Below are 55728 nucleotides of genomic sequence, written 5' to 3'. Positions count from 1 at the left end.
CCTCGAGGGCAAGACGCTGCCCGGTCTCGCCGCACTGGAGGACTGACCCCGCATGACCGCTCCTGTACAGGGCCGCACGCCGCTGATGGCGGGCAACTGGAAGATGAACCTCAACCACCTCGAGGCCATCGCGCACGTCCAGAAGCTCGCCTTCGCCCTCGCGGACAAGGACTACGAGGCCGTCGAGGTCGCCGTCCTGCCGCCGTTCACCGACCTGCGGTCGGTGCAGACGCTGGTCGACGGCGACAAGCTCAAGATCAAGTACGGCGCCCAGGACATCTCGGCGCACGACTCCGGCGCGTACACCGGTGAGATCTCGGGCCCGATGCTCTCGAAGCTCAAGTGCACGTACGTCGCGATCGGCCACTCCGAGCGCCGGCAGTACCACAACGAGACCGACGAGATCGTCAACGCCAAGGTGAAGGCCGCCTACAAGCACGGCCTGACCCCGATCCTCTGCGTCGGCGAGGAGCTGGACGTCCGCGAGGCGGGCAACCACGTCTCCCACACGCTCGAGCAGGTCGAGGGCGGCCTCAAGGACCTGCCCGCCGAGCAGGCCGAGACCATCGTCATCGCCTACGAGCCGGTGTGGGCCATCGGCACCGGCAAGGTGTGCGGCTCGGACGACGCGCAGGAGGTCTGCGCGGCGATCCGCGGCAAGCTCGCCGAGCTGTACTCGCAGGACATCGCCGACAAGATCCGCATTCAGTACGGCGGCTCGGTGAAGTCGGGCAACGTCGCGGAGATCATGGCCAAGCCGGACATCGACGGTGCCCTCATCGGCGGTGCCTCGCTGGACACCGACGAGTTCGTCAAGATCGTCCGCTTCCACGAGCAGTGACGCGGCCAGTGAGTATGCGCTAGCGGCGATACGTCGTACCCTTGCGGGGCCGAGGCTCCATCCAGAGCTTCGGCCCCGTCCGAACAAGTCCGAGGAAGTTGGTCCAGCCGTGGTTATGGGGTTCTCGATCGCCCTGATCGTCTTCAGCCTGCTGCTGATGCTCCTGGTGCTCATGCACAAGGGAAAGGGTGGCGGCCTCTCCGACATGTTCGGTGGCGGCATGCAGTCCTCCGTCGGCGGCTCCTCGGTCGCCGAGCGGAACCTCGACCGGATCACGATCGTGATCGGTCTGCTCTGGTTCGCGTGCATCGTCGTGCTCGGCATCCTGATGAAGATCAACAACTGACCTTCGGGCGCCGCGCCTTCGGTACGACCCGTTACAACTGCACATAGCTCACGTAAAGCCCCATGTACGGTACGCGTTCAACAGCGCGGCCTATCATGGGGCTTGCGTCTAGGGGAGGGGATGTAACTCCAATCACTGGACGCGCGTTGGGCCTTACGTAGACTGAGGCGCTCCGCGGCGAAGCGAGACGCCGACACGCTTCGCGGCACCATCACGCAGGGAGTTACGACCGTGGCAAGTGGCAACGCGATCCGAGGAAGTCGGGTCGGGGCGGGGCCGATGGGCGAGGCCGAGCGTGGCGAGTCCGCGCCGCGCCTGCGCATCTCCTTCTGGTGCTCGAACGGGCACGAGACGCAGCCGAGCTTCGCCTCCGACGCGCAGGTGCCGGAGACCTGGGACTGTCCGCGCTGCGGATTCCCGGCCGGACAGGACCGGGACAATCCGCCGGACCCGCCGCGTACCGAGCCGTACAAGACGCACCTCGCGTACGTCCGGGAGCGGCGCAGCGACGCGGACGGCGAGGCCATCCTCGCCGAGGCGCTCGCGAAACTGCGGGGCGAGATCTGACATACCGGCCGGGCCGGGCACTTGGGACAGTGCCCGGCCCGTTCGCGTGCCCGGGATTCGCTGCGTCGAAAGGCCCGATTCACCCTGATCAACTAGGTTGGGTGGCGGAAGTGGGGCAAGGCCCGTACGCGCGTGCGAGAGAAGGCTGAAGGTCGAGATGAACGCGTCCGACAAGCAGGTAGCACTGACCCAGAGGCCCGAGTGGCAGGCGCTCGTCAAGCACCGGGAACAGCTGGGTGACGTGGGCCTCCGGGAGCTGTTCGCGGCCGATCCGGCACGCGGCTCCGGCTATGCGCTGCAGGTCGGCGATCTGTACGTCGACTACTCCAAGCACCTGGTCACGGACGAGACGCTCCGGCTGCTGCGCGAGCTGGCCGCCGCGACCGACGTCTTCGGTCTGCGGGACGCCATGTTCCGCGGCGACAAGATCAACACCACCGAGGACCGGGCCGTGCTGCACACGGCGCTGCGCGCCCCGCGCGACGCCGTGATCGAGGTCGACGGCGAGAACGTGGTGCCGGGCGTGCACGCCGTGCTCGACAAGATGGCGGCCTTCGCCGACAAGGTCCGCTCGGGCGAGTGGACCGGCCACACCGGCAAGCGCATCAAGAACGTCGTCAACATCGGCATCGGCGGCTCCGACCTCGGTCCGGCGATGGCCTACGAGGTGCTGCGCTCCTTCACCGACCGCGACCTCACGGTCCGCTTCGTGTCGAACGTCGACGGGGCCGACCTCCACGAGGCCGTACGGGACCTGGACCCCGCCGAGACGCTGTTCGTCATCGCCTCCAAGACCTTCACCACCATCGAGACCATCACGAACGCGACCTCCGCGCGCAACTGGCTCCTCACCGAACTGAGGGCCGGTCAGGAAGCCGTCGCCAAGCACTTCGTGGCCCTGTCGACGAACTCCGAGAAGGTGTCGGACTTCGGCATCGACACGGCCAACATGTTCGAGTTCTGGGACTGGGTCGGCGGACGTTATTCGTATGACTCCGCGATCGGCCTCTCCCTGATGATCGCCATCGGCCCCGACGCATTCCGCGAGATGCTCGACGGCTTCCACCGCGTCGACGAGCACTTCCGCACCGCGCCCGCCGAGTCCAACGTGCCACTCCTGATGGGCCTGTTGGGCATCTGGTACGGCAACTTCCACGACGCCCAGTCGCACGCCGTGCTGCCGTACAGCCACTACTTGTCGAAGTTCACCGCCTACTTGCAGCAGCTCGACATGGAGTCGAACGGCAAGTACGTGCAGCGCGACGGCGAGGAGGTCGGCTGGCAGACCGGCCCCGTGGTGTGGGGTACCCCGGGCACGAACGGCCAGCACGCCTACTACCAACTCATCCACCAGGGCACGAAGTTGATCCCGGCGGACTTCATCGGCTTCGCCGAGCCGGTCGCCGATCTGCAGCCCGGGCTCGTCGCCCAGCACGACCTCCTGATGGCCAACTTCTTCGCGCAGACCCAGGCGCTCGCGTTCGGCAAGACGCCCGACGAGGTGCGCGCGGAGGGCGTCGCCGAGGACCTGGTGCCGCACAAGACGTTCAAGGGCAACCACCCGACCACGACCCTCCTGGCGAAGGAACTGACCCCGTCGGTCCTCGGCCAGCTCGTCGCCCTCTACGAACACAAGGTGTTCGTCCAGGGCGCCGTCTGGAACATCGACTCCTTCGACCAGTGGGGCGTCGAGCTCGGCAAGGTCCTCGCCAAGCGCGTCGAACCCGCCCTCACCGAAGGCACCGACGTCCCGGGCCTGGACGAGTCGACCAAGTCCCTCGTCGCCAAGTACCGCGAGCTGCGCGGCCGTTAATCGGATGCGCGAGGGTCTTCCGGCGGGTGAGACTGCCCATCCGTCCGTCACCCCGCCGGGAGGCACCTCGTGGACCACCTCATGTCGGCACTCGCCGACCCCGAACGACTCAGGCTGTACGCGCGCATCGTGCTGGACGACCTGCCGCCGCGCGAGGCCGACTCCCCGGTCGCCCGCAAGCACCTGGGCAAGCTGATCGCCTCGGGGCTCGTCGAGCGGCGCGAGGACGGGTCGCTGCGGGCCGGGCCCGAGGTGTTCCGCCGGGCCCGGACTCCCGAGCCCACCACGGGAGTTCCGCGCCATCTCACCGGATTCTTCGCCGGCGGCCGGCTGACGGCGATCCCGGTGCGCCCCGCCGTGCGGCACGAACTCCTCGTCCACCTCACGGACACCCTCTTCGACACGGACCGCACCTACAGCGAGCGCGAGATCAACGAGGCCCTGCACACCGTCCACGACGACACCGCCGCCCTGCGCCGCTACTGCGTCAGCGAGGGGATCCTCGTACGGGAACGGGACGGGTCCGACTACCGACTCCCGCAGCCCGCGTAGGACCGCCGCCCCGGCACACGATCCACGAGGAAGGGCCCCGCCTCCCTGAGGAGAACGGGGCCCTACGCGCGCGTGGTGGCGATGCGCGTCACGCGACAGCGGGCGGATACAGCTCCGGCGGCAGCTGCGACGCCGCCGCGGAGTCGAGCAGCCACAGGGTGCGCGAGCGGCCGTAGGCGCCCGCGGCCGGGGCCTGGATCTCGCCCGCGCCCGACAGGGCGATCGCGGCGGCCTTCGCCTTGTCCTCGCCGGCCGCGAGGAGCCACACCTCACGCGCGGCACGGATCGCCGGGAGCGTGAGCGTGACGCGGGTGGGCGGGGGCTTGGGCGCGCCGCGCACGCCGACCACTGTCCGCTCCGTCTCACGGACCGCCGGGAGCTCGGGGAAGAGCGACGCGACGTGCGTGTCCGGGCCGACGCCGAGCATCAGGACGTCGAAGGTCGGCACCGGGCCGTGGTCCTCGGGGCCCGCGGCAGCGGCGAGTTCGGCCGCGTACGCCTCGGCCGCGGCGTCCGCCTCGTACGGGCCGTCCGACGCGGGCATGGGGTGCACGCGCGCGGGGTCGAGCGGCACCGCGTCGAGCAGCGCCTCCCTGGCCTGGGTGTAGTTGCGCTCCGGGTCGCCGTCCGGCAGGAACCGCTCGTCGCCCCACCACAGGTCGAGGCGGCCCCAGTCGATCGCGTCCCGCGCGGGCGCCGTGTTCAGGGCCGCCAGCAGGCCGTTGCCGTTGCGGCCACCGGTGAGGACCACGGAGGCGTAGCCGCGGGCGGCCTGGGCGTCGACGATCTTGGTGATCAGTCGCGCCGCGGCCGCCTGCGCCATCAGCTCCTTGTCGCGGTGGACGACGAGTTGGGGTGCTGCACTCACTGGTCTGCACTCACTGTTCTGCGCTCACTTCGTGGTCGCCTTCTTGGCCGGAGCCTTCTTCGCGGGGGCTTTCTTGGCCGGCGCCTTCTTCGCGGCCGCCTTCCGGGCGGGCGCCGCCGTCGGAGCGGCCGGCTCGACCGGCTCGGGCGCCGTCATCTGCGCCTCCGACTCGCCCAGCCGGTCCACGCCGAACCGCAGCGCGGCGGCGTACGTGTCGTCCGGGTCGAGCCGGCGCAGCTCCTCCGCGATCAGCTCGGACGTCTCGCGGCGCTTGAGCGCGACCGCGCGGTCCGGCTGGCCCTGGATGGAGAGCGTGGCCAGGGTGCCGTCGGCCCGGTCGAGGACGATCGGGCCGCAGGTGGACTCCAGGCGTACGCCGGTCAGGCCGGGGCCCGACGACAGCGAGCGCTTCACCGGGACGTCCAGCCGGTCCGCGAGCCACATGGCGAGCAGCTCGCAGCTCGGGTTGAACTCCTCGCCCTCGACCTCGACGGAGGTGACGTCACAGGTGACCTGGTCGAGCGCCGCGGCCAGCATGGAGCGCCACGGCGTGATCCGGGTCCAGGACAGGTCCGTGTCGCCGGGCGAGTAGGACGCCGCGCGGGCCTCCAGCTCGTGGACCGGCTGAACGGCCGCGTACGTGTCCGTGACGCGGCGCTGGGCCAGGGCGCCCAGCGGGTCCTGCGCGGGGTCGAGAGGGGCGTCCACGGGCCACCAGACCACCGTCGGGGCGTCCGGCAGCAGGAGCGGCAGGACGACCGACTGGGCGTGGTTGATGACCTCGCCGTACAGGCGCAGCACCACGGTCTCGCCGGTGCCGGCCTCCACGCCGACCCGCACCTCGGCGTCGAGCCGCGACTTCGTGCGGTCGCGCGGGGAGCGGGAGACGCGCTTGATGACGACGAGCTTGCGCGAGGGGTGCTCGCGCGAGGCCTCGTTGGCCGCCTTCAGGGCGTCGTAGGCGTTCTCCTCGTCGGTGACGATGACGAGGGTGAGCACCATGCCGACGGCAGGGGTGCCGATGGCGCGGCGGGCCTTGACCAGCGCCTTGTTGATCTTGCTGGAGGTGGTGTCCGTAAGGTCGATCTTCATGGGCGCCGCCAGCTCCGTCCGTCTCGTGCGAGCATTTCGTCCGCCTCGGCGGGCCCCCACGTGCCGGACGGGTACTGCGCCGGCTTCCCGTGCGTGTCCCAGTGGTTCTCGATCGGGTCGAGGATCTTCCAGGACAGCTCGACCTCCTCCGTGCGCGGGAAGAGGTTCGAATCGCCCAACAGGACGTCCAGGATGAGCCGTTCGTACGCCTCCGGGCTCGACTCGGTGAAGGACTCGCCGTAGGCGAAGTCCATCGAGACGTCCCGGATCTCCATCGACGTGCCCGGCACCTTCGAACCGAAGCGGACCGTGATGCCCTCGTCCGGCTGGACGCGGATCACGATCGCGTTCTGGCCCAGCTCCTCCGTCGCCGTGTGGTCGAAGGGGGAGTGCGGGGCGCGCTGGAAGACGACGGCGATCTCGGTGACGCGACGGCCCAGACGCTTGCCGGTCCGCAGGTAGAAGGGCACGCCCGCCCAACGGCGGTTGTCCACCTCCAGCTTGACAGCCGCGTACGTGTCGGTCTTCGACTGCGGGTCGATCCCGTCTTCCTGGAGGTAGCCGACGGCCTTCTCGCCGCCCTGCCACCCGGCCGCGTACTGGCCGCGCACCGTGTCCTTGCCGAGGTCCTTCGGCAGCTTGATCGCGCCGAGCACCTTGGCCTTCTCGGCGACGAGCGCGTCCGCGTCGAAGGAGGCGGGCTCCTCCATGGCCGTGAGCGCCATCAACTGAAGGAGGTGGTTCTGGATGACGTCACGGGCGGCGCCGATGCCGTCGTAGTAGCCGGCGCGGCCGCCGATGCCGATGTCCTCGGCCATCGTGATCTGCACGTGGTCGACGTACGACCGGTTCCAGATCGGCTCGAACATCTGGTTCGCGAAGCGCAGCGCCAGGATGTTCTGGACCGTCTCCTTGCCCAGGTAGTGGTCGATCCGGAACACCTGGTCCGGGTCGAACACCTCGTGCACGATCGCGTTGAGGTCCTTGGCCGACGCGAGGTCGTGACCGAAGGGCTTCTCGATGACGGCGCGCCGCCACGAGCCCTGCGGCGCGTCCGCCAGGCCGTGCTTCTTGAGCTGCTGCACGACCTGCGGGAAGAACTTGGGGGGTACGGAGAGGTAGAACGCGAAGTTCCCGCCCGTGCCCTGCGACTTGTCGAGGTCCTCGATCGTCGACTTCAGGGTCTCGAACGCGTCGTCGTCGTCGAAGTTGCCCTGGACGAAGCGCATGCCCTGGATGAGCTGCTGCCAGACCTCTTCGCGGAACGGCGTCCGCGCGTGCTGCTTGACCGCGTCGTGCACTTCCTGCGCGAAGTCCTCGTCCTGCCACTCGCGGCGGGCGAACCCGATCAGCGAGAAGCCCGGGGGCAGCAGGCCCCGGTTGGCGAGGTCGTACACGGCAGGCATCAGCTTTTTACGCGACAAATCGCCCGTGACGCCGAAGATCACCAGACCCGACGGCCCCGCGATGCGCGGGAGCCGTCGGTCTGCGGCGTCACGGAGCGGATTGCGGTTCGCTCCGTGTGCGGTCAAGGGATCAGCCCTCCGAGGGGGCGAGGCGCTTGAGCTCCGCCTCGGTCGACTTGAGCAGGTCGTTCCAGGCCGCCTCGAACTTCTCGACGCCCTCGTCCTCGAGCAGCTGCACGACCTCGTCGTACGAGATCCCCAGCTTCTCGACGGCCTCCAGCTCGGCGCGGGACTGGTCGTACGTGCCCGCGATCGTGTTGCCGGTGATCTGACCGTGGTCGGCCGTCGCCTCCAGCGTGGCCTCCGGCATGGTGTTCACCGTGCCCGGGGCGACCAGGTCGTCGACGTACAGGGTGTCCTTGTACGCCTTGTCCTTGACGCCGGTCGAGGCCCACAGCGGACGCTGCTTGTTGGCCTGCGCCTTGTCGAGGGCGGCCCAGCGGTCACCGCTGAACACCTCCTCGAACGCCTCGTACGCCAGGCGCGCGTTGGCCAGGCCGGCCTTGCCGCGCGCGGCCTTGGCCTCGTCCGTGCCGAGGGCGTCGATCCGCTTGTCGATCTCGGTGTCCACGCGGGACACGAAGAAGGACGCGACCGAGTGGATCTTGGAGAGGTCCAGGCCGGCGGCCTTCGCCTTCTCCAGACCGGCCAGGTACGCGTCCATGACCTCGCGGTAGCGCGCGAGCGAGAAGATCAGCGTCACGTTCACGCTGATGCCCTTGCCGATGGTCTCGGTGATCGCGGGCAGGCCCGCCTTGGTCGCCGGGATCTTGATGAGCGTGTTCGGCCGGTCCACCAGCCACGCCAGCTGCTTGGCCTCGGCGACCGTGGCCTGCGTGTTGTGGGCGAGCCGCGGGTCGACCTCGATCGACACCCGGCCGTCCTGGCCACCGGTCGCGTCGAAGACCGGGCGCAGGATGTCGGCGGCGTCGCGGACGTCCGCCGTGGTGATCATGCGGATGGCCTCTTCGACGGTGACCTTGCGGGCGGCGAGGTCGGTGAGCTGCTGCTCGTAACCGTCACCGCTGGAGATCGCCTTCTGGAAGATCGACGGGTTGGTGGTGACGCCCACGACGTGCTGCTGGTCGATCAGTTCGGCCAGGTTGCCGGACGTGATCCGCTTGCGCGACAGGTCGTCCAGCCAGATCGCGACGCCTTCCTCGGAGAGGCGCTTCAGTGCGTCTGTCATGGAAATTGCATCTCCTACGTGTCGTGTACGGGCGTCAGCGCTGAGCCGCGGCGAGGGATTCCCGGGCCTTGGCCACCACGTTCTCGGCAGTGAAGCCGAACTCGCGGAAGAGGACCTTGCCGTCCGCCGAAGCACCGAAGTGCTCCAGGGAAACGATGCGACCGGCGTCCCCGACGTACTTGTGCCAGGTCAGACCGATCCCGGCCTCGACCGCGACCCGGGCCTTCACCGACGGCGGCAGGACGCTGTCCCGGTACCCCTGGTCCTGCTCCTCGAACCACTCGACCGACGGCATGGAGACCACGCGCGTGGCGACGCCCTCCGCCTCCAGGGTCTCGCGCGCCTCGACGGCGAGCTGCACCTCGGAACCGGTGGCGATCAGGATCAGGTCCGGCGTGGCCTTCGAGGCCTCGACGAGCACGTAGCCGCCCTTGACGGTGGCCTCGTTCGCCTCGTACGTCGGCACGCCCTGGCGGGTCAGCACCAGACCGTGCGGGGCGCTCTTGCCGTAGTCCTTCTTGCCGCGCTTGAGGATCTCGCGCCAGGCGATGGCCGTCTCGTTGGCGTCGGCCGGACGCACGACGTTCAGGCCGGGGATCGCGCGCAGCGACGCCAGGTGCTCGACCGGCTGGTGCGTCGGGCCGTCCTCACCGAGACCGACGGAGTCGTGCGTCCACACGTACGTCACCGGCAGGTGCATCAGGGCCGACAGGCGCACGGCGTTGCGCATGTAGTCGGAGAACACCAGGAAGGTGCCTCCGTAGATGCGCGTGTGGCCGTGCAGCGCGATGCCGTTCATCTCCGCGGCCATGGAGTGCTCGCGGATGCCGAAGTGGATCGTGCGGCCGTACGGGTCGGCCTCCGGCAGCGGGTTGCCCTTCGGGAGGAAGGACGACGTCTTGTCGATCGTCGTGTTGTTCGAGCCCGCGAGGTCGGCGGAGCCGCCCCACAGCTCGGGGATCACGGCGCCGAGAGCCTGCAGAACCTTGCCGGACGCGGCACGCGTCGCGACACCCTTGCCGACCTCGAAGGCGGGGAGCTTCTCCTCCCAGCCGGCCGGCAGCTCGCCCGCGTTGATCCGGTCGAACTCGGCGGCGCGCTCCGGGTTGGCGGTGCGCCACTCCTGGAACGACTTCTCCCACTCGGCCTTGGCCTGGGCGCCGCGGTCGAGGGCCTTGCGGGTGTGGTTGATGACCTCGTCGGAGACCTCGAAGGACTGCTCCGGGTCGAAGCCGAGCACGCGCTTGGTGGCGGCCACCTCGTCCGCGCCGAGCGCTGAACCGTGCGCGGCCTCGGTGTTCTGCGCGTTCGGGGCGGGCCAGGCGATGATCGAGCGCATCGCGATGAAGGACGGCTTGTCCGTGACCTTCTTGGCCGCCTCGATGGCGTTGTAGATCGCCTCGTGGTCGAGGTCGCCGTCCGGCTTCGGGGCGACGCGCTGGACGTGCCAGCCGTACGCCTCGTAGCGCTTGCAGGTGTCCTCGGAGACCGCGGTCTCGGTGTCGCCCTCGATCGAGATGTGGTTGTCGTCCCACAGCAGGACCAGGTTGCCGAGCTGCTGGTGCCCGGCCATCGAGGACGCCTCGGCGGAGATGCCCTCCTGGAGGCAGCCGTCACCGGCGATCGCGTACACGAAGTGGTCGAACGGGGAGGTGCCCTGCGGGGCCTCCGGGTCGAACAGACCGCGCTCGTAGCGGGCTGCCATCGCCATGCCCACGGCGTTGGCGACACCCTGGCCCAGCGGGCCCGTGGTGGTCTCGACACCGGTGGTGTGGCCGTACTCCGGGTGGCCGGGGGTCTTGGAGCCCCACGTCCGGAACGCCTTCAGGTCATCCAGCTCCAGGCCGAAGCCGGCCAGGTAGAGCTGGATGTAGAGGGTCAGGGACGAGTGACCGGCGGACAGGACGAAACGGTCCCGCCCGACCCAGTCGGCGTCCGCCGGGTCGTGCCGCATCACCTTCTGGAAGAGGGTGTACGCGGCAGGGGCCAGGCTCATGGCCGTACCGGGATGGCCGTTACCGACCTTCTGTACGGCGTCGGCGGCCAGGACGCGAGCGGTGTCAACGGCCCGCTGGTCCACATCGGTCCACTCGAGGTCTGTGGTGGTCGGCTTGGTGCTCACCCTGAGTCAGGGCTCCTCTCCACATGGTTGATACCGGTGACGTCGGTCTCACCGGCCGTTGTCGAGCCTACCCTTGCTAGAACGTGCATTTTTTCGAGTCATTCCAGACTGCCGGGACTCCGCCGAATCCGCCTCCTGACAGGGATCGACGCCGTTCGTCACCTGAATACGGAGCCGCTCATCTGGGGGCTCATCCGGGGACGCAAAAGCTCATCTGGAGGAGCGCGCGCCGACCCGGGGAACGCGCCCGTTGCCTCCATCGCGGCATGCCGCCCAACACGACCCCACCCCCACGAAGGGCGAGGTATAGGCAACGTCTACAGTGGCGTGGTACGCGCGAGCCTTTACCGGGACTTCACATCAAGTGGTCTGCATCGGGGGCTCGCTGGAGTCTCTGTCAGGGGTGTGCGTGACGGCCGTCGAATCCCGTCCTCCGGGAGCGCTCGGGACGAGCAGCACGAGCAGCAGCCGCGGCCAGCGGCCGTTCGGGGCCCGAGTCAAGGCGTTCGTGGCGCTGACCAAGCCGCGAATCATCGAGCTGCTGCTCATCACCACGGTTCCGGTGATGTTCCTCGCCGAGCAGGGTGTGCCGGACCTGAAGCTGGTGTTGATCACCTGCCTCGGCGGCTACCTCTCCGCGGGCGGCGCCAACGCGCTGAACATGTGGTACGACCGCGACATCGACGCCCTGATGGAGCGCACGTCGCAGCGACCGCTGGTCACCGGCATGGTGAGCCCGAAGGAGTGCCTGGTCTTCGGCATCTCCCTCGCGGTGATCTCCACGCTGTTGTTCGGCTTCGCGGTCAACTGGCTCTCCGCATGGTTGTCCCTGGGCGCACTGCTCTTCTATGTGGTCGTCTACACGATGATCCTGAAGCGCCGCACGTCGCAGAACATCGTGTGGGGCGGCATCGCCGGCTGTCTGCCGGTCCTCATCGGCTGGTCGTCGGTCACGAACTCGATGTCCTGGGCGCCGGTCATCCTCTTCCTCGTGATGTTCTTCTGGACGCCGCCGCACTACTGGCCGCTGTCCATGAAGGTGAAGGACGACTACGCGCGCGTGGGCGTGCCGATGCTTCCGGTCATCGCCTCCAACAAGGTGGTGGCGAAGCAGATCGTCATCTACAGCTGGGTCATGGTCGTGGTCTCGCTGCTGCTGACGCCGCTCGGCTACACCGGCTGGTTCTACACGGCGGTCGCGATCCTCGCCGGCGGCTTCTGGCTGTGGGAGGCGCACGGTCTGCAGAACCGCGCCAAGGCCGAGGTCACGGGCGGGAAGCTCAAGGAGATGCGACTGTTCCACTGGTCCATCACCTATGTGTCGCTGCTGTTCGTGGCGGTCGCCGTGGACCCGTTCCTGCGCTGATCGCTCTCTGATCGTCCCGATGGGTGGGGCGCGTGGCCCAGACCACGCGCCCCACCCATCGCTTGTTTGGCTACTCGTCGGTAGCATCCTGTCCATGGCAGAGACTCAAGTGGTTGAGGCGCCCGGTCGGGCGGCGAAGGACGAGCGCCGGGCGGCCAAGCTGGCCAAGCAGATCGGCGCGTTCGCCAAGGCGCACGGCGGCGCCGAGGGGCAGCTCGCGTACATCGGCGAGCGCGGCACCCGCATCGTGCTCGTCGGCGAGGACGGCGGCTGGGGCGACCTGGTGGCCACCACCTACGAGGTCGCGCAGAAGGCCGTCGACAAGGCCGGGATCACCGTCCACGAGGACTTCGACGGAGACTTCGCGGCCAAGGTCGAGACCGGGCCCTACGAGTGGAAGCGGATGGCGGGCATCCAGCTCGGCGGCTGATCCACGCTCGTTCGGGGCTGCCGCACGCATGGCGATGGGCGCAGGTGTACGACCGTCGGTCGAGCAACACCAGGCGCCCGTTCACCCGTTAGGACTGTAGGAGCACGGTCCATATACGGGGAGCCCCGGATGATCGAAACGCCGTCCCTGGTGGATCAGAACTGCCATGGGGTGCTGCGTACGGAACTGGGCCTCGGCACGTTCGAGGCCCACCTCGGCCGGGCCGAGGGGCCGCCCGCCCCTGGCACCACCTTCTTCGACACCCAGACCGGTTTCGCGGTACGCCGCTGGTGCCCGCCCCTGCTCGGTCTGGAACCGCACTGCCCGCCCGCCCGCTATCTGGCCCGACGCCGCGAACTCGGCGTACTGGAAGCGGGCCGCCGTCTGCTGCGCGGCAGCGGCATCACCACGTACCTCGTGGACACGGGCTTGCCCGACGACCTGACCTCGCCCGCCGAGATGGCCACGGCGGCGGAGGCCGAGGCCCACGAGATCGTCCGCCTCGAACTGCTCGCCGAACAGGTCGCCGACACGTCGGGGACCGTCGAGTCCTTCCTCGCGAACCTCGCCGAGTCGGTGCACGCCGCGGCCGTCGGCGCGGTCGCCTTCACCTCGGTCGCGGGCGTACGCCACGGCCTCGCGCTCGCGCCGCAGCCGCCGGGGCCCGGTGAGGTGCGGGGAGCGGCGGGGCGGTGGCTTGCGGGGCGGCCGGTGGGCGGTCCGCTGACCGACCCCGTCCTGCTCCGGCACGTGCTGTGGATCGCGGTCGCCTCGGGCCGTCCGCTCCAGCTGCACGCGGGACTCGGCGAGCCGGGCAACGGGATCCCGTCGGCGCGGATGGATTCGGGCGCCCGGGGCGGCATCGACCGCACCGACCCCGTGCTCCTCGCGGACTTCGCGCGCGCCACAGCCGGGCTCGGCACCGACCTGGTACTGCTGCACGGCTACCCCTACCACCGGCACGCCGCGCACCTGGCCGGGGTCTTCCCGCATGTCTACGCCGATCTGGGCCCGGCGCTCGCCCGCACCGGGGCCCGGGCCGCCGCGGTCCTCGCGGAGATCCTCGAACTGGCCCCGTTCGGCAAGCTGCTCTTCTCCAGCGGCGCGCGCGGACTGCCCGAACTGCACGTGGTGGGGGCCCGGCTGTTCCGGGAAGCGCTGGGCCGGGTGCTCGGCGGATGGGTGGCCGAGGGGGCGTGGTCGCTGGCGGACGCGCAGCGGGTGGCGGGGATGATCGCGGCGGGGACCGCCCGGCGGGTGTACGGACTCGGCGTCACGGGCGAAGGCGGCTGACCGCCTCGGGCGTGAGGTGCCGGGCGAGCACGGCGAGGGCGTCCGTGACCTCGCGCAGCTGCTCGGCGTCGGCGCCGCCGAGCGCCGCGGTCAGCGCCTCTTCGATGCCGGCCCCGCGGACCTCGGCGACCCGCTCGGACACCGCGGCGGCCTGCCGGATCAACTGTCGCCTGCCGTCGGACGGGTCGGGCGCGGTCTCGACCGAACCTGTCTCCTTCAGTCGCGCCACGGCGCCGGAGACCTGGCTCTGGGGGAGGCCGGTGCGGGCGGCGATCGCGCCGACCGAGGTGTTCTCGTGCGCGTAGACGTCGCTGAGGACGACCAGCACGGCGCGGGTGCCGCCGCGGAACGGGCCTGAACCGACGGTGGGCTCCGGCAGCGCCTCCTCGCCGATCTTCATCAGCGTCCGGCCGAGGAGGAACAGCTCGACGGGGGTGAGAGGGCCATGACGCGATATTACATCGATGTAGATACATCCGAGGAGATGAATCTATCTTGATGCATCGAAATAGATGGAGTACGGTGAAGGTGTTCGAAGGGCGGCAGGTGCCCTCCGAAGTACTTGACCTGGGGGTTTCGATGTTTCTCACCGTCGATGGAGCCAAGCTGTACTACGAGGTCCGGGGGAGCGGTCCGCTGCTGCTCGTCGCGCAGAGCGGTGAAGGGGACGCCGATCGCAGCGTCGACCTGGTCGACCGGCTCGTCGACCGGTACACGGTGGTGACGTACGACCGGCGCGGACTGTCCCGGAGCGAGCTCGCCGACCCGGAGCGCGGGGTGAGGATGGCGCAGCACGCCGATGACGTGCACCGGCTGCTGGCCGAGCTGACCGACGAGCCGGCGCTGATGCTCGGGTGCAGCATGGGCGCGTCGATCGGGCTGCATCTCGCGGTGCGGCACCCGGAGCAGCTGGCGACACTCGTCGCCCATGAACCGGTGTCGCCCGCGTTCCTGCCCGCCGATCGCAGGCCCCACCATGTGGGTGAGCTGCTCGCCCTCCAGCAGGTCCACCGGGACGGGGGCCTCCAGGCGGCTTTCCCGGAGATGGCGCGGGTGCTCGGGATCGACCCGGTGAACCAGGAGACCGAGCCGGACCTCACCCCGATGCCGCTCACGGCGCAGCGCGTGGCCAACTTCGCGTTCTTCATCGAGCGGGAGTTCACGGCGGTGATCCAGGCGGAGCTGGACGTCGACGCCGTCGCCCGGTCCGCGGTCCGGATCGTGCCCGCGGTGGGTAGTGCCACGGCCGTCGGCGTCTTCGACCGGCAGTGCGCTCTCGAACTTGCGCGGATACGAGGGGTGCAGGCGCAGGAGTTCCCGGGAGGGCACAACGGGAACACGACGCATCCGCGTGCCTACGCGGCCCGGCTGGAGGAGGTGCTCGGTGAAGGGTGAGCGCTCATCCGCGGATGAGCGCTCGAAGGCGGGCGAAGGAGCGGTGCCGGGTGAAGAGGCCGTGCCGGGTGGAAAGGCTGTACCGGGGGAGGAGCCGGCGTCGGGCGACGGGTGGGTGGTGCCCTGGCCGTCAGACCGACGAAAGCGCCGGGTCCGCCTGGGCCGGTACGTCCACGGTGGACTGGGGGCGCTCCCGCAGCGAGAGCACGACCCGCACGACGCCGATCCACACCAGTGCCGAGCCCAGCATGTGCAGGCCGACCAGGACCTCGGGGAGGTCGGTGAAGTACTGGACGTAGCCGATGACGCCCTGGGCGAGCAGGATCAGGAACAGGTCGCGGGTGCTGTGCAGCGGACCCTTGGGTGCGTCGACCGCCTTGAGGACGAACCAGAGGGCGAAGGTCAGCGTCACCACGATCCAGGCCAGGACCGAGTGCAGCTTCGTGACCGTCTCCCAGTCGAGCGGCATGCGCTTGACGTCACTGGAGTCACCGGCGTGCGGACCCGCACCGGTCACGACCGTGCCGATGGCGATGAGGAGGCCCGCCGCCACGACCATGAACCAGACCAGCTGCTTGACCGACTTGCCGACCAGGGGCCGCGGCTCCGCGTCGCCCTCGCGGGTGCGCTGCCACATCAGTACCGCGACCGTGAGCAGCGCGGTGGTCAGGATGAAGTGGGCCGCGACCGTGTACGGGTTGAGGCCGACCAGGACGACGATGCCGCCGAGGACCGCGTTCCCCATGACGACCCAGAACTGGGTCCAGCCCAGCCGGGTCAGCGACCGGCGCCACGGCTTCTGCGAGCGGGCGGCGATGATGGCCCAGCCGACCGCGGCGCACAGCACGTAGGTGAGCATGCGGTTGCCGAACTCGATGGCGCCGTGGAAGCCCATCTCGCTCGTGGCGGTCAGCGACTGGTCGGTGCACTTGGGCCAGGTCGGGCAGCCGAGGCCCGAGCCCGTCAGGCGCACCGCGCCGCCGGTGACGACAATGACCACCGTCATGAGGACGGCGGACAGGGCCGCGCGCTGGACGGTCCGCTGAGCGGGGGTCCAGCGTTCGGCGATGAAGGCGAGCGGGTTGCGCACCGCCTGGACGGCGTCGGCACGGGTCACGTTTGGCACGGGGCCATCGTAGGCGGCGGCTTTGTGCATCCGTTCACGAGGGGTGCGAATCGGGCCGTGAGGTGTCTTACGTTCGGCCCGTCGCCGTCATCAGTGACCTCGTGCCGTCAGCCGCTCCCAGACCTGGGTCGCGATGCGGTGCGGGTCGCCCGTGGGGCGCTGCGGGTAGGGGGTGCGGTCCGTGCACCACGCCTCCTCGTCCGGGTACCAGTCGACCGCCTTGGGGGCGGAGCCCGTGGCCAGCGCGTCGTCGAGGACCGCGAAGTACCGCTTCCAGCGCGGCAGGTAGAAGTCGCGGACCAGGCCGCTCCACTCGCGGTTGGCGTAGTCGTGCAGGGTCCCCGCGTCGGCGGCGGCCCTGGGTCCCCACGTGGTGAGGATGGTGCGGGCCTCGCCTTCCAGGCGGCCGGCCTCCGCGTCCGTGGGAGCGGCGCGGCGGGCCTCGGCGAGCCAGGGGCCGAGGAGGAAGCGCCGGTCGGTGGCGAGGAGGTCGTCGAGCAGCAGCATCCAGTCGAGCCACTGGCCGGTCAGGGTGCCGAAGAGGACGCGGTCCTTCGTGTCGTACGCCGACTTGATCCGGGGGAGGAGGACGCGGGCGCGGTTGACGAGGGCCTGGCGGGCGGTGTCGACGAGGTCGAAGCCGTAGGCGTCGGTGGCGCGGCCCGCCGGGGCGACCCGGAGGAGTTCGCCGAGGGCGGGTTCGAAGACGGCGAGGTCGTAGCGGGGCGCGGTCGGCGCCCACACGCCGGCGCTCGTCGCCGTCAGCGACGGGCGGGCGCAGAAGAGACCGTCGTGGGCGCTGGCCCGCCCGCTGGTCGGGCCGGAGTAGGCGGTGCGGCGCAGGATGTCCCAGGCGGCGCGGGCGTGTGCGTCGGGGCCGCCGTAGCGACGGTCGGCCCAGGAGGCGAACCAGGCGGACTGGTCGACGGTGCCGTCCCGCCAGGCGAGTTCCCCCATCAGCTCGAAGGCGGCCGGGTCGGAGCCGATGCCCTCCGGGAGAAGGGCGGTGCCGCGCAGCGCGCTGTCCGGCTTGTCGCGCCAGGCGGGGAAGCGCTCGGCCCAGACGCCGGTGTTGGCGCCGAGGGTGGTGTTGCCACCGAAGTTGTAGATGGTGCCGAAGGCGTAGGACGTGCCGAGCCACTGCGTCTCGCGGTCGAGGCCGTCGAGCCGGTCGGCGATGCCGTCGACGATGAACAGCTTGGAGCGGTCGACGGCCTGGAGGACCTTGACCGGAGGGTTGTTCTGCCAGCCGAGCAGGACCCAGGTAGCGCCCGGGTGGGAGGTCTGGAGCGCGTCCATGACGCCGGTGGCGGCGTCGCCGACGGGTACGTCACCCGCGCTCCCGCCCTCGTGCAGCAGGTCCATCTTGAAGTGACGTGCCGCGTCGTCGCCGAACAGCGCCTTCTGCTCCCGGTAGAAAGCGGCGGCGAGGGCGGCGAACACTTCGGTGCGCGGGTCGAGCCAGTCGGGCCGCTGGAATCCGCACCAGTCGCCCTGCGGCACCGTCTTCACGCCGCCGTTGCGCGCGGAGAAGCCCTGCGGGACCGTGCCGAAGAAGCCGGGAAGCACCGGCGAGATCCCCAGGTCGCGCATGCGGCGGATGACGCGGCGGGCCAGTTCGGCGCGCTCGTCCAGGAGCCCGGGGGAGAGGGGGCCGCCGTAGCCGGACATGTTCTGCAGCAGCCACCACGGCTGGTGGGCGGCGCCGGGGATCCAGGCGAGGAGTTCCTCGGCGGTGTAGCCGAAGTCCTGAAGCGCACGGAAGTAGACCGACTCGGCGCCGGTGGACAGGAAGACCTGGTTCACGCCGTGCAGGGCGAGCCGGTCCAGCTCCCGCTCCCATTGCTGCCAGGAGCGGTACGGGCCGGTGTAGCCCTCGTGGGTGTCGTTGAGCGCGAAGCGGTACGGCAGGGCCCGCTGCTCCAAGGGCTTCGCGGGTGCCGGCAGGCGTCCGGGCAGCCGCGCGAGGCTGTCACCGGGCAGCGAGACGTCGACTCCGGCGACGTACTTCAGATACCAGTTGACGCCGGTCAGCACGGTGGCCGGGGTGCTGCCCTCGACGGTGATCGCGCCTGCCCGGCGCCCGGTGACCCGGAAGCGGTCGGTGCCGTCGGGAGAAGCGGTGCCGTCAGGAGAAGCGGTGCCGTCAGGAGAAGCGGAGGGAGCGGAGGAGGCGGAGGTGGGGGAAGCCGGGGTGAGGGCGAGTGTGAACTGGTCGGCGTGCCGGGGCAGCAGCCGGCGCAGCGTCTCGCGGGCCGCCCGGAGGTCACCGCCGGAATGCGCCGGGCCGCTCGCGGCGCTCGCCGGGCCCGCAGACAGAGGCAGGGCGGCCCCCGCGGTCGCGGTCGCCGCCATGCCCAGAACCGTACGCCGTTTCATGTGCGCTCCCCAGCCGTCCCGGGCGGCTCACAAGGAGCCGCCGTCCGCCGTCCTGGAGCGCAGTTCTACGGGGACGTACCGGGGGACGACCATGGACTTTCGCGGGAGGGGCGTTGGACTTACCACGTCCGTCACGCCCGCCGCTCGCCTCACTCCCAGCGGAAGAAGCGCCCTGCCGCGCCGAGGCCCACGACCGCCCACACCGCGAGGATCCCGAGGTCGCCCCACGGCATCGACGCCCCGTGCTGGAGCACGTCGCGAAGACCGTCGGAGAGGGCCGAGATGGGCAGCAGACCGAGCACCGACTGGGCGGCGTCGGGGAATTTGTCGAGCGGCACGATGACCCCGCCGCCGACGAGCAGCAGCAGGAAGACCAGGTTGGCCGCGGCGAGCGTGGCCTCCGCCTTGAGCGTGCCGGCCATCAGCAGGCCGAGCCCGGAGAAGGCAGCTGTGCCGAGGATCAGGAGAAGGAGGACGGCGAAGGGGTTCCCGTGCGGGGACCAGCCCAGTGCGAACGCGATGACCGTCAGGAGGACGACCTGGAGGATCTCGGTGACCAGGACCGAGAGCGTCTTGGCCGCCATCAGGCCCCAGCGCGGCAGCGGGGAGGCGCCGAGCCGCTTGAGGACGCCGTAGCGGCGCTCGAAGCCGGTCGCGATGGCCTGCCCGGTGAACGCCGTGGACATCACGGCGAGCGCGAGGATGCCCGGCGTCAGGAAGTCCACGGCCTTGCCGGAGCCGGTGTCGACGATGTCGACCGAGGAGAACAGGACGAGCAGAAGGGTGGGGATGACGACCGTGAGCAGCAGCTGTTCGCCGTTGCGCAGCAGCATCTTCGTCTCGAGCGCCGCCTGCGTGGCGATCATGCGGGGGAGCGGTGCGGCTCCCGGGTTCGGCGTGTACGTGCCGGCGCTCATCCGCGCAGCTCCCGTCCGGTCAGTTCCAGGAAGACGTCTTCGAGCGTGTGCCGTTCGACGGAGATCTTGTCCGGCATCACCCCGTGCTGGGCGCACCAGGAGGTGACCGTGGCCAGGAGCTGGGGGTCGATCTTGCCGGCGACGCGGTAGGAGCCGGGGGTGAGTTCGGCGGCCGCGGAGTCGGCGGGCAGGGCCTTGAGGAGGGAGGCGACGTCGAGGCCGGGGCGGCCGGTGAAGCGGAGCGTGTTCTCGGCGCCGCCGCGGCACAGCTGCTCGGGGGAGCCCTGCGCGATGACCTTGCCCGCGTCCACGATCGCCACGTCGTCGGAGAGCTGCTCGGCCTCGTCCATGTGGTGCGTGGTGAGGATGACCGAGACGCCGTCCGACCGCAGATCGCGGACGAGGTCCCAGGTGGCGCGGCGGGCCTGCGGGTCGAGGCCCGCGGTCGGCTCGTCGAGGAAGACCAGCTCGGGGCGGCCGACCACGGCCATCGCGAGGGCGAGGCGCTGCTGCTGGCCGCCGGACAGCCGCCGGTAGGTGGTGCGGCCGCAACTGCCGAGGCCCAGGCGCTCGATGAGGGCGTTCACGTCGAGAGGGTGGGCGTGGAGCTTGGCGATGTGGCGGAGCATCTCGTCGGCGCGGGCGCCGGAGTAGACGCCGCCGGACTGCAGCATCACGCCGATGCGGGGGCGCAGTGCGGAGGCCTGCTTCACCGGGTCGAGGCCGAGGACGCGGACGGTGCCGGCGTCCGGCCTGCGATAGCCCTCGCAGGTCTCGATGGTGGTGGTCTTGCCCGCGCCGTTGGGGCCGAGGACGGCCGTGATGCCGGGGGCTGCAGTGAGGTCGAGACCGTCGACCGCGGTCTTGTTTCCGTACCGCTTCACCAGACCGGTGAGGTGGAGGACGGGCTCGCTTTCCATGGTGGGCAAGTCTAAGGACGTGCGGGGGCGCGCCGGAGGGCGGGGCGGATCCCCTCGGCCGGGGGCGAGGTGCCGTGCGAGGAGCGGGCGTGACGGTCGAGGGCGTGGGCCCCGCTCGCCCCGATCCGGGTGGTCCAGCGGCCCGATCTGGGCCGGCGCAGTCCGTTCGGCCCGTCCACAGGTGACCTTTTCCGTCGGGAAGGCCCTGCGGGCAGGCCTAGCGTCGAGTGGTGACCAGCATCGCGGAGAACGTCGAGGAAACATCCGAGCAGGCGGCCCACAAGGCGCAGGACCTGAGGCGGACTCCGCGCTACTTCGTCTCCGCCGTCCTCGCGGGCGCGTACATCGGGATCGGCGAGGTGCTGCTCCTGGTCGCGGTCTCGCCCTTCGTCACGGCGGGCTCGCCGGCGACCAGGCTGCTCGAAGGGCTCGTCTTCCCGATCGCGCTGACGATCGTGATGTTCGCCGGGGCGCAGCTGTTCACCAGCAACGTGATGGTGATGCTGATCGGCGCGCTCACCGGGCGCACGGGGGTCAGGGACCTGGTGGGGAGCTGGAGCCTGTCGCTGGTGGGGAACTTCGTGGGGGCGTTCCTGTTCGGCGCGATGGTGCACGCGTCCGGGGTCACCTCCACCGCGTCGGCGCGCGCCATGCTCGCCGAGATGGTGCACGCGAAGGAGGCGCTCACCGGCGGTCAGCTGTTCTGGCGAGCCGTGCTCTGCAACCTGCTGGTCTGCCTGGCGATCTGGATGTTCTACCGGGCGAAGGGAGACGGGGCCAAGATCTTCGTGCTGTGGATCCCGGTGCTCGTCTTCGTCGCGGTGGGGTTCGAGCACTGTGTGGCGAACATGGCGCTGTTCAGCATGGCGATCCTGGACGGCGGCGCGGGGTTCGGCGATCTGCTGCGGAACCTGGTGTTCACGGCGCCGGGGAACATCGTCGGGGGCGGGCTGCTGGTCGCGGGCTCGTACTGGTTCATGGGGCGGCCGGAGCGTGAGGAGGACCTCTAGGGCCTGTCGTCGAACTCCCGTCGCCGCTAGGGCCTGTCTCCCAGATCCCTCCTGCCCCGCGACGCCTGGCACGCACTCTCGCCGCACCGGGCACAAGGCCGAGTACATCCAGTACGAGGCCGTGCGCCCGGCACTCCCCCAGCCTTCGGCCGGGGGGACCCCCTGAGAGCACGCACCAGACGCCGCAGGGCCCGCCCTTCGGGCGGACGGAGGGATCTGGGAGACAGGCCCTAGACCGGTCGTCGGTTGGCCGGCAGCCACTTCTGGGCGTAGGCCACCGCGCCGGGCAGGGGGAACAGCCGGGCTCCGGCGGCGCCGACCCGGCCCCGGACGACCGGGGTGTCGCGTTCGAAGGCGGCGCCGAGCTCGTCGAAGCGGTCCGCGGAGATCGTCACCTCCGTGACGTGCTCCCAGCCCGCGGGGCCGGGCCGGCCCGCGTCCTCCAGGCGGTGCGGGATGCGGTACTCGGCCAGGTGGAAGGCCGTGCACGCGTCGTACCCGGCGCCCAGGAGCAGCACCCGCGCGCCGCGTTCCTCCAGTCGGGCCAGCGGGCTGCGCTCACCCAGCCGGCAGTCGGGCGCGTGGCCGTCCGTCACAGCCGCGGCGCCCGGGCCGAGCGCCGCGAAGGACGTCTGCGGGTGGGCGCTGCGCACGGCACCCGGCCAGGTGCGCACGGTCTCCGGGATCACGCCGACGCCCCGGGTGGGCGTGAGCGCCGGGTCGTAGACCGGCATCGTCGCCCGGATCGGCTCCCACCAGTCGGCCGGTACCGGTGGCGCGCCCCACAGCGACGGATCGCTGAGATCGCCGGACTGCGCGGGCACCACCAGCGTGCCCGCGGGACCCAGTGCGTCGAGCAGGGCCTGGACGACGGCGACCGGTCCGCCGTTGACCCAGCCGAGGCTGCTGAGCGAGGAGTGCACGAGCAGGGTCTCGCCCGGTTCGACACCGAGCGTGCGCAGATCGGTGGCGAGGGCGGCGCGGGTGACGAGTGGGCCGGTCGGAGGCGGTGTGGACATGGAAGGAGTGTCCCTGCGGAGGGGGCCGGGGCACCACGGGATTCCCGCGGGCGGCGTCCGGACGACCTCGGCTTTTTGATCGATCAAAGATCGTTTCCGCAGGTCACGCCCGGTGTCTACTTAGGTCTACCTAAGTGACGCACGGCACCGAGGGCGATCACCAGCCCGCTTGTCAGGGTCTGAGGAATTACGCAACAATGGCGTTGTGAAAAACGTCGGCGAGGCTCAGGAGGCACCCACGGGGGCCCCTCAGGAAGAGCTCGCGACCGGTGAGCGTTCGACGCGCAACCGGGTCGCGCGTTCCATCCTGGACCACGGCCCGTCCACGGTCGCCGATCTCGCGGGACGTCTCGGCCTCACCCACGCCGCCGTCCGCCGCCACCTCGACGCCCTGGTCGCCGACGTCGTCGTGGAGCCCCGCGAGCAGCGGGTCTACGGAGCGCGCACGCGCGGCCGGCCCGCCAAGGTGTTCGCCCTGACCGACTGCGGTCGTGACGCCTTCGACCAGTCCTACGACAAGCTCGCGGCCGAGGCGCTCCGCTGGATCAAGGAGCACGCCGGGGGAGACGACGCGGTCGTCGCCTTCGCCCGCGACCGGATCGCCGCCCAGGCCGCCCCGTACAAGGCGGCGATCGAGGCGGTGGCCCCGGAGGAGCGGGCCCAGGCCCTGGCGAAGGCCCTGAGCGCGGACGGGTACGCTGCTACGGCGCGTAGCGCGCCCCTCCCGCAAAGAGGCGAGCAGCTCTGCCAGCACCACTGTCCAGTCGCCCACGTCGCCGAGCAGTACCCACAGCTCTGCGAGGCCGAGACGGAGATGTTCTCCCAGATCCTCGGCACCCACGTCCAGCGGCTGGCCACGATCGCCCATGGCGACGGCGTCTGCACGACGTTCATCCCCAAGACCACTGAAAACGCATCTGCAAGCACCGCCGGGAGGAACCCCGCATGACTCTCCCCATCGAGGAGACTGCCCACCCCGAGCTCGAAGGCCTGGGCAAGTACGAATACGGCTGGGCTGACTCCGACACGGCCGGTGCCTCTGCCAAGCGCGGCATCAACGAGGACGTCGTCCGGGACATCTCCGCCAAGAAGAACGAGCCGGAGTGGATGACCAAGCTCCGTCTCAAGGGCCTGAAGCTCTTCGAGAAGAAGCCCATGCCGAACTGGGGCTCCGACCTCTCCGGCATCGACTTCGACAACATCAAGTACTTCGTGCGCTCCACGGAGAAGCAGGCGGAGTCCTGGGAGGACCTGCCCGAGGACATCAAGAACACGTACGACAAGCTCGGCATCCCCGAGGCGGAGAAGCAGCGCCTCGTCGCCGGTGTCGCGGCCCAGTACGAGTCCGAGGTCGTCTACCACCAGATCCGTGAGGACCTGGAGGAGCAGGGCGTCATCTTCCTCGACACCGACACCGCCCTCAAGGAGCACCCGGAGCTCTTCAAGGAGTACTTCGGCACGGTCATCCCGGTCGGCGACAACAAGTTCGCGTCGCTGAACTCCGCGGTGTGGTCGGGCGGCTCCTTCATCTACGTGCCGAAGGGCGTGCACGTCGAGATCCCGCTCCAGGCCTACTTCCGTATCAACACGGAGAACATGGGCCAGTTCGAGCGGACGCTGATCATCGTCGACGAGGACGCCTACGTCCACTACGTCGAGGGCTGCACCGCGCCGATCTACAAGTCGGACTCGCTGCACTCCGCGGTCGTCGAGATCATCGTGAAGAAGGGCGCCCGCTGCCGCTACACGACGATCCAGAACTGGTCGAACAACGTCTACAACCTGGTCACCAAGCGCGCCGTGGCGTACGAGGGCGCGACCATGGAGTGGATCGACGGCAACATCGGTTCCAAGGTCACCATGAAGTACCCGGCCGTCTACCTGATGGGCGAGCACGCCAAGGGTGAGACGCTCTCCATCGCCTTCGCGGGCGAGGGCCAGCACCAGGACGCCGGCTCCAAGATGGTCCACATGGCGCCGAACACGTCGTCGAACATCGTCTCGAAGTCCGTGGCGCGCGGCGGTGGCCGCACCTCCTACCGCGGTCTCGTCGAGATCGGCGAGGGCGCCGCCGGATCGAAGTCGAACGTGCTGTGCGACGCGCTGCTCGTCGACACGATCTCCCGCTCCGACACGTACCCGTACGTCGACGTCCGCGAGGACGACGTGTCCATGGGGCACGAGGCGACCGTCTCCAAGGTCTCCGAGGACCAGCTCTTCTACCTGATGAGCCGCGGACTGAGCGAGTTCGAGGCCATGGCGATGATCGTGCGCGGCTTCGTGGAGCCGATCGCCAAGGAGCTGCCCATGGAGTACGCCCTCGAGCTCAACCGGCTGATCGAGCTGCAGATGGAAGGGTCGGTCGGCTGACCCCGGTCGACTGACGTCTCCATCAGCCCCCTTACGTAAGAAAGCGAGCGCTACGACAGCCATGGCTGAGGCTCAGAACATCCCGGCCGGTTCCACCACCGCCGGAACCATCGCGGTGGCCGCAGAGTCGACCGTCGCCACGCGCATGAGCGCGCCCCCGTCCTTCGACGTGCAGGACTTCCCGGTCCCGCACGGCCGTGAGGAGGAGTGGCGGTTCACGCCGCTGGAGCGGCTGCGCGGCCTGCACGACGGCACCGCCGTCGCCACCGGCACCGGCGTCAAGGTCGACGTGGAGGCGCCGGCCGGCGTCACCGTCGAGACCGTCGGCCGGGACGACGCCCGCATCGGCAAGGCCGGCAAGCCCGTCGACCGGGTCGCCGCGCAGGCGTACTCGGCGTTCGAGAAGGCCGGCGTGATCACCGTCCCCAAGGAGACGGTGCTCACCGAGCCGATCCGGATCGCCGTGCACGGCGAGGGCGGCACCGCCTTCGCTCACCAGGTCGTCGAGCTGGGCGCCTTCGCCGAGGCCGTCGTCGTCATCGACCACACCGGTGACGCGGTGCTCGCCGCCAACGTCGACTACCTGCTCGGCGACGGCGCGAAGCTCACCGTCGTCTCCGTCCAGGACTGGGACGACAAGGCCGTGCACGTCGCACAGCACAACGCGCTCGTGGGCCGTGACGCCTCCTTCAAGTCGGTCGTCGTCACCTTCGGCGGTGACGTCGTCCGGCTGCACCCGCGCGTCCAGTACGCGGCCACCGGTGGCGAGGCCGAGCTGTTCGGCCTCTACTTCACCGACGCCGGCCAGCACCAGGAGCACCGTCTCCTGGTCGACCACAACACCCCGCACTGCAAGTCGAACGTCGTGTACAAGGGCGCGCTGCAGGGCGAGGAGGCGCACGCCGTGTGGATCGGTGACGTCCTCATCGAGGCCGCCGCCGAGGGCACGGACACGTACGAGATGAACCGGAACCTGGTTCTGACCGACGGCGCCCGCGTCGACTCCGTGCCGAACCTGGAGATCGAGACCGGCGAGATCGTCGGCGCCGGTCACGCCTCCGCGACCGGCCGCTTCGACGACGAGCAGCTCTTCTACCTGATGGCCCGCGGCATCCCCGCCGACGAGGCCCGCCGTCTCGTCGTGCGCGGCTTCTTCGCCGAGCTGGTCCAGCAGATCGGCGTCGACGACATCGAGGCGCGCCTCCTCGAGAAGATCGAGGCCGAGCTGGAGGCCACCGTCTGATGGCCTTCGTACGCGCCTGTGGACTGAGCGAGCTGGAGAGCGACACCCCGAAGCGGGTCGAGCTCGACGGCACGCCCGTGTCCATCGTGCAGACGGAGGGCGAGGTGTTCGCGATCAACGACATCTGCTCGCACGCGAACGTGTCGCTCTCCGAGGGCGAGGTGGAGGACTGCCAGATCGAGTGCTGGCTGCACGGCTCCGCGTTCGACCTGCGCACCGGGAAGCCGTCCGGCCTCCCCGCGACGCGCCCCGTCCCCGTATACCCCGTAAAGATCGAAGGAGACGACGTGCTCGTCTCCCTCACCCAGGAGTCCTGAGGCACCCATGGCAACGCTTGAAATCAAGGACCTGCACGTCACCGTCGAGGCCGACAACGCCACGAAGGAGATCCTCAAGGGCGTCGACCTCACCGTGAAGCAGGGCGAGACGCACGCCATCATGGGCCCGAACGGCTCCGGCAAGTCGACCCTCGCCTACTCCCTCGCGGGTCACCCGAAGTACACGATCACCTCCGGCACCGTCACGCTCGACGGCGAGGACGTCCTGGAGATGTCCGTCGACGAGCGCGCCCGCGCCGGCCTCTTCCTCGCCATGCAGTACCCGGTCGAGGTCCCCGGCGTCTCCGTGTCGAACTTCCTGCGCACCTCGGCCACGGCCGTGCGCGGCGAGGCCCCCAAGCTGCGCACCTGGGTCAAGGAGGTCAAGGAGGCCATGGAGAAGCTCTCCATGGACCCGTCCTTCGCCGAGCGCAACGTGAACGAGGGCTTCTCCGGCGGTGAGAAGAAGCGCCACGAGATCCTCCAGCTGGAGCTCCTCAAGCCGAAGATCGCGATCCTCGACGAGACCGACTCCGGCCTGGACGTCGACGCGCTGCGCATCGTCTCCGAGGGCATCAACCGCGTCCGTGAGAACGGCGAGGTCGGCACCCTCCTGGTGACCCACTACACGCGCATCCTGCGCTACATCAAGCCCGACCACGTCCACGTCTTCGCGGGCGGCCGCATCGTCGAGTCCGGTGGCGCCGAGCTGGCCGACCAGCTCGAGGCCGAGGGCTACGACAAGTACGTGAAGGGTGGCGCATCCGCGTGACACAGCTGCCGGGCCTCCTCGACACCGAGGCGATCCGCAAGGACTTCCCGATCCTCGACCGGGTGCTCCACGACGGCAAGAAGCTCGTGTACCTGGACAACGCGGCGACCAGCCAGACGCCGCGCCAGGTCCTCGACGTCCTGACGGAGTACTACGAGCAGCACAACGCCAACGTCCACCGCGGCGTGCACGTGCTCGCCGAGGAGGCCACGGCGCTGTACGAGGGCGCGCGCGACAAGGTCGCCGCGTTCATCAACGCGCCGAGCCGCGACGAGGTCATCTTCACGAAGAACGCCTCGGAGTCGCTCAACCTCGTCGCCAACATGCTCGGCTGGGCCGACGAGCCGTACAAGGTCGACCACGAGACCGAGATCGTCATCACGGAGATGGAGCACCACTCCAACATCGTTCCGTGGCAGCTGCTCTCGCAGCGCACCGGCGCGAAGCTGAAGTGGTTCGGTCTGACGGACGACGGCCGTCTCGACCTGAGCAACATCAACGAGGTCATCACCGAGAAGACGAAGATCGTCTCGTTCGTCCTCGTGTCGAACATCCTCGGTACCCACAACCCGGTCGAGGCCATCGTGCGCCGCGCCCAGGAGGTGGGCGCCCTCGTCCTCATCGACGCCTCGCAGGCCGCCCCGCACATGCCGCTGGACGTGCAGGCGCTGCAGGCCGACTTCGTGGCCTTCACCGGCCACAAGATGTGCGGCCCGACCGGCATCGGCGTGCTCTGGGGACGGCAGGAGCTCCTGGAGGACCTGCCGCCGTTCCTGGGCGGCGGCGAGATGATCGAGACCGTCTCCATGCACTCGTCGACGTACGCGCCGGCGCCGCACAAGTTCGAGGCGGGCACGCCGCCGATCTCGCAGGCCATCGGCCTCGGGGCGGCGATCGACTACCTGAACTCGATCGGCATGGACAACGTCCTGCGGCACGAGCAGGCGCTCACCGAGTACGCCGTGAAGCGGCTGCAGGAAGTCCCGGACCTGAAGATCATCGGCCCGACCACGGCCGAGGACCGGGGCGCCGCGATCTCCTTCACGCTCGGCGACATCCACCCGCACGACGTGGGCCAGGTCCTCGACGAGCAGGGCATCGCGGTCCGGGTCGGCCACCACTGCGCGCGGCCGGTCTGCCTGCGGTACGGAATTCCTGCGACCACGCGAGCGTCGTTCTATCTGTACTCCACGCCCGGCGAGATCGACGCTCTGGTCGACGGCCTGGAGCACGTACGGAACTTCTTCGGCTGAGGGGCTGGCTGGGAACGTGAAGCTGGATTCGATGTACCAGGAAGTCATCCTGGACCACTACAAGCACCCGCACGGGCGCGGTCTCCGGGATGGCGACGCCGAGGTGCACCACGTCAACCCGACGTGCGGCGACGAGATCACGCTGCGCGTCAAGTACGACGGCGAGACCATCGCCGACGTCTCGTACGAGGGCCAGGGCTGCTCGATCAGCCAGGCCTCGGCCTCCGTCCTGAACGACCTGCTGGTCGGCAAGGAACTGGCCGACGCGCAGAAGATCCAGGAGACCTTCCTGGAGCTGATGCAGTCCAAGGGACAGATCGAGCCGGACGACTCGATGGAGGAGCTCCTGGAGGACGCCGTCGCGTTCGCCGGGGTCTCCAAGTACCCGGCGCGAGTGAAGTGCGCCCTCCTGAGCTGGATGGCGTGGAAGGACGCGACGGCGCAGGCTTTCGCGGAGGAGGCGAAGACCGCATGAGTGACAACACGGCAGTGGAGATGAAGCCGGCCTCCGAGGAGGAGGTCCGCGAGGCGCTGTACGACGTCGTCGACCCCGAGCTGGGCATCGACGTGGTCAACCTGGGCCTGATCTACGGCATCCACATCGACGACGCGAACATCGCGACGATCGACATGACGCTGACGTCCGCGGCCTGCCCGCTGACCGACGTCATCGAGGACCAGGCGAAGTCCGCCACCGACGGCATCGTCAACGAGCTGCGGATCAACTGGGTCTGGATGCCGCCGTGGGGCCCGGACAAGATCACCGACGACGGGCGCGAGCAGCTGCGGGCGCTGGGCTTCAACGTCTGATTCCGAGCTGTACGAGCTGGTGATCGGCCCCGGTGGGACTCCCGCCGGGGCCGATCGGCGTATCGGCCGTGTGGCGTTCGGCCGCCGTACCGGTGATCGACACGCGGCGTTGGGGTGCGGAGCGGAACCTTCCGTCGACATCACGTCGACGAAGGGAACCTCGGTGCCGCACTCCACTCCGCGCCTGCGCCGCGCGGCGCTCGCCGCCGCAGCGGGCGGTCTGCTCACGCTGGCCGCCGTCAGTGGCAACTTCCCGGCGGGCGCGGCCGGTTCGGCCACTCCGACCATCACGCTCTCCGACGCCTACCTCAGCGGTGCCGTCGGCGGCGTCGGCGACCCGACGGTCACCGTGAGCGTCGCGCAGAGCGGGACCGACGCCTCCGCCCTCACGGTGACGGCGTCCGCCAGCAGCAAGACGTCCGTCGCGCAGACCGGCGACGTCACCGTCAGCGGGACCGGCGCGACCCGCACCGTGTCGGTCGCCGCGCGCGCCCAGGGCTACACCGACCTGACGCTGAAGGTCACGGGCAGCGGCGGCTCCACGGCCACCACCAAGCTGCACTACGCGGCCTCCCAGTCCGTGCAGAACCCGTCCGGCACCCGGTACTTCACCGGCTCCAGCGACGCGTCCGCCGCGGTCGACGTGGGCGGCGGCTACGTCGTCGTCGCGGACGACGAGTCCAACGTGCTGCGCCTGTACGACGGTTCGGCCTCCGGCGCCCCCGTGAAGACCTGGGACATGACGTCCAAGGTCGGCGCGAGCAAGGAGATCGACATCGAGGGCGGCACCCGGGTCGGGGACCTCATCTACTGGACCGGCTCGCTCGGCAACAACAAGGACGGCGAGTACAAGGCCGACCGCAACACCGTCTTCACCACGACGGTCAGCGGCAGCGGCGCGTCCACCCAGCTGACCTACGCGCACTCCTACAAGAAGCTGCGCGACCAGCTCGTGTCGTGGGACAAGGCGAACGGCAACCGGTACGGCTTCGCCGCGGGCACCGCCGACGGCGAGGTGCCCAAGCAGATCGACGGGTTCAACGTCGAGGGCCTGGAGTTCGCGCCCGGCTCGACCACCACCGCGTACGTCGGCTTCCGCGCCCCGCTCGTGCCGCCGAAGAGTGGTGGCAAGGCGCTGATCGTGCCCGTCACCAACATGGACAAGGTCGTCGCGAGCGGTTCGACGCCCGTCTTCGGCACGCCCATCGAGCTGGACCTCGGCGGCCTCGCCGTCCGTGACATCCGCAAGAACGCCGCGAACCAGTACCTGATCGTGGCCGGCAGCTGGGCCGCCGACGACAACTCCGACCCGTACGCCCTGTACCGCTGGGACGGCGTCGCCACCACCGCCCCGACGAAGGTCACCGACCTGCCGACCACCGACCCGGGCGGCTGGGAGTCGGTCGTCTCCGTGCCTGACCTGTCCGTGGCCGGCCAGCGTGCGCAGCTGATCACCGACGACGGCTCCGCCGACCTGTACGGCGACGGCACCGAGGCCAAGGACCTCACCCACGACGAGTGGAAGAAGTCCCGCGCGACCTGGTTCACGGTCTCGTAGAACTTCTGTGTACGGGTGTACGCAACGATGCGTACACTCGTACACATGGGATACGTTCTGCTGGCCGGCGCCATCGCCGCCGAAGTGGCCGCCACCACGGCCATGAAGTACAGCGAGGGGTTCAGCAGGCTGTGGCCCTCGCTGGTCACGGTCACCGGATACGTGATCGCGTTCGCACTGCTCGCCCAGACGCTGAAGACCGTGCAGATCGGTACCGCGTACGCGATATGGGCCGGTGTCGGCACCGCCGTCATCGCCGCGATCGGCATGGTCTTCCTCGGTGAGGGGCTGACCGCGGCCAAGGTCGCGGGCATCTGCCTCGTCATCGGCGGGGTCGTGCTCCTGAACCTCGGCGGGGCCCACTGATGGCGCGGCGCTACGACCCCGAGCGGCGCCAGCGGATCATCGACGCCGCCATCCGCGTCGTCGGCTCGAAGGGCATCGGAGGCCTCAGCCACCGCACCGCCGCGGCCGAGGCCGACGTGCCGCTCGGCTCGACGACGTACCACTTCAAGACCCTCGACGAGCTGATGGTCGCCGCGCTGCGCCAGGCCAACGAAGGGTTCGCCAAGGTCGTCGCCGCGCGCGGCGCCTTCCAGGACCCGGCCGTCGACCTCGCCGGCGAACTCGCCGGACTCCTCGGCGAATGGCTGGCCGGCGACCGGGTCGGCGTGGAGCTGGAGTACGAGCTGTACCTGGCCGCCCTGCGCCGGCCCGCGCTGCGCCCCGTCGCCGCCGAGTGGTGCCGGGAACTGGCCGACGCCATCGAGGACCGCACCGACCCCGTCACGGCCCGCGCCCTGGTCGCGCTGATGGACGGGATCTCGCTGCAGGTGCTGCTGACGGGCGGGGAGTACGACGCGGACTACGCGCGGGAGATGCTGGCGCGGCTCATTCCCTGACGGGCCGCCCGGGACCGTGAACCTTTGTGCGGGCTGTGGGGAACAGAGGGTGACATGCTCGACCCCGCCCCGCGTACGGAGGACCTGTGAGCGGACCACCACCGCACGATCCCGACGGCAGCGACAGCCGCGTCATCGCGCACTCCCTGGAACAGCCCGAGGTCTTCGCCCGGCTCTACGACCGGTACGCCGCCGACATCCACCGCTACGCGGCCCGGCGGCTCGGCGAGCACGCGGCGGACGACATCACCGCCGACACGTTCCTGACGGCGTTCCGGGTGCGGGGGCGGTACGACACGGCGCGGGCCAGTGCCCGGCCCTGGCTGTACGGGATCGCGGCGCACCTGATCGGCAAGCAGCGGCGCACCGAGGTACGGGCCCTGCGGGCCCTCGCGCGCACCGGGCACGACCCCGTCGCCGCCACCTGGGTCGAGGACACCGAGAACCGGATCGCCGCCCAGGGGCCGCTCGCCGACGCACTCGCCGCGCTGTCCGCCGCCGACCGGCACGTGCTGCTGCTCGTGGCCTGGGCCGACCTCACGTACCAGGACGTCGCCGAGGCGCTCGGCATACCCGTCGGGACCGTCCGGTCCCGGCTGAACCGGGCCCGCCGCAAGGTGCGGGCCGCGCTGGGGGCCGACCCGGCGTTCGTGACCGACGTGGATGTGGCGGAGGTGGTCCGGCCGTGAGCGTGGACGAGATGAACGAGGTGCGGGAGTTCCGCGACGACGCGCCCGTCGCCGACCGGGCCCGGCTCGCCCCGGGCCGCGCCCGGCTGACCGCGGCGGCCACCGGCGGCGGCCGCGCACGCCGGCTGCGCACCGACTGGCGGCTCGCGGCGGTCGGCGCCGTCGCCGTCGCCGTCGCGGCCACCGTGCTCGCGACCGGCCTCGGCGGGGACGGCCCGAGCGACACCCAGCGCACCGCCCCCGCCGCGACGCGCACCGTCACCGGCACTCCGGCGGAGATCCTCGCCAGGGCCGCGGACACCGTCGAGCGGGGCCGGCCGGTGCCGGCGCCGCGCGACGGCCAGTGGATCTACGGCAAGAGCATGTTCGGGAACGACGGCGGCTGGCCGCGCAGTTCGTCCGCACCCTCGCCGAAGCCGCAGACGAACGAGTCCTGGAAGAAGTACGCCGATCCGCGCTTCGAGAACGGCCGGGAGGGCGACGACCACTCGCCCCGCGAACAGTTCCGCCTGCTGACCTCGCTGCCCGACGACCCGGCCGCCGTCCTCAAGAAGGTCCGCGCCTTCTACCCGACCGACAAGAAGTACCCCGAGACCGCCGCGCAGCACGGCTTCCGGTCCCTGAAGGTGATCCTCGGCGCCGACCCCATGCCGCCGGAGGCGCTCGCCAAGCTGTACCGGGCGATGGCCACGATCCCCGGCATCCAGGTCCAGGACCGTCTCGTACGGGACCTGGCGGGCCGTGACGCCCTCGCCGTCGGGCTCGACGACACCGGCAAGAACCCCACCCGCACCGAGATCCTCATCGACCCGCGCACCTACCGGGTCCTCGGCGACCGCTGGGTGGTGACCGGTGACTTCTCCGAGAAGTTCCCGGGGGACAGCCCGCCCCGGCCGCGGAAGGCGGGCGAGATCATCTACCAGGGGGCGGACCTCGCCTCCGGCGTCGTCGACCGGCGGGGACAGCGGCCCTGACCCCGGGCGGGGGCGGCGCCCGGCACCTGAGACGCCGCCCCCGCGGGTTCGCCCGATCGGGCCCGCGCCGATTAGGTTGGCCCCATGACCGACACTGCTACTCGCTCCACCGGCGCCGTCGCCGCCGGCCTCGCCACCGTCACCACCGACGGCACCGTTCTCGACACCTGGTTCCCCGCCCCCGTCCTCCAGGACGAGCCCGGCCCGGCCGGTACCGAGAAGCTCTCCGCCGAGAAGGCCGTCGAGCTGCTCGGCGCCGGCGCCGCGAAGGCGATCGGCCCCGACGCCCGGCGCGGCGTGGAGATCGTGGCGGTCCGCACGGTCATCGCCTCCCTCGACGACAAGCCGCTCGACGCGCACGACGCGTACCTGCGGCTGCACCTGCTCAGCCACCGCCTGGTCAAGCCGCACGGCCAGAATCTGGACGGCCTGTTCGGGCTGCTCGCCAACGTCGCCTGGACCTCGCTCGGCCCGGTCGCCGTCGACGCCGTCGAGACGGTCCGCCTGAACGCCCGCGCCGAGGGCCTGCACCTCCAGGTCACCTCGATCGACAAGTTCCCGCGCATGACCGACTACGTCGCCCCCAAGGGCGTGCGCATCGCCGACGCCGACCGTGTCCGCCTCGGCGCGCACCTCGCCGAGGGCACCACGGTCATGCACGAGGGCTTCGTGAACTTCAACGCGGGCACGCTCGGCACGTCGATGGTGGAGGGCCGCATCTCCGCGGGCGTCGTCGTCGGCGACGGCTCGGACATCGGCGGCGGCGCCTCCACCATGGGCACCCTGTCCGGCGGCGGCAACGTCCGCATCGTCATCGGCGAGCGCTGCCTGGTCGGCGCCGAGGCGGGCGTCGGCATCGCGCTCGGCGACGAGTGCGTCGTCGAGGCGGGCCTGTACGTCACCGCCGGCACGCGCGTGACCATGCCCGACGGCGAGATCGTCAAGGCCCGCGATCTCTCCGGCGCCTCGAACATCCTCTTCCGCCGCAACTCGGTGACGGGCACCGTCGAGGCCCGCCCGAACAACGCGGTGTGGGGCGGCCTGAACGAGGTCCTGCACAGCCACAACTGACCCTCACAGGTCGGCACAGCGGCCCGCGCCGGGATCCCGGCGCGGGCCGTCGTGCGTCGTGCGCGAAGAAACTTTCCGGGGGGTGGCATAGCGAGGGCGGTCCGGACTCGTCATCACAGACAGAGAGCATCACAAGGGTGGGGAAAGTGAAGGTGACGATGGATGCCGTACGGGAACAGCGCGGTGAGAGTGCGGAAGGTTTCCGGGAGTTCGTGGCGAGCCGCTCGTCGGCGCTGCTGAAGACGGCGGTCCTGCTCAGCGGCGGCGACCGGCACGCCGGGGAGGACCTGCTGCAGAACGCGCTGATCAAGGTCGCCGGACGGTGGAGCCGGGTGGACGACCCCGAGGCGTACGTGCGCCAGGTCCTGTACCGCCAGCAGGTCAGCAGATGGCGGCTCAAGTGGCCGCGCCGCGAGGTGAGTTACGGGGAGGTGCCGGACGGCGCCGCCGGGGACGGCGGGACCTCCGCCGCGGAGCTGCGCGTCGTCATGCGCACCGCGCTGGCCCGGCTCACCCCGCGCCAGCGCACCGTGCTCGTGCTGCGCTACTTCGAGGACCTGCCCGAGGGCGACGTCGCCCGGGTCCTCGGCATCTCGGTCGGCACCGTGCGCTCCACGACGCAGCGCTCCCTCGTCAGGCTCCGCGGCCTGGCACCCGAACTGGCCTCGCTCGGCCGGGCCGACGCCGAGCAGCCCCCGTCCCGCGACTACGCCCCTGTGGAGGTGCGCCCGTGAACGTCGACGACATGCTCAAGGATGCGCTGCGCGAGCAGGCGGACGGCGTGGGGCCCGCACCCGCGGACTTCGCCGACCGGGTGCTCGGGGTGCGCAGGAAGCGGCGCGGGCGCACGGTCGCCGGCGCGGCGGTCGCGGCCGCCGCGGTGGTCGCCGGGGCGCTGGTGGTGCCGCAGATCGGGGGCGGCGAGGACGTGCGGCCCGCGGGCGTGACCGGCACCGCGGACGTCATCGCGCACCCCGACCAGTCGCCGCCCAAGGACGTCATCGCGGCCGGACGGACGGCGCTCGCCTCGTTCTCCACGACCAAGCAGGTCGTGTTCAAGGACGGCGACGGCGAGATGGTGCGGACGTACGGGGTGCTCGACCCGACGACCAAGACGTACCGGAAGGCCGCGGGGTGGGCCTGGCTGGACGTGGCCCCCGGGCTGCGGACGGCCGCCGTCCTGGAGAAGGATCTGCCCGCCAGGCGGATCGGACTGCTCGACCTCGCCACCAACAAGGTGACGCGCTGGATCCCGGTGGCGCGGGGGGCCGCCGGGGTCGAGTTCTCGCCGGACGGCAGCAAACTCGTCGCGACGACGTACAAGAAGGACCCTGACCGCCTGCACAAGGAGAACAAGGTCAGCGACGGCAAGAAGACGTACCCGGGCTCCGGTCCCTCGACCCGCACCGGCTACTCGGTGATCGACGTGAAGAGCGGCAAGGGCACCTGGTTCGCCGCGCCGTCCAACGAGGAGGCCTTCGGCAACGCCCGCGAGGACGCGTACTTCTCGCCCGACGGGAAGCTGGTCGGCGTGTTCACCGAAGGCGGCTTCGACAACGACAGCACCTTGAAGTACTACGACCTGGCGGGCAAGGAGGTCGCCACGCCCGCCAACCTCCGCCACCTGCTCGGGTGGATCGGCGCGGCGAGCCTGTCGCCGAACGGGAAGCTCGTCGCCGGTGACTTCGCGGGCAAGGGGAAGGAGATCGCCGTCGCCGTGAACGACGCCGTCACCGGCGAGCGCACCGACAAGCTGCCCGCCCAGCAGATTCTCGGCTGGGCGGACGACAAGCGGGTCATCGCCTGGGGCTGCGACCCCAAGAAGTGCGACGGCAAGGGGGAGTTCCGCAACCAACTGCTCCTGGTCACCCTCGGCACGCACAAGGTCGTCCCGCTCAGCGACTTCCGCAAGGCGTCGGCCGCCTACCCCGGGCGCTGGAGCCCGGAGTTCACGACGCGCTGACCAGCCTGTCGTACGCCGCCCGCAGCCCGTCGGCCGCCTCCCGGCCGGCGGGCCGCAGCGGCGGGCGGACCGCGCCGCCGAGGAGCGCCTTGACGGTGACCGATCCCGGCAGGCCCGAGTTCATCATCAACTCCGTGAGCGGCACGGTGAGTTGCTGGCGGCGGGCGGCCTCCGCCGTGTCACCCGCGTCGTACGCGTCCACGATCGCGCGGAAGGCGGCGGGCACCACGTTCGCCACCGTCGAGACGTACCCGGCGCCGCCGAGCGCGTACAGCGCCAGCACGTACTCGTCGCACCCCGTGTAGTACGCGAGATCCGTCGCCGCCATGACCCTCTGCGTACCGAGCAGGTCGTACGCGCAGTCCTTCACCGCCACGATCCGGGGGTGCCCGGCCAGCCGGATCATCGTCTCCGGTTCGATCCGGGTGCCGGTGCGGCCCGGGATGTCGTAGAGCATCACCGGCAGGTCCGTGGCGTCGGCGAGGTCCCGGAAGTGTGCCTCGACGGCGTCCTGCGGCGGGCGGCTGTAGTACGGGGTGACCGCCAACAGGCCGTCCGCACCCGCCTGTTGGGCCCGGCGGGCCAGCTCGACGGTGTGCCGGGTGTCGGCGGTGCCGATGCCCGCGACCACCGGGGTCCGGTCGCCGACGGCCGCGCGCACCGCCCGCACCAGATCCGTCTTCTCGTCGTCGGACGTGGTCGGGGACTCGCCGGTCGTGCCGGACAGCACGAGCCCCTCGCAGCCCTGGGAGACGAGCCGCTCGGCCAGCCGCTGCGCGGCGTCCAGGTCGAGCGCGCCGGTGTCGGTGAAGGGCGTGACCATCGCGCACAGCGCGCGGCCGAAGGGGGCGGGGCGGGTCTCGTTCATGGGGGTAGTCTCGGCCGCCCGACGGTGAAGCTCCACTTAAATCTGCTACGAGGTGGAGCGGAGCGCTGCTGAAGGTTACGGGTGGCGGGGAGCTCCTTTCGGTCGTTCTCGGTGACTTTTGGCCGAGAGGGGGTCTTCAGGACACTCGTCCGCAATCCGATGAACTGCACAGAACGTGTTGCTCGGCCGGTTCAGAGGTGTTCGAGGTGCAAGACGTGGTGATGGCCCTGGCCATGCCCGTGCTGATGTGCGCGAGTGGGATCTATGCGGCGGGTGCCGCCTGGTGGCGGCAGCGGCGTCCGTCGCCGCCGCCGTACTCGCAGGCCGGGATACGTCTGGCGGGGGAGCGGGCGGTCGCCGTCGCGGAGGCGGTGGTGGCCGACCAGTACGCGCTCCTCCTGCACGACGCGGCGGGCACTGGTGCCAAATCGTCCGGGGTGCGTCACCATGAGAGGCCGGTGGCCGGCGACCGGGCCGCCGAAGGCCGTTCAGGGGAGGCACCATGAGGCTCGGCAAAGCACTCGCCACCGGGATCGCCGAAGAGGCCCCGCGGGACACCGCGCAGCCCGAAGCGACCGCGCCCGAGCGGGAGTTGACGCTCGACGACGCCGTCGACGCGACACCGGAACCCGTCGAGGTCCCGGCCGCCCGATGAGGCTGCGGCTCCCGGAGGAACGCCCGGAGGAGCCGCCCACCGGTCACAAGATCGCCCACCCCGTGATCGACGCGGACGGTGGGCGCGCCGGTTTCCTGGGCGTCTCGCTCGGTGCCGCCGCGCCCTACCGGGTGCTCGACGAGGCGCGCTGCGTCTACGGGCGGCGGCACCGCGCCCCGCACCGGCGCTGCGACTGCGGATTCCACTGCGTGCACGAACGCGCGGTCGCCGAGGGCCTGTTGGTGAGCGAGCAGTACCGCAGGGCGGTGCTGCTCCAGGTCTCCGTGCTCGGCTCCTACATTCGCTTCGAGCACGGCTTCCGCTACCAGCGGCAGCGCGTGCGCACCATGACCGTGGCGCCGTGCCCGTGCGGTGCCGCGGCCGGTGTGCTCGCCGACGCGGGCTGGGGCCGGGACGGGCGGCGCGTCCTGGAGGCGGCGTGCGCCGGGTGCGTGGGCGGGCGTGCCCGCTGGACCCTCGACGCGTTCGCGCGGCTCGCCGGGGAGGGCCTTCGGGTGGTGGCGGCCCCGGGTGCCCGGCTGACCGGTGCGGCGCCCGGCATGCCGGAGCTGGTCGCGGAGGCGGCGCTGCTGCAGGCCCGGCTCGACTGGTTCCAGGGGCAGTTGGCGCGGCTCGGCGAGGCGATGGGCGGCGCCGGTCCTGAGCCCGGGGAGCGCTGAGCGGCCCGGCAGGACCAGCAGGACCGGGCCGGGCGGGAAGGGATGGTGTGCCCGCCTCCGGGTACCCGCCGTGTCCACGCACGGAAGGAGGCGGGACACGGTGACCGGGACCACCGATCGGCCTGCGGAGCGACGCTCCGTCGGCGAACTCGTCGAGCGGGCGACCGAACAGCTCTCCACGCTCGTACGACACGAAATGGCGCTCGCCCGCTGGGAGTTGAGCGAGAAGGGGCGGCGGGCCGGACGCGGCGGCGGGCTGCTCGGCGCCGCCGGGGCCACCGCGTACGTGGGGTTCATGGTGCTCGCCGCGGCCGGCACCGCCGCGCTGTCGCTGGTCCTGCCCGTCTGGGCGGGCGCGCTGATCGTCGCGGGCGTGCTGTTCGCCGTGGCGGCGGTGCTGGCGCTGGCCGGGCGACGGGAGCTGGGGCGCGCGGCGCCGCCGCTGCCCACGGAGGCCATGGACGGCCTCAGGGCCGATGCCGAGGAGATCAAGGAGAGGGCGCGCCGATGAGCCGTACCGACAGCACGGGCGGGCCCGGCGGGCCCGCCGCGATACGCCGCGACATCGCGCGCAGCAGGAGTGAACTCGCCGAGACCGTAGAGGAGTTGGCGGCCCGCGCGGACGTGCGCAGCCGGGCCCGCGGCACGGCCGTGCGGGTGGCGGACCGGGTGCGGGGCGGGACGCCGGAGCCCGTGCGCCAGGCGACGTCGGCCGTGGCCCGGGCCGCGACCGGACATCCGCGTCCGGCCCTGGCGGCGGTCGCCGGGGTCGTGGTCGCCGTCGCGGTGACCAGGCACCGGGTGAACGGCCGGGCGCACGGCCGGTGGAACGGGAGGCGTCGCTGATGGGACGTGCGGTCAGGATCGCGTACCGGCCGCTCGGCCTGGTCCTCGGGATGGCCGGCGGACTCCTCGCCCGGGCCGCCTTCGACCGGACGTGGCGGGCGCTGGCCGGTGAGGACGACGCGCCGGACGCGATGGACGAGGGGCGGAGCTGGGGCGAGGTGCTGGGGGCCGCCGTCGTGCAGGGAGCCGTCTTCGCCGTGGTGAAAGCGGCGGTGGACCGCGGCGGGGCGGTGGGTGTGCGCCGGCTGACCGGGGTCTGGCCCGGCTGACACGCCCGGCCGGCTGACGCGCCCGCCCGGCGGTGCCGGCCGGGCGCACGCCACGGCACTCTCCGACGATTTCTCTCGTCTGGACAAAAAAAGTTTTCGGTGGGACGGTGGAGTCATGTTGGACGTCACCGTCATCGAGGATCCGGCCGCCGCCGCGGTCTCGCTCGACCCGATAAGGGCCCGGCTGCTCGCCGAGCTCACCGAGGGGCCCGCGTCCGCGGCGATGCTGGCCCCCAAGGTCGGGCTGCCGCGGCAGAAGGTGAACTACCACCTCAAGGCGCTGGAGAAGCACGGGCTCGTCGAGCTCGCGGGCGAGCGGCGCAAGGGCAATGTCACCGAGCGGCTGATGCGGGCCACCGCGGCCTCGTACGTGATCTCGCCCGGCGCGCTCGGCGCCGTGCAGCCGGACCCGGACCGGGCCCGCGACCAGCTCTCCGCGCGCTGGCTGCTCGCGCTCGCCGCCCGTCTCGTACGGGATGTGGGCGCGCTGCTCACCGGCGCCGCGCGAGCCCGCAAGCGGCTCGCCACGTTCGCGCTCGACGGCGAGGTGCGGTTCGCCTCCGCCGCGGACCGGGCCGCGTTCGTCGCGGAGCTGACGCAGGGCGTCGAGGCGCTGATCCTCAAGTACCACGACGGCGCCGCCGAGGGCGGCCGCGACCACCGGGTGGTGGTCGCCCTGCATCCCAAGCTCAAGGAACCCGGCCCGGACGCGGACGCCCAACTTCCCACCACCGCACGTGAACTGACGGAGTGACTGACATGAGCGAGAACAGCGGCGCCAAGGAGTTCGAGGTCGCCCGGGAGTTCGAGGCCGACGCCCGGCCCGAGCAGATCTGGGACGCCGTCACCAACGGCACGGCCGGCTGGCAGTGGCCCATGGAGTACGAGCCCAAGGAGGGCGGCGCCGGCCCCTTCAACTCCGTGCTCACCACCTGGGACCCGCCGCACCGGCTCACCGTCCTGTCCGAGGACCCGGCGGCCCTGCCCCCGTTCCAGACGAAGAACCAGCTCGACTACACGATCGAGCCCAGGGACGGCGGCAGCCGCGCCTGGGTGCGCTACGTCCACAGCGGCATCTTCACCGACAACTGGGACGAGTACTACGACGGCGCCGACAAGCACACCGACTTCTACCTGCACACCCTGCGCCAGTACGTCACCTTCTTCGCCGGCCGGCCGGTCGCGTTCACCACGTTCGACGGGCCCGCCGCGTCCGTGGGACCCGAGGCCCTCACCGCGGTCGGCCGCGCGCTCGGTCTGCCAGGCGACGCGGAGGAGGGCGCGCGGGTGCGCGTCCAGGGCCCCGGCGGGACGACCCTGGACGCCGTGCTCGACTACCGCACCGACCACTTCATCGGGCTGCGCACCGACCATGCCCTCTACCGGATCTTCGGCCGGGGCCGCTGGGGCGCCCCCGTCGGCATCAGCGTCCACGACTTCGAGCCGGACGCCGACGCCGAGCGGAACGAGACCGAGTGGAGCGGCTGGCTGGACTCGGTCTTCGCCTGAGGCACCCCGTCAGGGACGGAAGCGCAGCACCTGCGGGTCGTGGTCGCTGATCTGGTCGTGGAACTCGCTGTTGATGTGCACGCTGTCGTACGCGAACGAGTCCTTCACCCGGATCGACGGGCTGATCAGGATCTGGTCGAGCACCTGGCTGTTGCCCTGGTAGTCGTACGTGTACCGCTCGCTCTTCGGCAGCGACTTGATCGCCGACCACAGTGCGCCGCCGTCCTCCAGGCGCTGCGCCGTGCCGGAGAATTCAAAGTCGTTGATGTCGCCGAGCGTGACCACGGCGGCGCTGCGCTGGACCTTCAGGATGTCCTTCACGAACGCGTTCACCGACGTCGCCTGCGCGTGGCGCTGCGTCTCCGAGCTGCGCGTCGGCGGCTGGTACTGCGAGGTCAGCGCCTGGTCGCCGCCCTTCGACGCGAAGTGGTTGGCGATCACGAAGACCGTCTTCCCGCGGAAGGTGAACTCGCCCGCGAGCGGCTTGCGGCTGCTCTTCCAGGCGTCGTTCGCCGGGTCGATCCGGCCGGGCGAGGCGGTCAGCGCGGCCCGGCCCTTCTCGCTCGTCACGCCGACCGGCGTGGTGGCGTCGCCGCCCGCGCGGTCGGTGAACGACACCCGCTCGGGGTTGAACAGGAACACCTGCCGGATGTTGCCGCCCGGCTCGCCGCCGTCCTGGTTGTCCACCGGGTCGATGGAGCGCCAGTCGTACGCCGGGCCGCCGGCCGCGGCGATCGCGTCGATCAGCTTCTTCATCGTCGCGTCGGCGGCGACCGTGCCGTCGTTCTTCGCGCCGTTGTTGTCCTGGATCTCCTCCAGGGACACGATGTCGGGCGACCGCAGGTGGTCGACTATCGCGGCCGCGTGCTCCTCGAACGTGGCGTCGGACGGGTCGAGGTTCTCGACGTTGTACGTCGCCACCGCCAGCTCGCCGGACTTCTGCGCCCGGGTCGTCTCCCGCTGCAGACCGGCCGGGGCGAGGGTGCCCAACTCCCGTGCCACCAGCGTGTATCCGCCGTACTGGTTGAAGTCGAGCGGGCCCTCGGTGGTGCCCGACAGGACGTCGCCGACGTCCGCCGTCGGGAAGTCGGCGACCGTGCCCAGCGACTGGATCTGCAGCCGGCCGGTGTTCTGCGCGTCGTACGAGGCGTAACGGGTGCCGCCCCGCTTGGTGCGGTTCTCGTGCGGCTTGACCGTGACCCACAGCTCCGCGTAGGCGTCGGAGGCGGTCACGACGCGCGAGGAGCCGATCCGGACGTTCTGGCCCTCCAGCGACTCGTAGTAGTCCAGGGCGTACTTCTTCGGCTGCAGCGGCAGGCCGTTGACCGAGCCGTTCGCCGCCGGGTCGCCCGCCGCGGTGTAGGCCGCCGGGACCGACTTCGCGTCGATCGTGGTGACCGGGACCGCGTTGCCCGACGAGACGACCGTGACCGTCGGCTTGGTGATCTCGGTGAGCGACTGGTTGCCGGACGAGGCGCCGCCGGGCACGTACTCCGACACCGTGCCGGAGACCGTGACGGCGTCGCCGGTCTTCACGGTCGGTGCGGAACTCGTGAAGACGAAGACGCCCTCGCTGGTGGCCGGGTCGGCGTCCGGGGCGGTGTCCTGGAGCCAGAAGCCCTTGGACGAGCCGTACGTCCTGACCCCGGTCACCACCCCGGCCACGTCCGTGACCTGCTGACCGGCGAGCGGGGACGTCCGGGTGTTGCCCTGGATGTCGTGGACGGCGACGGCGGCCGCGTGGGCCGGGGCGGTCGCGACGACGGCGCCGGAGGCGCCGCAGGCGACGGCGACGGCGATCGCGGCGAGGCGCGAGCGGGAGAACGGGGACTGCGCTGACTTGCTCGGCAAGGGATCCCTCCGGGGACGTGCGTGTGGCGAGCGCCGGGACGAGGGGTGAGGGACGGAACCGGGGCGGGTGTCGCCGTCCGTCCCTCACGTGCTCTACGTTTCTACGCGCGTCAATCTCTTTCCTGCGCAGGGGAGTTGTCAAGGTTTCGAGGATGTCCTCCGGGCGTCCGAAGCCTGACGGGTACATGAACCGGGCAGCAAAGGGTCAAATCCGTCTAGGCTGAGCGGTCGCAACGTAAGCCTCATGTCTTGGCTCCGAGGAGAACCAGCCGATGTCAGACAGCTCCCCCCTGCCGCCGGTGCGGCTGCCCGCCGAAGCGGAGCTGGCGCGGGACGCCCTTGCCACCCCCCTCCTGTCGCGCGCGGTGCGGCTCGCCCGCTGGGCCGGGCCCGACACCCGGGTCGGCGCGGGCGGTGACCTCGTCGACGAACAGCTCCCGGCCGCCGCGGCCGAGCTCGGTCTCACCGACGACGAGGAGGGCGCCGCGTACGCGAGCGAGGCGTGGCGCATCGCCGTCGACACCGGACTGGTGGAGGTGGTGGACGAGGAGGAGGGCACCGTCGCCGTCGGCGACGAGCTCGGCACCCTCACCTCCGGCGGGCCCGCGGACGTGCTCGGCCTGTGGCTCGGCGCGCTCGACACGGTCCTCGCCGACGCGAGCGTGCCCGACCTGGACGACCTCGTCGACGCCATGGACCTGGAGAACGGCTCCGGCGAGATCGACTTCTCGCAGCTCGACTGGGACCCCGAGGCGGAGGCCGAGTTCCTGGAGGGCGTGCTCGGCAATCTGTACCTGCTGACCGTCAGCGAGGGCGGCGCGGGCGACGGGCCGGTGCCGCTGCCCGCGCTCGCCGCGTCGATGATCGTGCCCGACGACATGGGCGAGCCCACCGACGACGTCCTGGAGCAGGTCTCCGACGCGATGATGCGGCTCGACGACCAGTTCCGGCTGCTCGACCCGGTCGGGCTCGTGGAGTTCCAGCCGGTCGACGAGGCGCTGATGGCGGACGTCGACGACGACGAGCCGGTCACCGAACCCTTCGACGAGTCCGACGTCTCCCGGTACGGCATGGTGCGGCTCACCCCGCTCGGTCTGTACGGGGTCAGGGCGCGGATGCTGGAGGCGGGCATCGACGCGCCGGCCGTCGGTGACCTCGCCGACAAGGGGGCCGACACCCTCCTCGACAGCACGTCCACGTTCCCGCAGGCGGCGGCGCAGGCCGAGATCGAGCAGTGGCTCGCCCGCCGTGAACCGCTCGGTGCGGCGCGGGAGTTGCTCGCCGCGGCGCGCGGCGCGGACGAGGGGGCGCCGCTGCGGCGGCTGCGCTGTCAGCAGGCCCTGTCGCTGGTCGGCGCCGAGGCCGAGCCCGCGCTGCGCGAGGTGCTGGACGACGCGGAGCTGGGCGGACTCGCCCGGGTTTGGCTCGCCGAGCACGGTGCGACGGACGTGCCGCCGCCGTCGGAGGACCTGGTCTTCTGGCTGACCGTCGACACGATCGCCGCGCAGCTCTCGCTGGAGGGCAACTCGGACGAGCTGCAGGCGCTGGTGGAAGGGCTGGCCGCGCAGCACAGCGGGTTCTTCGCCGCGGCGTGGCGGGTCGACCACCCGGCCACGGCGGACGTGCTGGAGGCGATGGGGCGGCTCCACCCCGACAAGAAGGTGGCGAAGGAGGCCCGCAAGGCCGCGTTCAAGGCCCGGTCGGCGGCGCAGTAGCGTCCGCCGTGCCCTCCGGTCGAGCTGCGGGTGCGGGCCGGTGGGGCTTCTCGCGCGGTTCCCCGGGCCCCTGAGGCATGCGGCTTCGCCGCCGCCTCAGGGGCCCGGTGGACCGGTCAGCAGAGGTACCGCGTCGTGTGCTTGAACGACGACGTCGCACCGTCGAAGCCGTACGTGCCGCGGTATGCCGGCGGGTTCTGGTACTCGCCGACCACGGTGATCGTGTTGGCGCAGGAACCCTGGCCCGAGCGCTTCGCGTCGAGGCGGATCGTGTCGCCGATGAAGCCGCCGGTGATGTCCCACGGGGCCCCGCAGATACCGGACGTGATCTGACCGCCGGTCACCACGTACGGGTGCGTGTTCGGGTTGATCTTCGCGGTGATGGCGAAGGTGACCGTGCCGTTGTTGAGCTCCAGCTTGCAGTCGACCGACACCGCCTCCGCGGACAGGTCCTGCTGCGGCGCGGCGAACGCCTCGTCGCGCGTCTTGACCTCCGCGCCCTGCGGGTTGTGGAAGCGGTGCTCGGCGCGGGCCTGGGACTTCTGCTTGCGTGCCTGAGTGGTCATGGACCGACCTCCCTTCAGAGCTTCGAGCGTCAGGCGAGCTGTTCGGAGATCTCGACGCGCAGCAGCGCGCGCACGTTCTCGATGTGGTTGACGACCGTGACCTGCGAGGACCCGGCGAACAGCAGACCCGCCGCGACGTTGTCGAGGGAGGTCACCAGGGACCCGGAGTCGCCGCCCGCCGACATGTTCGTGGTGAGGATCTGGTCCTTGAACCGGGCCGTGCCCGCGGTGCCGTAGTTCACGTCGATCGTCGCGTCGACCGCGATGATCCGGCCGAAGGAGATGTTCGTCGTCCGGCCCGACTTCTTCACGAGGTCGCCGACCGCGACGTTCGCCTTGCGCCGCCAGGCACGCGGCGCTCCGCTGAAGTACTGCTCCCGGGTGGCGTCCTGGAAGGAGACCTCGCCGAGTGCGCAGTCGACCACGTTGTTCTGCTGGTCGAGCGGTGTCTGCGGGGCGAACTGGATGGTGATGAACCGGGACAGCGTGGCGATCCGGTCCGCGGGGTCCGTGCCGTTGTCGAACCGGCCGGGCTGCACGATCGCGCTGCCCAGCTGGGCCCGGTTGGAGTCGGCGAGGACGTGGTTGTTGGACAGGATGTAGAACTTCGACGGGACACCGAGCCCGGGGCCCGGCGGGTCGACGGAGGCGCCCGGCAGGAAGTCGTAGACGACGCTGCCGAGGGTGCCCGCGGTGATGGCCACGTTGCCGACCGAGAAGCCCGAAGGGCACGGCCGCATACGGCGGTTGAGGATCTGCGGCTCGAACGTGGCGAGCCCGCCGAGCTCCTCGAGCAGCGGCTGGCCGAGGCCGGACATCTGCTGGGCGACGCCGCCGTCGGGGCCGTAGACGACATGCTCCTCGGGGCGGGCGCCGGAGGGCCGGACCTGCCGCCGCTGGGCCGAGACGTGGCCGACGGCCACGATGTCGGTGGGAGTGCCGTCGTCCATCTGCCGCGGGATCACGTCCCGTTCCGGCAGCAGGGACTCGGGCACCTTCTGGGTCACGAAGACGAGCACGGCCTGCTCGCCGGTGGGCCGTCCGTCGGCCCACTTCACGCCGTGGCCGAAGCCGACCACGTTGGCCAGCGGCTGCTCGCGCCGCAGGAAGTCACTGGTCGCCTGCTGGCGGGAGCTGTCGCTCAGCTGACCGCCGGCGGGTCCTCGCATCAGTTCGGGCTGGTTCACACCAGACCACCTCTTCCCCTGACTGCAGGGGTTCCGTCACAGCTCGCCGGACGGTCCTTCGTGGGCCTGGACCTCGCCGATCGCGAGGACGCGCACCGGTACGCCGTCGAGCTCCTCGGGAACCACGTCTTCCGCGCGGAGCCGGTCGCGGGGCACCTTCCGGGTGACGAAGACGACGATCACGTCCGCCCCCGAGCGCTCGTCCCTCCCCGTACCGACTCCCGTGACATTGGCCAGCTTCATCAGCCGGCTCTCATGGAGGCCGCGTGCCCGACGTGCGTCCACTCGGCTCGCCACCCCCTCAGTGGGTGATGCGGTGATGCAGGTAGGGGCCTGTCTATTGCCGTACGACAGGGGGGTCAAGGCGTTCTGCGTGAAATCTTGGGATTGCGTATGAGATACGGCCGTTGACCTTCTTTACGAAGATTCTTCCGACGTTTCCGGAAAGCGCTGTCAGGTCCGCAGGTAGGAGGCACCGTTGAGGTCGAGGACGGTTCCCGAGGCCCACTGCGCCCCGGGCGACGCCAGCCACAGCACGGCACCGGCGATCTCCTGAGCCGAGGCGACCCGGCCGAACGGACTCTGCGCCCGCACCGCGTCGTCGAGCCGGTGCGCCACCCGCTCCGTCTCGATGAACCCGGGCGCCACCGACGCCACCCCGATCCCGTGCGGCGCGAGCGCGACCGCGAGGGACTGGCCCAGCGCGTGCACGGCGGCCTTCGTCGCCCCGTACGCCGGGTGGTCGGGCTCGCCCTTGAAGGCGCCGCGCGAGCCGACGTTGACGATCCGGCCGCCCGTGCCCTGGTCGATCATGCGGCGCGCGGCGAGATGGCTCAGGTTCGCCGTGCCCAGCAGATTCACCGCGACGTGCCGCTGCCACAGCTCCGACCACTCCTCGTACGAGGTGGTCGCGGGCGGATGCGGCAGGTTCACGGCCGCGTTGTTCACCAGGACGTCGATGCCACCGAGCCCCTCCGCCGCCCGCCCGGCGACCGACGCCGCGCCCGCCGGGTCAGCCACGTCGCCGCCCACCAGCACGTGCCCGGCCCCGGCGAGCGAGTCGAGCGTGGCGCGCGCCGCCGCCTCCCGGGACCCGTAGTGGACGGCGACCCGGTCCCCGTTCGCCGCGAACTCCCGCGCCAGGGCCCGGCCGAGCCCGCGCGACGCACCGGTCACGAGGACGCGGCGTCCGGTTTTCGGCAGGTTCACTGAAGTCATGGAAGCGGGCCCCTCGACGTCGGACGGTGTTCAACCGCCGTTTATACGCGAGCGAGACCGTGTGGCCGAAAACAGGGTCCGCCCCCCGCCCTCACACCCACTCCACCGGGAGACAGCCACATGTCGCTCACTCGCAGGGACTTCGCCAGACGCTCCGCGGCCACCGGCGCGGGCGTCGCCCTGGCCGGCTCCGTCGGCGCCCTCGCCACCGCGCCGGGCGCGCTCGCGGCCACCGACGACGGCACCGAAGAGCTCGCCGGCGCCGAGGACCGCAAGGGCGGGCACGGCATCGGGTACGGGCCGCTGGTGTCCGACCCGGCCGGCCTCCTCGCGCTGCCCGCCCACTTCTCGTACAAGGTCATCACGTACAGCGGGAAGACCACCCTGGAGTCGGGCGAGCCCACCCCGTCCAACCACGACGGCACCGCCACCTTCGAGGGCCCGCGCGGCACCACCCTCCTCGTCAACAACCACGAGCTGGCCGGCGCCCGCGCCCAGTGGCCGCACCCGGTCCCGCTCACCGAGGGACTCGTCTACGACCCGGCCGCCGCGGGCGGCTGCACCGTCGTCGAGGTGCGCCGCGGCGGCGAGGTCGCCGAGTGGGTCGGCATCGCCGGCACCGCGACCAACTGCGCGGGCGGCTCCACCCCGTGGGGCACCTGGCTCACCTGCGAGGAGACCGAGGACAAGGCCGGCAAGAACGGCTTCACCAAGGACCACGGCTACGTCTTCGAGGTCGACCCCTACGACCGCCGCGCCAACCGGGCCCCGCACCCGATCAAGGCGTTCGGCCGGTACGCCCACGAGGCCGTCGTCATCGACCCCAAGCGCGGCCACGCCTTCCTGACGGAGGACGCGTCCGGGCCCAACGGACTGCTCTACCGCTGGGTCCCGCCGCACGGCTTCAAGCACGGCCGCGGACAGCTGCGCACCCTCGCCGAGGACGCGGGCGTCCTCCAGGCGGCCAAGTGCTTCGATTCGGGCGGCCGGTTCGTCGACGACCTGTCCCGCGCCACGAAGATCGGTACGACGTACGGCGTGGACTGGGTCGACGTCCCCGACCGCGACGCCAAGACGGTCTCCGTGCGCAAGCAGTTCAAGGACGGCGAGATCACCCGCGCCCGCAAGCTGGAGGGCATGTGGTGGGGCGACGGCGGCACGTACATCGTCTCCTCGTTCGCCCGTGAGGAGAGCCCCGTCGCGCACGACGGCCAGGTCTGGTTCTACGACCCCAAGCGCCGCACCCTGACCCTGAAGGTGCTGCTCGGCGTCAACCCGGACCCTTCGAAGGATGGCGCCTTCGACGGCCCGGACAACATCACCGTCTCCCCGTACGGCGGTCTGGTCATCGCCGAGGACGGCGAGGGCGTCCAGCACCTGTTCGGCGCGACCGAGAAGGGCCGTACGTACCCGATCGCGCGCAACGAGCTCAACATCGGCACCGAGGCGGAGCCGGAGTACAGCGAGTTCACCGGCGTCACCTTCTCGCCGGACGGCCGCACCCTGTACGCCAACATCCAGACGCCGGGCATCATGCTCGCCATCACCGGCCCCTGGAAGCGCCAGCGCTGACGCCCTACTGCAACGGGTCCACCGGCGGAGCCTCGCTCTCGGAGGCGATCCGGTGGACCCGCCCGCGCACCGCGTACCAGCCGATCGCCAGGCACACCGCGATCGGGATGAGCATCAGGACGGTGTCCCGGCCCGCGCCGTCCTTGTCGAACCACATCATCACGACGACCGCCAGCAGGAAGGCGATCGTGGTCAGTTCGATCCACGGCGACGCCCACAGCCGGAACGCCGGCCGCCGCACGACGCCCTCCCGCGCCCGCCGCACGAACACCAGGTGACAGAGCATGATCATGCACCAGGTGGAGATGACGCCGAGCGAGGAGATGTTGGTGACGATCGCGAACGCGTCCTCCGGCAGCCACGCGTTCAGCGCGACCCCGAACAGGGCGGCCGTCGCCGTCAGCAGGATGCCTCCGTACGGGACATGGCTGCCGCTCATCCGCGCGGTGAAGGACGGCGCGGAGCCCGCCATCGCCATCGAGCGCAGGATGCGGCCCGTCGTGTAGAGGCCCGAGTTGAGGGACGACATCGCGGCGGTGAGCACCACCAGGTTCATGATGCCGCCCGCCGACGGCACCCCGATCTTGGACAGCACCGTCACGAACGGGCTCTCGTCCGCGGAGTACGCCGTCCACGGCAGCAGCAGCGTCAGCATCACCACCGAGCCCACGTAGAAGATGCCGACCCGCCACATGATCGAGTTCACGGCCTTCGGGACCAGCTTCTCCGGGTCCTCGGTCTCGCCCGCCGTCACACCGACCATCTCGACGGCCGCGTACGCGAAGACCACCGTCTGCGTGATGAGGACGACCGGCAGCACTCCCAGCGGGAAGAAGCCGCCGTTGTCGCTGATCAGCGTGAAGCCCGGTTCCTGGCCGTCCACCGGCCGGCCCGTGGCCAGGAAGAAGATGCCGATCAGCAGGAACAGCACGAGCGCCGCGACCTTGACGATCGCGAACCAGAACTCCATCTCACCGAAGGCCTTCACGGAGATGAGGTTCACGCTGAGCACGACCGCCAGGGCGATCGCCGCGAGCACCCATTGCGGGACCGACGTGAACATCGACCAGTAGTGCACGTACAGGGCCACCGCCGTGATGTCGGCCATGCCGGCCGTCGACCAGTTCAGGACGTACATCCAGCCCGCCACGAAAGCGCCGCGCTCGCCCAGGAACTCCCGGGCGTAACTCACGAAGGAGCCCGACGACGGGCGGTGCACGACCAGTTCACCGAGAGCCCGCACGACGAAGAACGCGAACACCCCGCAGATGGCGTAGGCGAACGCGAGGGCCGGCCCCGCCTTGGCGAGGTTTCCGCCCGCGCCGAGAAAGAGGCCGGTGCCGATCGCGCCACCGATCGCGATCATGCTGATGTGGCGTGGCTTGAGGGCCTTGGCATAACCGAGGTCACCGGCGTCGGAGACGCCTTCCGCGGTGATCGGGTCGTCCAGATGCGCGTCTTGGTGTTTGTCCGGGTTCACTCCGGAACTCTCGCAAAATTAATCCTTGGCGTCGCAGACGCGCGCCGCCGTACAGTCTTTCGCACGAAGAGTTCGCACCTCCCGGTGCGCGGGCAGCGGTTACTTCCTTTCCAGAAAACACACCGCCGCCGAATTGATCTCGGGAGGCGCAGCAGACGGTGCGTGCCCGGTGCGACCGTGACGGTTACTTCGTTGAGGTCGAATCCCGACCGTCACCCCTTCCGACCTCGGGCCCGCTCCATTCGCTGCGCCTCCCTCCGTAAGTCGCCAGACATTCACGAATTCGGGGGGGAATTCTCATGGCACGTTTCAACCGCAAGACCGCGAAGGCGGCTGTCCTTTCCGCCGTGCGCAGCACCGGACGCAGCACGCGCACGCACCAGGGCGGCCTCGGATTCGAGCGCGACGCGCGTTCCGAGACTTTCCTGCTCGCCGTCGCCAACTTCGTTTCCCAGCAGACTTTCTACGAGGGCGGCGCGGACCGGGACGACCGGTTCGCCACGCTCGTGCGCCGGCTCGCCGTGACCGACCCGGAGTGGACCGCGGGCCTGCTCGGCTGGCTGCGCGGCGAGGGCAACATGCGGACCGCGTCGGTCGTCGGCGCAGCCGAGTACGTGAAGGCACGCCTCGACGCGGGCGCCACGGACGGCCCGGCGAACCGGCAGGTCGTCGCGTCCGTGCTGCGCCGTCCGGACGAGCCCGGCGAACTGCTCGGCTACTGGACGCAGACGTACGGCCGCGCCGTGCCCAAGCCGGTCAAGCGCGGTATCGCCGACGCGGTGCGCCGGCTGTACCACGGCAAGGCGCTCCTGAAGTACGACACCGCGTCCACGGGGTACCGGTTCGGCGATGTCCTGAACCTGGTGCACGCCGCGCCCGACCCGGCGAAGCCGTGGCAGGGCGACCTGTTCGCGTACGCGCTCGACCGGCGGCACAACCCGGATACGGCGGTGGCCCCGGCGTCGAGCGAAGTCCTCGTCACGCACCGGGAGTTGATGGCCATGTCGGTCGGGGAGCGGCGTGCCGTGCTGCTCGCTCCCGACGGTGCCGGTCGCCTCGCCGCGGCCGGCATGACGTGGGAGGCGCTGGCCGGCTGGCTGCAGGGGCCGATGGACAGGGCGGCCTGGGAGGCCGTGATCCCGTCGATGGGCGCGATGGCGCTGACCCGGAACCTGCGGAACTTCGACGAGGCCGGTGTCTCGGACGAGGTCGCCGCGCGCGTCGCCGCGAAGATCTCCGATCCGGCCGAGGTGGCGCGCTCGCGGCAGTTCCCGTTCCGCTACCTGGCCGCCTACCGGCACGCGCCGTCGCTGCGCTGGGCGTACGCGCTGGAGACGGCGCTCGGCCATGCGCTGGCCAACGTGCCGTCCCTGGGCGGCCGTTCGCTGATCCTGGTGGACCGCTCCGGCTCCATGTGGGGTCCGCTGTCGGGGCGTTCGCAGCTCAACCGGGCGGACGCGGCGGCGGTGTTCGGCGCGGCGCTCGCGCTGCGGGCGGAGCGGGCCGACCTGGTGCAGTTCGGTACGGGCAGCACCGACGTGATGTACCGCAAGGGCGAGTCGGTCCTGAAGGTCATGGAGCGGTTCGGTGACCTCGGCGGGACGAACACGGCGGAGGCCGTGCGGCGGCACTACCGGGGCCACGACCGGGTCCTGATCGTCACCGACGAGCAGGCGGCGTACAACTTCCACGGCGACCCGACCGAGCAGGTCCCCGCGGGGGTGCCGGTGTACACGTGGAATCTGGCCGGGTACCGGGCCGGTCACGCGCCGTCCGGGGCGGGGAACCGGCACGTGTTCGGCGGGCTGTCGGACGCGGCGTTCCGGATGGTGTCGCTGATCGAGGCGGGGCGGGACGCGAGGTGGCCGTGGGACGAGCGGGGGTGAGCGGCTCGGCGGCGCTCACCCCGGCTGCCCGTCCGCCGGGTCAGGTCCGGTGCCGGGCGCGGGGTGTGCGTGGTTGCTCGCGCCGTTCCCCGCGCCCCTGAGTGATCACCGTCGCGATCACCAGGAGCGCGGCCGCCGCGATCACCGTCCCCACCGCGAACGCCCGCCCCGCCCCGTGCACGAGGACCGCGTCCGCGGAGCCGTGTGCGTGGCGGGTCGCCGTGCCGTAGACCGTGACCAGGACCGCGAGGCCGAGGGTGCCGCCCAGCCACTGGAAGGTCTGGAGCAGGCCCGACGCGGCGCCCGCCTCGCGGGGCTCGATGCCCGCGAGGATCGTCGCGTTGAGCGGCAGGAAGCTCAGGCCGACGCCGACCCCGAGCAGCAGCATCGGGCCGAGGAGGCCGGTCGCGTAGCCGTCACCGACGCCCAGCCGGGACAGCCAGCCGCCCGAGGCGATCAGGAGCACGGAGCCGCTGACCAGGACCGGCTTCGTGCCGAACCGGGCCAGCAGCCGCGGCACGCACCGCACCGTCGCGAACACCCCCGCCGTCAGCGGCAGGAAGGCGAAGCCGGCCTTGAACGGGCTGTAGCCGAGGACCTGTTGGACGTAGAGGGTGAGGAAGTAGAACGCACCGAAGTTGCCGGCGGGCAGCAGCAGGATGCCCGCGTAGGCGCCCGCCCTGTTGCGGTCGCGGAAGAGGGCGAGCGGCGCGATGGGCTGCCGGGCGCGCGACTCCACCCGGAGGAATCCGGCGAGCAGCGCGGCCGCCGAGGTGAAGCAGGTCAGCGCCCGGGTGTCGGACCAGCCGCTGTCCGAGACCCGGATGAAGGCGTAGACGAGGAAGAACATCCCGGCGGTGCCGGTGACGGCGCCCGCCGCGTCGAACGTCCCGCTGTGCCGCGGGGTCTCCCGGACCACCCGGGGCAGCGCGAGGGCGACCGCGACCCCGATCGGCACGTTGATCAGGAGTGCCCAGCGCCAGGACGCGAGGTCGGTGAGCGCGCCGCCGACGACGAGCCCGACGGAGGCGCCGATGCCGGCCGCCGAGGAGTAGAAGGCGAGGGCGCGGTGGCGGGCGGCGCCCTCGGTGAAGTGCGTGGTGATCAGGGCGAGGGTGCTCGGCGCGATGAGCGCGGCGCCGACGCCCTGCACGGCCCGCGCGGCGAGCAGCAGAGCGCTGTCGGTGGCGAGTCCGCCGGCCAGTGAGGCGGCGGCGAAGACCAGCACGCCGACGGTCAGGGTCCGGCGCCGGCCGACGATGTCGCCCACCCGGCCGCCGAGCAGCAGCAGACCGCCGAAGGCGAGGGTGTAGGCGTTGAGGACCCAGGACAGGCCGGTGGGTGAGAAGTCGAGGGTGCGCCGGATGTCGGGGAGCGCGACGTTCACGACGGTGGCGTCGACGCCGACCATCAAGTAGGCGGTCACCACGAGGGTGAGGACGGCGCCCGGGCGCGTTACGGTGCGCGGTAAGGCCTGGGACGCGGTGGTGGGCGGTGCGGAGGACATGCTCGACTCCCGTACTGGGACGGTGGGTTGAGGGAACGCGCGGGCAGCCCGGACTGCCCGCGAGAAGAAGCGGGGACTGTCTCCGTTTAGCTCCGGCTAAGATACGGAGAGGGTCCCCGGTTGTGCAAGGCGTCCTGGCAGGAGTGGTGAATGACCCAGGTGGGAGCGGCGGGCCGCCCGTCCAGGCCGAAGCGGGCCGACGCGCGGCGCAATTACGACCGGCTGGTGCGGGAGGCCGGCGAGGCGTTCGCCGAGAAGGGCGCCGAGGCCTCGCTCGACGACATCGCCAAGCGGGCCGGCGTCGGATCCGGCACGCTCTACCGGCACTTCCCGACCCGGGAGGCCCTCATGGAGGCCGTGTACGTCGACCGGTTCGACGAACTCGCCGAACGGGCAAGGGAGTTGGCGGCCGAACTGCCGCCCGGCGAGGCGCTCTTCACCTGGCTGACCGACCTCGGTGAGCAGATCGTGCGGGTGCGCGCCCTCAAGGCGCTGCTCGGCGCCGCCGTCGCCGAGGGCGGCTCGCCCGTCGTCGTCCAGTGCGGCGACGTCCTCAAGACGGCGGCCGCCGAGCTGCTCGCGGCGGCCCAGGAGGCCGGCGAGGTGCGCGCCGACCTCACCCATCTGGAGCTGCTGCGGCTCAACCACGCCATGGTCACCGCGGCCGAGCTCGCGGGCGACGGACCCAAGGACATGGGCCGCTACCAGCAGCTCCTGCTCGAAGGGGTGCGGTCCAAGCCGTAGCGGGCCGCATCCGGACGGGTAAGAAAAGTCTTCGGTAAGGGAACGGTAAAGCGGACCCGCTCGTTACCCCTGGCATGACAGCTATGACCCCCGGCTCGAACATCCCGCTCACGGCGCAGCGTGTGGCGGTGGACGTCTCGGCCCCCGTGCGGCTCGACGTATCGGGCCTGCTGCTCACCGCCGACGGCAAGGTGCGCTCGGACGACGACTTCATCTTCTACAACCAGCCCTCGGGCCCCGGTGTGACCTACACGTCGGGCGGGGGCACCAGCCCCGACTCGATCACGGTCGACACGGCCGCGGTCCCGCCCGGCATCGAGAAGATCGTCGTCACCGCGAGCCCGGACGCCGAGGGCCAGACGTTCCAGGGCATCGAGCCCACGGCCACGATCCGGAACGCGGCGGACGGCACCGTCCTCGCCACGTTCACTCCGCCCCAGCTCGGCACGGAGACGGCCCTGGTGGTCATCGAGGTGTACCTGCGCAACGGCGCGTGGAAGGCCCGCGCCGTCGGCCAGGGGTATGCGAACGGGCTGGCCGGC

Annotated in this window: 59 protein-coding genes (1 of these 59 only partly in view); 40 read left to right on the top strand and 19 right to left on the bottom strand. The window is 71.0% G+C overall.

The window, feature by feature from the left end; translation table 11 throughout:
- From M4J07_RS09515 to M4J07_RS48480, 6 genes are all read left to right on the top strand, one after another.
- Positions 1-46, top strand: the final stretch of a protein-coding gene (locus tag M4J07_RS09515; protein WP_255969615.1) for a phosphoglycerate kinase. Its footprint begins 1166 nt before the window's first position; only the last 46 of its 1212 coding nucleotides appear in the window; its start codon lies off the left edge, out of view; the stop codon is at positions 44-46.
- 39 nt (positions 47-85) lie between these two features.
- A complete protein-coding gene (gene tpiA, locus M4J07_RS09510) occupies positions 86-841 on the top strand; it encodes a triose-phosphate isomerase (RefSeq protein ID WP_255969653.1) in 756 nt (251 codons plus the stop codon).
- Positions 842-956: 115 nt separating this feature from the next.
- Positions 957-1187 (top strand): preprotein translocase subunit SecG, encoded by a 231-nt coding sequence (gene secG, locus M4J07_RS09505; RefSeq protein WP_018533286.1) that lies wholly within the window; start codon positions 957-959, stop codon positions 1185-1187.
- A 231-nt stretch (positions 1188-1418) separates the two neighbouring features.
- Entirely contained in the window at positions 1419-1754 is a 336-nt protein-coding gene (locus tag M4J07_RS09500) for an RNA polymerase-binding protein RbpA (RefSeq protein WP_003976875.1), read from the top strand.
- A gap of 157 nt (positions 1755-1911) precedes the next feature.
- On the top strand, positions 1912-3567 hold the full coding sequence (gene pgi / locus M4J07_RS09495; protein ID WP_255969608.1) for a glucose-6-phosphate isomerase: 1656 nt from the start codon (positions 1912-1914) through the stop codon (positions 3565-3567).
- A 69-nt stretch (positions 3568-3636) separates the two neighbouring features.
- Positions 3637-4119: a DUF2087 domain-containing protein gene (locus tag M4J07_RS48480; RefSeq protein ID WP_372347047.1), complete on the top strand. Its 483-nt coding sequence runs from the start codon at positions 3637-3639 to the stop codon at positions 4117-4119.
- A gap of 88 nt (positions 4120-4207) precedes the next feature.
- On the opposite strand, the gene pgl is transcribed toward M4J07_RS48480, so the two are convergent.
- The 5 genes from pgl to tkt are packed head-to-tail and all read right to left on the bottom strand — an operon-like array spanning position 4208 to position 10856.
- Positions 4208-4987, bottom strand: a complete 780-nt coding sequence (pgl, locus tag M4J07_RS09485) for a 6-phosphogluconolactonase (protein ID WP_255969605.1) — start codon at positions 4985-4987, stop codon at positions 4208-4210.
- A gap of 24 nt (positions 4988-5011) precedes the next feature.
- Positions 5012-6079 carry a glucose-6-phosphate dehydrogenase assembly protein OpcA gene (gene opcA / locus M4J07_RS09480; protein WP_255969603.1) on the bottom strand — a complete coding sequence of 356 codons (1068 nt, stop codon included), beginning with the start codon at positions 6077-6079 and terminating at the stop codon, positions 5012-5014.
- Positions 6076-7611 carry a glucose-6-phosphate dehydrogenase gene (gene zwf, locus M4J07_RS09475; protein ID WP_255969600.1) on the bottom strand — a complete coding sequence of 512 codons (1536 nt, stop codon included), beginning with the start codon at positions 7609-7611 and terminating at the stop codon, positions 6076-6078. Before zwf ends, opcA begins: the two co-directional genes overlap by 4 nt.
- Positions 7612-7615: 4 nt before the next feature.
- Positions 7616-8734: a transaldolase gene (gene tal / locus M4J07_RS09470; protein WP_255969597.1), complete on the bottom strand. Its 1119-nt coding sequence runs from the start codon at positions 8732-8734 to the stop codon at positions 7616-7618.
- 34 nt (positions 8735-8768) lie between these two features.
- The gene (gene tkt / locus M4J07_RS09465) at positions 8769-10856 is read right to left on the bottom strand and encodes a transketolase (protein ID WP_255969594.1); all 2088 of its coding nucleotides are present in this window, start codon (positions 10854-10856) and stop codon (positions 8769-8771) included.
- Between the two features lie 403 nt (positions 10857-11259).
- On the opposite strand from tkt, the gene M4J07_RS09460 reads away from it, so the two are divergent.
- The 3 genes from M4J07_RS09460 to M4J07_RS09450 all read left to right on the top strand — a co-directional run bounded on the left by M4J07_RS09460 (position 11260) and on the right by M4J07_RS09450 (position 13945).
- On the top strand, positions 11260-12222 hold the full coding sequence (locus M4J07_RS09460) for a heme o synthase (RefSeq protein WP_255969591.1): 963 nt from the start codon (positions 11260-11262) through the stop codon (positions 12220-12222).
- Positions 12223-12316: 94 nt separating this feature from the next.
- Positions 12317-12652 (top strand): hypothetical protein, encoded by a 336-nt coding sequence (locus tag M4J07_RS09455; RefSeq protein WP_255969588.1) that lies wholly within the window; start codon positions 12317-12319, stop codon positions 12650-12652.
- Between the two features lie 129 nt (positions 12653-12781).
- Positions 12782-13945, top strand: coding sequence for an amidohydrolase family protein (locus tag M4J07_RS09450; protein ID WP_255969585.1), 1164 nt, complete (start codon positions 12782-12784; stop codon positions 13943-13945).
- On the opposite strand, the gene M4J07_RS09445 is transcribed toward M4J07_RS09450, so the two are convergent.
- Positions 13926-14345, bottom strand: a complete 420-nt coding sequence (locus M4J07_RS09445; RefSeq protein ID WP_255969582.1) for a MarR family winged helix-turn-helix transcriptional regulator — start codon at positions 14343-14345, stop codon at positions 13926-13928. The two genes, M4J07_RS09450 and M4J07_RS09445, sit on opposite strands and share 20 nt — an antisense overlap.
- Before the next feature lie 179 nt (positions 14346-14524).
- Between M4J07_RS09445 and M4J07_RS09440 the strand changes: the two genes are divergently transcribed.
- Positions 14525-15340: an alpha/beta fold hydrolase gene (locus M4J07_RS09440; RefSeq protein WP_255969579.1), complete on the top strand. Its 816-nt coding sequence runs from the start codon at positions 14525-14527 to the stop codon at positions 15338-15340.
- A gap of 130 nt (positions 15341-15470) precedes the next feature.
- On the opposite strand, the gene M4J07_RS09435 is transcribed toward M4J07_RS09440, so the two are convergent.
- The 4 genes from M4J07_RS09435 to M4J07_RS09420 form a co-directional block, all read right to left on the bottom strand.
- Entirely contained in the window at positions 15471-16496 is a 1026-nt protein-coding gene (locus tag M4J07_RS09435) for a COX15/CtaA family protein (RefSeq protein WP_255969576.1), read from the bottom strand.
- Positions 16497-16556: 60 nt separating this feature from the next.
- The gene (locus M4J07_RS09430) at positions 16557-18821 is read right to left on the bottom strand and encodes an alpha-N-acetylglucosaminidase (protein WP_255969573.1); all 2265 of its coding nucleotides are present in this window, start codon (positions 18819-18821) and stop codon (positions 16557-16559) included.
- A gap of 173 nt (positions 18822-18994) precedes the next feature.
- Positions 18995-19762 (bottom strand): ABC transporter permease, encoded by a 768-nt coding sequence (locus tag M4J07_RS09425; RefSeq protein ID WP_255969570.1) that lies wholly within the window; start codon positions 19760-19762, stop codon positions 18995-18997.
- Complete coding sequence (locus M4J07_RS09420) at positions 19759-20682, bottom strand: ABC transporter ATP-binding protein (protein WP_255969567.1); 924 nt, start codon at positions 20680-20682, stop codon at positions 19759-19761. The genes M4J07_RS09425 and M4J07_RS09420 overlap by 4 nt, the downstream gene beginning before the upstream one ends.
- Before the next feature lie 230 nt (positions 20683-20912).
- Here M4J07_RS09420 and M4J07_RS09415 point away from each other — a divergent pair, with 230 nt between their 5' ends.
- Complete coding sequence (locus M4J07_RS09415; RefSeq protein ID WP_255969564.1) at positions 20913-21692, top strand: formate/nitrite transporter family protein; 780 nt, start codon at positions 20913-20915, stop codon at positions 21690-21692.
- A 230-nt stretch (positions 21693-21922) separates the two neighbouring features.
- On the opposite strand, the gene M4J07_RS09410 is transcribed toward M4J07_RS09415, so the two are convergent.
- Positions 21923-22711: an aminoglycoside N(3)-acetyltransferase gene (locus M4J07_RS09410; RefSeq protein WP_255969561.1), complete on the bottom strand. Its 789-nt coding sequence runs from the start codon at positions 22709-22711 to the stop codon at positions 21923-21925.
- Between the two features lie 205 nt (positions 22712-22916).
- Between M4J07_RS09410 and M4J07_RS09405 the strand changes: the two genes are divergently transcribed.
- The 16 genes from M4J07_RS09405 (at position 22917) to M4J07_RS09330 (ending at position 36633) form a co-directional block, all read left to right on the top strand.
- Positions 22917-23660, top strand: coding sequence for a helix-turn-helix transcriptional regulator (locus M4J07_RS09405; protein ID WP_255969558.1), 744 nt, complete (start codon positions 22917-22919; stop codon positions 23658-23660).
- A complete protein-coding gene (gene sufB, locus M4J07_RS09400) occupies positions 23657-25081 on the top strand; it encodes a Fe-S cluster assembly protein SufB (RefSeq protein WP_255969555.1) in 1425 nt (474 codons plus the stop codon). Before M4J07_RS09405 ends, sufB begins: the two co-directional genes overlap by 4 nt.
- Before the next feature lie 61 nt (positions 25082-25142).
- Complete coding sequence (gene sufD / locus M4J07_RS09395; RefSeq protein ID WP_255969552.1) at positions 25143-26324, top strand: Fe-S cluster assembly protein SufD; 1182 nt, start codon at positions 25143-25145, stop codon at positions 26322-26324.
- Positions 26324-26641 carry a non-heme iron oxygenase ferredoxin subunit gene (locus M4J07_RS09390; RefSeq protein ID WP_255969549.1) on the top strand — a complete coding sequence of 106 codons (318 nt, stop codon included), beginning with the start codon at positions 26324-26326 and terminating at the stop codon, positions 26639-26641. Before sufD ends, M4J07_RS09390 begins: the two co-directional genes overlap by 1 nt.
- A 7-nt stretch (positions 26642-26648) precedes the next feature.
- Positions 26649-27413: a Fe-S cluster assembly ATPase SufC gene (gene sufC / locus M4J07_RS09385; protein ID WP_255969546.1), complete on the top strand. Its 765-nt coding sequence runs from the start codon at positions 26649-26651 to the stop codon at positions 27411-27413.
- Entirely contained in the window at positions 27410-28666 is a 1257-nt protein-coding gene (locus M4J07_RS09380) for a cysteine desulfurase (protein WP_255969543.1), read from the top strand. The genes sufC and M4J07_RS09380 overlap by 4 nt, the downstream gene beginning before the upstream one ends.
- A 16-nt stretch (positions 28667-28682) precedes the next feature.
- The gene (sufU, locus tag M4J07_RS09375; RefSeq protein WP_255969540.1) at positions 28683-29141 is read left to right on the top strand and encodes a Fe-S cluster assembly sulfur transfer protein SufU; all 459 of its coding nucleotides are present in this window, start codon (positions 28683-28685) and stop codon (positions 29139-29141) included.
- Entirely contained in the window at positions 29138-29476 is a 339-nt protein-coding gene (locus M4J07_RS09370; RefSeq protein ID WP_255969537.1) for a metal-sulfur cluster assembly factor, read from the top strand. The genes sufU and M4J07_RS09370 overlap by 4 nt, the downstream gene beginning before the upstream one ends.
- Before the next feature lie 163 nt (positions 29477-29639).
- Positions 29640-31034: a DUF3616 domain-containing protein gene (locus M4J07_RS09365; RefSeq protein ID WP_255969534.1), complete on the top strand. Its 1395-nt coding sequence runs from the start codon at positions 29640-29642 to the stop codon at positions 31032-31034.
- A gap of 45 nt (positions 31035-31079) precedes the next feature.
- Positions 31080-31400, top strand: coding sequence for a DMT family transporter (locus M4J07_RS09360; protein WP_255969531.1), 321 nt, complete (start codon positions 31080-31082; stop codon positions 31398-31400).
- Positions 31400-31936, top strand: coding sequence for a TetR/AcrR family transcriptional regulator (locus M4J07_RS09355; protein WP_255969528.1), 537 nt, complete (start codon positions 31400-31402; stop codon positions 31934-31936). The genes M4J07_RS09360 and M4J07_RS09355 overlap by 1 nt, the downstream gene beginning before the upstream one ends.
- Positions 31937-32022: 86 nt before the next feature.
- A complete protein-coding gene (locus tag M4J07_RS09350) occupies positions 32023-32625 on the top strand; it encodes an RNA polymerase sigma factor (protein ID WP_255969525.1) in 603 nt (200 codons plus the stop codon).
- A complete protein-coding gene (locus M4J07_RS09345; RefSeq protein WP_255969522.1) occupies positions 32622-33599 on the top strand; it encodes a CU044_5270 family protein in 978 nt (325 codons plus the stop codon). Before M4J07_RS09350 ends, M4J07_RS09345 begins: the two co-directional genes overlap by 4 nt.
- An 84-nt stretch (positions 33600-33683) precedes the next feature.
- Positions 33684-34670: a 2,3,4,5-tetrahydropyridine-2,6-dicarboxylate N-succinyltransferase gene (gene dapD / locus M4J07_RS09340; protein ID WP_255969519.1), complete on the top strand. Its 987-nt coding sequence runs from the start codon at positions 33684-33686 to the stop codon at positions 34668-34670.
- Positions 34671-34828: 158 nt separating this feature from the next.
- The gene (locus M4J07_RS09335; RefSeq protein ID WP_255969648.1) at positions 34829-35404 is read left to right on the top strand and encodes a SigE family RNA polymerase sigma factor; all 576 of its coding nucleotides are present in this window, start codon (positions 34829-34831) and stop codon (positions 35402-35404) included.
- The gene (locus M4J07_RS09330; protein WP_255969517.1) at positions 35401-36633 is read left to right on the top strand and encodes a WD40 repeat domain-containing protein; all 1233 of its coding nucleotides are present in this window, start codon (positions 35401-35403) and stop codon (positions 36631-36633) included. Before M4J07_RS09335 ends, M4J07_RS09330 begins: the two co-directional genes overlap by 4 nt.
- On the opposite strand, the gene dapA is transcribed toward M4J07_RS09330, so the two are convergent.
- On the bottom strand, positions 36620-37501 hold the full coding sequence (gene dapA / locus M4J07_RS09325; protein ID WP_255969512.1) for a 4-hydroxy-tetrahydrodipicolinate synthase: 882 nt from the start codon (positions 37499-37501) through the stop codon (positions 36620-36622). The genes M4J07_RS09330 and dapA overlap by 14 nt on opposite strands.
- Positions 37502-37698: 197 nt before the next feature.
- On the opposite strand from dapA, the gene M4J07_RS09320 reads away from it, so the two are divergent.
- The 8 genes from M4J07_RS09320 (at position 37699) to M4J07_RS09285 (ending at position 41460) form a co-directional block, all read left to right on the top strand.
- The gene (locus tag M4J07_RS09320; RefSeq protein WP_255969509.1) at positions 37699-38007 is read left to right on the top strand and encodes a hypothetical protein; all 309 of its coding nucleotides are present in this window, start codon (positions 37699-37701) and stop codon (positions 38005-38007) included.
- Positions 38004-38156 carry a hypothetical protein gene (locus M4J07_RS09315; protein WP_255969506.1) on the top strand — a complete coding sequence of 51 codons (153 nt, stop codon included), beginning with the start codon at positions 38004-38006 and terminating at the stop codon, positions 38154-38156. Before M4J07_RS09320 ends, M4J07_RS09315 begins: the two co-directional genes overlap by 4 nt.
- Positions 38153-38836 carry a hypothetical protein gene (locus M4J07_RS09310; RefSeq protein ID WP_255969503.1) on the top strand — a complete coding sequence of 228 codons (684 nt, stop codon included), beginning with the start codon at positions 38153-38155 and terminating at the stop codon, positions 38834-38836. Before M4J07_RS09315 ends, M4J07_RS09310 begins: the two co-directional genes overlap by 4 nt.
- Positions 38837-38936: 100 nt before the next feature.
- Positions 38937-39347, top strand: a complete 411-nt coding sequence (locus M4J07_RS09305) for a phage holin family protein (RefSeq protein WP_255969500.1) — start codon at positions 38937-38939, stop codon at positions 39345-39347.
- Entirely contained in the window at positions 39344-39682 is a 339-nt protein-coding gene (locus M4J07_RS09300) for a DUF3618 domain-containing protein (protein ID WP_255969497.1), read from the top strand. Before M4J07_RS09305 ends, M4J07_RS09300 begins: the two co-directional genes overlap by 4 nt.
- Positions 39682-39951 (top strand): DUF4235 domain-containing protein, encoded by a 270-nt coding sequence (locus M4J07_RS09295; protein ID WP_255969494.1) that lies wholly within the window; start codon positions 39682-39684, stop codon positions 39949-39951. The genes M4J07_RS09300 and M4J07_RS09295 overlap by 1 nt, the downstream gene beginning before the upstream one ends.
- Positions 39952-40066: 115 nt before the next feature.
- Positions 40067-40705 (top strand): ArsR/SmtB family transcription factor, encoded by a 639-nt coding sequence (locus M4J07_RS09290; RefSeq protein WP_255969491.1) that lies wholly within the window; start codon positions 40067-40069, stop codon positions 40703-40705.
- A 5-nt stretch (positions 40706-40710) separates the two neighbouring features.
- Complete coding sequence (locus tag M4J07_RS09285; protein WP_255969488.1) at positions 40711-41460, top strand: SRPBCC family protein; 750 nt, start codon at positions 40711-40713, stop codon at positions 41458-41460.
- A gap of 9 nt (positions 41461-41469) precedes the next feature.
- Here M4J07_RS09285 and M4J07_RS09280 read toward each other — a convergent pair whose 3' ends face one another.
- A complete protein-coding gene (locus M4J07_RS09280; protein WP_255969485.1) occupies positions 41470-43311 on the bottom strand; it encodes an endonuclease/exonuclease/phosphatase family protein in 1842 nt (613 codons plus the stop codon).
- 272 nt (positions 43312-43583) lie between these two features.
- Between M4J07_RS09280 and M4J07_RS09275 the strand changes: the two genes are divergently transcribed.
- Positions 43584-45026 carry a hypothetical protein gene (locus tag M4J07_RS09275; protein ID WP_255969482.1) on the top strand — a complete coding sequence of 481 codons (1443 nt, stop codon included), beginning with the start codon at positions 43584-43586 and terminating at the stop codon, positions 45024-45026.
- Positions 45027-45142: 116 nt separating this feature from the next.
- Here M4J07_RS09275 and M4J07_RS09270 read toward each other — a convergent pair whose 3' ends face one another.
- From M4J07_RS09270 to M4J07_RS09255, 4 genes are all read right to left on the bottom strand, one after another.
- Positions 45143-45592, bottom strand: a complete 450-nt coding sequence (locus tag M4J07_RS09270) for a hypothetical protein (protein WP_255969479.1) — start codon at positions 45590-45592, stop codon at positions 45143-45145.
- A 29-nt stretch (positions 45593-45621) separates the two neighbouring features.
- Positions 45622-46779: a S1 family peptidase gene (locus M4J07_RS09265; protein WP_255969476.1), complete on the bottom strand. Its 1158-nt coding sequence runs from the start codon at positions 46777-46779 to the stop codon at positions 45622-45624.
- Between the two features lie 36 nt (positions 46780-46815).
- Positions 46816-47022, bottom strand: coding sequence for a hypothetical protein (locus M4J07_RS09260; RefSeq protein WP_255969473.1), 207 nt, complete (start codon positions 47020-47022; stop codon positions 46816-46818).
- 210 nt (positions 47023-47232) lie between these two features.
- The gene (locus tag M4J07_RS09255) at positions 47233-47997 is read right to left on the bottom strand and encodes an SDR family NAD(P)-dependent oxidoreductase (protein WP_255969470.1); all 765 of its coding nucleotides are present in this window, start codon (positions 47995-47997) and stop codon (positions 47233-47235) included.
- Positions 47998-48117: 120 nt separating this feature from the next.
- On the opposite strand from M4J07_RS09255, the gene M4J07_RS09250 reads away from it, so the two are divergent.
- Positions 48118-49569 (top strand): alkaline phosphatase PhoX, encoded by a 1452-nt coding sequence (locus M4J07_RS09250; protein WP_255969467.1) that lies wholly within the window; start codon positions 48118-48120, stop codon positions 49567-49569.
- Positions 49570-49573: 4 nt separating this feature from the next.
- Here M4J07_RS09250 and M4J07_RS09245 read toward each other — a convergent pair whose 3' ends face one another.
- Complete coding sequence (locus M4J07_RS09245; RefSeq protein WP_255969464.1) at positions 49574-51049, bottom strand: amino acid permease; 1476 nt, start codon at positions 51047-51049, stop codon at positions 49574-49576.
- A 299-nt stretch (positions 51050-51348) separates the two neighbouring features.
- Between M4J07_RS09245 and M4J07_RS09240 the strand changes: the two genes are divergently transcribed.
- Entirely contained in the window at positions 51349-52935 is a 1587-nt protein-coding gene (locus M4J07_RS09240; protein WP_255969461.1) for a TROVE domain-containing protein, read from the top strand.
- A 40-nt stretch (positions 52936-52975) separates the two neighbouring features.
- Here M4J07_RS09240 and M4J07_RS09235 read toward each other — a convergent pair whose 3' ends face one another.
- Positions 52976-54442 carry an MFS transporter gene (locus M4J07_RS09235; RefSeq protein WP_255969458.1) on the bottom strand — a complete coding sequence of 489 codons (1467 nt, stop codon included), beginning with the start codon at positions 54440-54442 and terminating at the stop codon, positions 52976-52978.
- 150 nt (positions 54443-54592) lie between these two features.
- Here M4J07_RS09235 and M4J07_RS09230 point away from each other — a divergent pair, with 150 nt between their 5' ends.
- Entirely contained in the window at positions 54593-55186 is a 594-nt protein-coding gene (locus M4J07_RS09230) for a TetR/AcrR family transcriptional regulator (RefSeq protein ID WP_255969457.1), read from the top strand.
- 74 nt (positions 55187-55260) lie between these two features.
- Positions 55261-55728: TerD family protein (locus M4J07_RS09225; protein ID WP_255969455.1), on the top strand; the 468-nt coding region annotated here is incomplete at its 3' end.

This window comes from Streptomyces longispororuber (assembly GCF_024448165.1).
Lineage (GTDB): Bacteria > Actinomycetota > Actinomycetes > Streptomycetales > Streptomycetaceae > Streptomyces > Streptomyces longispororuber_A.
Note: the sequence above shows the minus strand (reverse complement) of the source record. Positions and strands in the feature narration are given on the sequence as shown.

Bases quoted from the DNA above. Each gene is read 5' to 3' on its own strand.
- tpiA (WP_255969653.1), top strand. From the start codon at position 86: ATGGCGGGCAACTGGAAGATGAACCTCAACCACCTCGAGGCCATCGCG.
- secG (WP_018533286.1), top strand. From the start codon at position 957: ATGGGGTTCTCGATCGCCCTGATCGTCTTCAGCCTGCTGCTGATGCTC.
- pgi (WP_255969608.1), top strand. From the start codon at position 1,912: ATGAACGCGTCCGACAAGCAGGTAGCACTGACCCAGAGGCCCGAGTGG.
- opcA (WP_255969603.1), bottom strand. From the start codon at position 6,079: ATGAAGATCGACCTTACGGACACCACCTCCAGCAAGATCAACAAGGCG.
- tal (WP_255969597.1), bottom strand. From the start codon at position 8,734: ATGACAGACGCACTGAAGCGCCTCTCCGAGGAAGGCGTCGCGATCTGG.
- M4J07_RS09455 (WP_255969588.1), top strand. From the start codon at position 12,317: ATGGCAGAGACTCAAGTGGTTGAGGCGCCCGGTCGGGCGGCGAAGGAC.
- M4J07_RS09450 (WP_255969585.1), top strand. From the start codon at position 12,782: ATGATCGAAACGCCGTCCCTGGTGGATCAGAACTGCCATGGGGTGCTG.
- M4J07_RS09445 (WP_255969582.1), bottom strand. From the start codon at position 14,345: ATGAAGATCGGCGAGGAGGCGCTGCCGGAGCCCACCGTCGGTTCAGGC.
- M4J07_RS09440 (WP_255969579.1), top strand. From the start codon at position 14,525: ATGTTTCTCACCGTCGATGGAGCCAAGCTGTACTACGAGGTCCGGGGG.
- M4J07_RS09435 (WP_255969576.1), bottom strand. From the start codon at position 16,496: ATGCACAAAGCCGCCGCCTACGATGGCCCCGTGCCAAACGTGACCCGT.
- M4J07_RS09430 (WP_255969573.1), bottom strand. From the start codon at position 18,821: ATGGCGGCGACCGCGACCGCGGGGGCCGCCCTGCCTCTGTCTGCGGGC.
- M4J07_RS09425 (WP_255969570.1), bottom strand. From the start codon at position 19,762: ATGAGCGCCGGCACGTACACGCCGAACCCGGGAGCCGCACCGCTCCCC.
- M4J07_RS09420 (WP_255969567.1), bottom strand. From the start codon at position 20,682: ATGGAAAGCGAGCCCGTCCTCCACCTCACCGGTCTGGTGAAGCGGTAC.
- M4J07_RS09410 (WP_255969561.1), bottom strand. From the start codon at position 22,711: ATGTCCACACCGCCTCCGACCGGCCCACTCGTCACCCGCGCCGCCCTC.
- sufB (WP_255969555.1), top strand. From the start codon at position 23,657: ATGACTCTCCCCATCGAGGAGACTGCCCACCCCGAGCTCGAAGGCCTG.
- sufD (WP_255969552.1), top strand. From the start codon at position 25,143: ATGGCTGAGGCTCAGAACATCCCGGCCGGTTCCACCACCGCCGGAACC.
- M4J07_RS09390 (WP_255969549.1), top strand. From the start codon at position 26,324: ATGGCCTTCGTACGCGCCTGTGGACTGAGCGAGCTGGAGAGCGACACC.
- sufC (WP_255969546.1), top strand. From the start codon at position 26,649: ATGGCAACGCTTGAAATCAAGGACCTGCACGTCACCGTCGAGGCCGAC.
- M4J07_RS09370 (WP_255969537.1), top strand. From the start codon at position 29,138: ATGAGTGACAACACGGCAGTGGAGATGAAGCCGGCCTCCGAGGAGGAG.
- M4J07_RS09360 (WP_255969531.1), top strand. From the start codon at position 31,080: ATGGGATACGTTCTGCTGGCCGGCGCCATCGCCGCCGAAGTGGCCGCC.
- M4J07_RS09355 (WP_255969528.1), top strand. From the start codon at position 31,400: ATGGCGCGGCGCTACGACCCCGAGCGGCGCCAGCGGATCATCGACGCC.
- dapD (WP_255969519.1), top strand. From the start codon at position 33,684: ATGACCGACACTGCTACTCGCTCCACCGGCGCCGTCGCCGCCGGCCTC.
- M4J07_RS09335 (WP_255969648.1), top strand. From the start codon at position 34,829: ATGGATGCCGTACGGGAACAGCGCGGTGAGAGTGCGGAAGGTTTCCGG.
- dapA (WP_255969512.1), bottom strand. From the start codon at position 37,501: ATGAACGAGACCCGCCCCGCCCCCTTCGGCCGCGCGCTGTGCGCGATG.
- M4J07_RS09315 (WP_255969506.1), top strand. From the start codon at position 38,004: ATGAGGCTCGGCAAAGCACTCGCCACCGGGATCGCCGAAGAGGCCCCG.
- M4J07_RS09310 (WP_255969503.1), top strand. From the start codon at position 38,153: ATGAGGCTGCGGCTCCCGGAGGAACGCCCGGAGGAGCCGCCCACCGGT.
- M4J07_RS09300 (WP_255969497.1), top strand. From the start codon at position 39,344: ATGAGCCGTACCGACAGCACGGGCGGGCCCGGCGGGCCCGCCGCGATA.
- M4J07_RS09295 (WP_255969494.1), top strand. From the start codon at position 39,682: ATGGGACGTGCGGTCAGGATCGCGTACCGGCCGCTCGGCCTGGTCCTC.
- M4J07_RS09290 (WP_255969491.1), top strand. From the start codon at position 40,067: ATGTTGGACGTCACCGTCATCGAGGATCCGGCCGCCGCCGCGGTCTCG.
- M4J07_RS09285 (WP_255969488.1), top strand. From the start codon at position 40,711: ATGAGCGAGAACAGCGGCGCCAAGGAGTTCGAGGTCGCCCGGGAGTTC.
- M4J07_RS09275 (WP_255969482.1), top strand. From the start codon at position 43,584: ATGTCAGACAGCTCCCCCCTGCCGCCGGTGCGGCTGCCCGCCGAAGCG.
- M4J07_RS09270 (WP_255969479.1), bottom strand. From the start codon at position 45,592: ATGACCACTCAGGCACGCAAGCAGAAGTCCCAGGCCCGCGCCGAGCAC.
- M4J07_RS09260 (WP_255969473.1), bottom strand. From the start codon at position 47,022: ATGAAGCTGGCCAATGTCACGGGAGTCGGTACGGGGAGGGACGAGCGC.
- M4J07_RS09255 (WP_255969470.1), bottom strand. From the start codon at position 47,997: ATGACTTCAGTGAACCTGCCGAAAACCGGACGCCGCGTCCTCGTGACC.
- M4J07_RS09250 (WP_255969467.1), top strand. From the start codon at position 48,118: ATGTCGCTCACTCGCAGGGACTTCGCCAGACGCTCCGCGGCCACCGGC.
- M4J07_RS09240 (WP_255969461.1), top strand. From the start codon at position 51,349: ATGGCACGTTTCAACCGCAAGACCGCGAAGGCGGCTGTCCTTTCCGCC.
- M4J07_RS09235 (WP_255969458.1), bottom strand. From the start codon at position 54,442: ATGTCCTCCGCACCGCCCACCACCGCGTCCCAGGCCTTACCGCGCACC.
- M4J07_RS09230 (WP_255969457.1), top strand. From the start codon at position 54,593: ATGACCCAGGTGGGAGCGGCGGGCCGCCCGTCCAGGCCGAAGCGGGCC.